Annotated in this window: 43 protein-coding genes, 1 tRNA gene and 1 riboswitch (1 of these 45 only partly in view); of the genes, 28 read left to right on the forward strand and 16 right to left on the reverse strand. The window is 66.9% G+C overall.

What is annotated here, in order from left to right:
* Nucleotides 1–1,060, forward strand: partial view of a UxaA family hydrolase gene (locus ASC92_RS20285; protein WP_056519018.1) — the 3' portion only. Its footprint begins 464 nt before the window's first position; only the last 1,060 of its 1,524 coding nucleotides appear in the window; its start codon lies off the left edge, out of view; its stop codon occupies nt 1,058–1,060.
* Nucleotides 1,061–1,106: 46 nt separating this feature from the next.
* Nucleotides 1,107–1,922, forward strand: coding sequence for a 4-hydroxy-2-oxoheptanedioate aldolase (hpaI, locus tag ASC92_RS20290; protein ID WP_056519020.1), 816 nt, complete (start codon nt 1,107–1,109; stop codon nt 1,920–1,922).
* 80 nt (nt 1,923–2,002) lie between these two features.
* On the opposite strand, the gene ASC92_RS20295 is transcribed toward hpaI, so the two are convergent.
* The gene (locus ASC92_RS20295; RefSeq protein ID WP_056519022.1) at nt 2,003–3,466 is read right to left on the reverse strand and encodes a PLP-dependent aminotransferase family protein; all 1,464 of its coding nucleotides are present in this window, start codon (nt 3,464–3,466) and stop codon (nt 2,003–2,005) included.
* Between the two features lie 103 nt (nt 3,467–3,569).
* Here ASC92_RS20295 and ASC92_RS20300 point away from each other — a divergent pair, with 103 nt between their 5' ends.
* Entirely contained in the window at nt 3,570–4,694 is a 1,125-nt protein-coding gene (locus tag ASC92_RS20300) for a pyridoxal phosphate-dependent aminotransferase (RefSeq protein ID WP_056519023.1), read from the forward strand.
* A 153-nt stretch (nt 4,695–4,847) separates the two neighbouring features.
* On the opposite strand, the gene ASC92_RS20305 is transcribed toward ASC92_RS20300, so the two are convergent.
* The 6 genes from ASC92_RS20305 to cysS form a co-directional block, all read right to left on the reverse strand.
* A tRNA-Ser gene (locus ASC92_RS20305) sits at nt 4,848–4,940 on the reverse strand.
* Nucleotides 4,941–4,966: 26 nt separating this feature from the next.
* Nucleotides 4,967–6,235 (reverse strand): aspartate kinase, encoded by a 1,269-nt coding sequence (locus ASC92_RS20310; protein ID WP_056519024.1) that lies wholly within the window; start codon nt 6,233–6,235, stop codon nt 4,967–4,969.
* Between the two features lie 54 nt (nt 6,236–6,289).
* A complete protein-coding gene (gene tilS / locus ASC92_RS20315; protein WP_056519026.1) occupies nt 6,290–7,267 on the reverse strand; it encodes a tRNA lysidine(34) synthetase TilS in 978 nt (325 codons plus the stop codon).
* Nucleotides 7,268–7,282: 15 nt separating this feature from the next.
* Entirely contained in the window at nt 7,283–8,263 is a 981-nt protein-coding gene (locus ASC92_RS20320) for an acetyl-CoA carboxylase carboxyltransferase subunit alpha (protein WP_007836892.1), read from the reverse strand.
* 16 nt (nt 8,264–8,279) lie between these two features.
* On the reverse strand, nt 8,280–8,930 hold the full coding sequence (locus ASC92_RS20325; RefSeq protein ID WP_056519028.1) for a DNA-3-methyladenine glycosylase family protein: 651 nt from the start codon (nt 8,928–8,930) through the stop codon (nt 8,280–8,282).
* Nucleotides 8,931–8,947: 17 nt separating this feature from the next.
* Nucleotides 8,948–10,324, reverse strand: coding sequence for a cysteine--tRNA ligase (gene cysS, locus ASC92_RS20330; RefSeq protein ID WP_056519030.1), 1,377 nt, complete (start codon nt 10,322–10,324; stop codon nt 8,948–8,950).
* A gap of 204 nt (nt 10,325–10,528) precedes the next feature.
* On the opposite strand from cysS, the gene ASC92_RS20335 reads away from it, so the two are divergent.
* The 6 genes from ASC92_RS20335 to ASC92_RS20360 all read left to right on the forward strand — a co-directional run bounded on the left by ASC92_RS20335 (nt 10,529) and on the right by ASC92_RS20360 (nt 14,613).
* Entirely contained in the window at nt 10,529–11,119 is a 591-nt protein-coding gene (locus ASC92_RS20335) for a tetratricopeptide repeat protein (protein WP_056519032.1), read from the forward strand.
* Nucleotides 11,120–11,192: 73 nt separating this feature from the next.
* A complete protein-coding gene (locus ASC92_RS20340; RefSeq protein WP_082519643.1) occupies nt 11,193–11,789 on the forward strand; it encodes a peptidylprolyl isomerase in 597 nt (198 codons plus the stop codon).
* 27 nt (nt 11,790–11,816) lie between these two features.
* Complete coding sequence (locus tag ASC92_RS20345; RefSeq protein WP_056519034.1) at nt 11,817–12,329, forward strand: peptidylprolyl isomerase; 513 nt, start codon at nt 11,817–11,819, stop codon at nt 12,327–12,329.
* Nucleotides 12,326–13,114 (forward strand): UDP-2,3-diacylglucosamine diphosphatase, encoded by a 789-nt coding sequence (locus ASC92_RS20350; RefSeq protein WP_082519644.1) that lies wholly within the window; start codon nt 12,326–12,328, stop codon nt 13,112–13,114. Before ASC92_RS20345 ends, ASC92_RS20350 begins: the two co-directional genes overlap by 4 nt.
* A gap of 16 nt (nt 13,115–13,130) precedes the next feature.
* Nucleotides 13,131–13,922, forward strand: coding sequence for a zinc-dependent peptidase (locus ASC92_RS20355; protein WP_056519036.1), 792 nt, complete (start codon nt 13,131–13,133; stop codon nt 13,920–13,922).
* A 94-nt stretch (nt 13,923–14,016) separates the two neighbouring features.
* On the forward strand, nt 14,017–14,613 hold the full coding sequence (locus ASC92_RS20360; protein ID WP_056519039.1) for a hypothetical protein: 597 nt from the start codon (nt 14,017–14,019) through the stop codon (nt 14,611–14,613).
* An 86-nt stretch (nt 14,614–14,699) separates the two neighbouring features.
* On the opposite strand, the gene ASC92_RS20365 is transcribed toward ASC92_RS20360, so the two are convergent.
* Together ASC92_RS20365 and ASC92_RS20370 are read right to left on the reverse strand one after the other, a co-directional pair.
* On the reverse strand, nt 14,700–17,561 hold the full coding sequence (locus ASC92_RS20365) for a DUF349 domain-containing protein (RefSeq protein ID WP_056519040.1): 2,862 nt from the start codon (nt 17,559–17,561) through the stop codon (nt 14,700–14,702).
* A 201-nt stretch (nt 17,562–17,762) separates the two neighbouring features.
* Nucleotides 17,763–21,578 (reverse strand): DUF748 domain-containing protein, encoded by a 3,816-nt coding sequence (locus tag ASC92_RS20370; protein ID WP_056519042.1) that lies wholly within the window; start codon nt 21,576–21,578, stop codon nt 17,763–17,765.
* A gap of 600 nt (nt 21,579–22,178) precedes the next feature.
* Between ASC92_RS20370 and ASC92_RS20375 the strand changes: the two genes are divergently transcribed.
* The 3 genes from ASC92_RS20375 (at nt 22,179) to nrdR (ending at nt 24,936) form a co-directional block, all read left to right on the forward strand.
* Entirely contained in the window at nt 22,179–23,030 is an 852-nt protein-coding gene (locus tag ASC92_RS20375; protein WP_056519044.1) for a lytic transglycosylase domain-containing protein, read from the forward strand.
* Nucleotides 23,031–23,060: 30 nt separating this feature from the next.
* Nucleotides 23,061–23,185, forward strand: a riboswitch (ZMP/ZTP riboswitch).
* Between the two features lie 41 nt (nt 23,186–23,226).
* The gene (gene glyA, locus ASC92_RS20380) at nt 23,227–24,471 is read left to right on the forward strand and encodes a serine hydroxymethyltransferase (RefSeq protein WP_056519046.1); all 1,245 of its coding nucleotides are present in this window, start codon (nt 23,227–23,229) and stop codon (nt 24,469–24,471) included.
* A 21-nt stretch (nt 24,472–24,492) separates the two neighbouring features.
* Nucleotides 24,493–24,936 (forward strand): transcriptional regulator NrdR, encoded by a 444-nt coding sequence (nrdR, locus tag ASC92_RS20385; RefSeq protein ID WP_007836918.1) that lies wholly within the window; start codon nt 24,493–24,495, stop codon nt 24,934–24,936.
* 23 nt (nt 24,937–24,959) lie between these two features.
* On the opposite strand, the gene ASC92_RS20390 is transcribed toward nrdR, so the two are convergent.
* The 6 genes from ASC92_RS20390 to ASC92_RS20415 are packed head-to-tail and all read right to left on the reverse strand — an operon-like array spanning nt 24,960 to nt 31,417.
* Complete coding sequence (locus tag ASC92_RS20390) at nt 24,960–25,421, reverse strand: type IV pilin protein (RefSeq protein WP_056519047.1); 462 nt, start codon at nt 25,419–25,421, stop codon at nt 24,960–24,962.
* Nucleotides 25,422–25,440: 19 nt separating this feature from the next.
* Nucleotides 25,441–28,827: a pilus assembly protein gene (locus ASC92_RS20395; protein ID WP_235505904.1), complete on the reverse strand. Its 3,387-nt coding sequence runs from the start codon at nt 28,825–28,827 to the stop codon at nt 25,441–25,443.
* A gap of 19 nt (nt 28,828–28,846) precedes the next feature.
* Nucleotides 28,847–29,536, reverse strand: coding sequence for a PilX N-terminal domain-containing pilus assembly protein (locus tag ASC92_RS20400; protein WP_056519049.1), 690 nt, complete (start codon nt 29,534–29,536; stop codon nt 28,847–28,849).
* Complete coding sequence (locus ASC92_RS20405; RefSeq protein WP_056519050.1) at nt 29,533–30,348, reverse strand: PilW family protein; 816 nt, start codon at nt 30,346–30,348, stop codon at nt 29,533–29,535. The genes ASC92_RS20400 and ASC92_RS20405 overlap by 4 nt, the downstream gene beginning before the upstream one ends.
* A complete protein-coding gene (gene pilV / locus ASC92_RS20410; protein WP_056519174.1) occupies nt 30,345–30,863 on the reverse strand; it encodes a type IV pilus modification protein PilV in 519 nt (172 codons plus the stop codon). Before pilV ends, ASC92_RS20405 begins: the two co-directional genes overlap by 4 nt.
* Before the next feature lie 26 nt (nt 30,864–30,889).
* Nucleotides 30,890–31,417: a GspH/FimT family pseudopilin gene (locus ASC92_RS20415; RefSeq protein WP_082519645.1), complete on the reverse strand. Its 528-nt coding sequence runs from the start codon at nt 31,415–31,417 to the stop codon at nt 30,890–30,892.
* Between the two features lie 206 nt (nt 31,418–31,623).
* On the opposite strand from ASC92_RS20415, the gene ribD reads away from it, so the two are divergent.
* The 11 genes from ribD (at nt 31,624) to ASC92_RS20470 (ending at nt 41,296) form a co-directional block, all read left to right on the forward strand.
* Nucleotides 31,624–32,751: a bifunctional diaminohydroxyphosphoribosylaminopyrimidine deaminase/5-amino-6-(5-phosphoribosylamino)uracil reductase RibD gene (gene ribD / locus ASC92_RS20420; protein WP_056519052.1), complete on the forward strand. Its 1,128-nt coding sequence runs from the start codon at nt 31,624–31,626 to the stop codon at nt 32,749–32,751.
* 133 nt (nt 32,752–32,884) lie between these two features.
* On the forward strand, nt 32,885–33,547 hold the full coding sequence (locus ASC92_RS20425) for a riboflavin synthase (protein WP_056519054.1): 663 nt from the start codon (nt 32,885–32,887) through the stop codon (nt 33,545–33,547).
* Entirely contained in the window at nt 33,544–34,698 is a 1,155-nt protein-coding gene (ribBA, locus tag ASC92_RS20430) for a bifunctional 3,4-dihydroxy-2-butanone-4-phosphate synthase/GTP cyclohydrolase II (protein WP_056519056.1), read from the forward strand. The genes ASC92_RS20425 and ribBA overlap by 4 nt, the downstream gene beginning before the upstream one ends.
* 6 nt (nt 34,699–34,704) lie before the next feature.
* Nucleotides 34,705–35,181: a 6,7-dimethyl-8-ribityllumazine synthase gene (gene ribH / locus ASC92_RS20435; RefSeq protein ID WP_056519058.1), complete on the forward strand. Its 477-nt coding sequence runs from the start codon at nt 34,705–34,707 to the stop codon at nt 35,179–35,181.
* Complete coding sequence (gene nusB, locus ASC92_RS20440; protein WP_056519060.1) at nt 35,178–35,723, forward strand: transcription antitermination factor NusB; 546 nt, start codon at nt 35,178–35,180, stop codon at nt 35,721–35,723. Before ribH ends, nusB begins: the two co-directional genes overlap by 4 nt.
* Nucleotides 35,720–36,916, forward strand: coding sequence for a pyridoxal phosphate-dependent aminotransferase (locus tag ASC92_RS20445; protein ID WP_056519061.1), 1,197 nt, complete (start codon nt 35,720–35,722; stop codon nt 36,914–36,916). Before nusB ends, ASC92_RS20445 begins: the two co-directional genes overlap by 4 nt.
* Nucleotides 36,913–37,371: a tol-pal system-associated acyl-CoA thioesterase gene (gene ybgC, locus ASC92_RS20450; RefSeq protein ID WP_007837970.1), complete on the forward strand. Its 459-nt coding sequence runs from the start codon at nt 36,913–36,915 to the stop codon at nt 37,369–37,371. Before ASC92_RS20445 ends, ybgC begins: the two co-directional genes overlap by 4 nt.
* The gene (gene tolQ / locus ASC92_RS20455; RefSeq protein WP_056519063.1) at nt 37,368–38,087 is read left to right on the forward strand and encodes a protein TolQ; all 720 of its coding nucleotides are present in this window, start codon (nt 37,368–37,370) and stop codon (nt 38,085–38,087) included. Before ybgC ends, tolQ begins: the two co-directional genes overlap by 4 nt.
* Before the next feature lie 15 nt (nt 38,088–38,102).
* Nucleotides 38,103–38,540 (forward strand): ExbD/TolR family protein, encoded by a 438-nt coding sequence (locus ASC92_RS20460; protein ID WP_056519065.1) that lies wholly within the window; start codon nt 38,103–38,105, stop codon nt 38,538–38,540.
* Nucleotides 38,541–38,543: 3 nt separating this feature from the next.
* On the forward strand, nt 38,544–39,461 hold the full coding sequence (locus tag ASC92_RS20465) for a cell envelope integrity protein TolA (RefSeq protein WP_056519066.1): 918 nt from the start codon (nt 38,544–38,546) through the stop codon (nt 39,459–39,461).
* Between the two features lie 104 nt (nt 39,462–39,565).
* A complete protein-coding gene (locus ASC92_RS20470) occupies nt 39,566–41,296 on the forward strand; it encodes a peptidoglycan D,D-transpeptidase FtsI family protein (RefSeq protein ID WP_056519068.1) in 1,731 nt (576 codons plus the stop codon).
* 27 nt (nt 41,297–41,323) lie between these two features.
* Here the strand turns inward: ASC92_RS20470 and dnaE are convergent, their stop codons facing one another.
* On the reverse strand, nt 41,324–44,842 hold the full coding sequence (gene dnaE / locus ASC92_RS20475; RefSeq protein WP_056519070.1) for a DNA polymerase III subunit alpha: 3,519 nt from the start codon (nt 44,840–44,842) through the stop codon (nt 41,324–41,326).
* 62 nt (nt 44,843–44,904) lie between these two features.
* Here dnaE and ASC92_RS20480 point away from each other — a divergent pair, with 62 nt between their 5' ends.
* The 5 genes from ASC92_RS20480 to ASC92_RS20500 all read left to right on the forward strand — a co-directional run bounded on the left by ASC92_RS20480 (nt 44,905) and on the right by ASC92_RS20500 (nt 50,217).
* Nucleotides 44,905–45,690 carry a sulfurtransferase gene (locus ASC92_RS20480; RefSeq protein ID WP_056519072.1) on the forward strand — a complete coding sequence of 262 codons (786 nt, stop codon included), beginning with the start codon at nt 44,905–44,907 and terminating at the stop codon, nt 45,688–45,690.
* Between the two features lie 12 nt (nt 45,691–45,702).
* Complete coding sequence (locus ASC92_RS20485; protein WP_056519074.1) at nt 45,703–46,422, forward strand: response regulator; 720 nt, start codon at nt 45,703–45,705, stop codon at nt 46,420–46,422.
* On the forward strand, nt 46,370–47,968 hold the full coding sequence (locus ASC92_RS20490; RefSeq protein WP_082519646.1) for a sensor histidine kinase: 1,599 nt from the start codon (nt 46,370–46,372) through the stop codon (nt 47,966–47,968). Before ASC92_RS20485 ends, ASC92_RS20490 begins: the two co-directional genes overlap by 53 nt.
* 145 nt (nt 47,969–48,113) lie before the next feature.
* On the forward strand, nt 48,114–48,644 hold the full coding sequence (locus ASC92_RS20495) for a tripartite tricarboxylate transporter TctB family protein (RefSeq protein WP_200936004.1): 531 nt from the start codon (nt 48,114–48,116) through the stop codon (nt 48,642–48,644).
* A 4-nt stretch (nt 48,645–48,648) separates the two neighbouring features.
* Nucleotides 48,649–50,217, forward strand: a complete 1,569-nt coding sequence (locus ASC92_RS20500; RefSeq protein ID WP_056519076.1) for a tripartite tricarboxylate transporter permease — start codon at nt 48,649–48,651, stop codon at nt 50,215–50,217.
* Nucleotides 50,218–50,608: the final 391 nt, after the last annotated feature.

Genomic DNA, 50,608 nt, shown 5'->3' on the forward strand with positions numbered 1-50,608 from the left:
GAACGTCGATGGTGTGGCCGCCTTCGCCCAGACCAGTGGCTGCGGCATGTCGTCGCCGAGCGAGCATTTCGACCTGCTGCGCCGCACGCTGGCGGGTTATGCGCGCCATCCCAACCTGGCCGGCGTGCTGATCGTGGGCCTGGGCTGCGAACGCAACCAGGTCGACGCGCTGGTCGACTCGCAAGGGCTCGAGCAAGGCCGGCTGATGCGCACGCTGGTCATGCAGGAAGTGGGAGGCACGCGCCAGACCATCGAGGCCGGCATCCGAGCGATCGAGGAGATGCTGCCCGAGGCCAATGCCGCGCAGCGCTCGCGGGTCGGCGCTCACCACCTGAAGATCGGCCTGGAGTGCGGCGGCTCCGACGGCTTCTCGGGCATCACGGCGAATCCTGCGCTGGGCGCGGCGATGGACGTGCTGGTGCGCCACGGCGGCACCGCCATCCTCTCGGAGACGCCCGAGATCCATGGCGTGGAGTTCATGCTCACGCGGCGTGCCGCCACCCCCGAGGTCGGACAGAAGCTGCTCGACCGGCTCGCCTGGTGGGAGCGCTACACGGCCGGTCAGAACGCGCAATTCAACGGGGTGGTGGGCCATGGCAACCAGGCCGGTGGCCTGGCCAACATCTTCGAAAAATCACTGGGCTCGGCCATGAAGGGCGGCACCACGCCGTTGCGCGCGGTGTACGAATACGCCGAGCCGATCACCGAGCCCGGCTTCGTCTTCATGGACTCGCCGGGCTACGACCCGGTGGCAGCCACCGGCCAGATCGCCAGTGGCGCGCAGCTGATCTGCTTCACCACCGGGCGCGGCTCGATGTTCGGCAGCAAGCCCGCGCCGACGATCAAGCTCGCGAGCAACACGCCGATGTTCCGCCGCCTCGAAGAAGACATGGACATCAATTGCGGCGTGGTGATCGACGGCGAACTCTCCGTGCCCGAACTGGGCCAGCAGATCTTCGAGCAGATCCTGCGCCACGCTTCCGGCGATCCGACCAAGAGCGAGACGCTGGGCCTCGGCGACCACGAGTTCGTGCCCTGGCATCTCGGCATCGTGAGCTGATTCCTTTTCTCGGCACCGACACTTTTTCTTTCTTCGACAAGCCACCATGCCCGCTCACAACCCCTTCAAGGCGGCACTGGCCGCGCACCGGCCCCAGGTCGGCCTCTGGCTCTCGATGGCCGACGCGTACATGGCCGAGGTCAGCGCGACCACCGGCTTCGACTGGCTGCTGATCGACGGGGAGCACGCCCCCAACGACCTGCGCTCCACCCTGGCCGCATTGCAGGCCGTAGCGCCGCATCCGGCCCAGCCCGTGGTGCGTGCGGTGAATGGCGAGACGGCACTGATCAAGCAGCTGCTCGACATCGGCGCCAGGAACCTGCTGGTGCCGATGGTCGACACGGCCGACCAGGCGCGCGCGCTGGTGTCGGCCACCCGCTATCCGCCGCGAGGCATCCGCGGGGTGGGCAGCGCTGTCGGGCGTGCATCGCAGTGGAGCGCGCGCACGGACTACCTCGACGCGGCCGACGACGAGGTCTGCCTGCTGGTGCAGGCCGAGACTGTGCAGGCGCTCGGCAACCTCGCGCAGATCTGCGCAGTCGATGGTGTGCACGGCGTCTTCATCGGCCCGGCCGACCTCGCCGCCTCGATGGGCCACCGCGGAAAACCCGGCCATCCCGAAGTGCAAGCGGCGATCGAGAGCGCGATGCGGACCATCGTGGCCTCCGGCAAGGCCGCGGGCACGCTGACCTCGGACCCGAAGCTCGCGCGGCGCTACCTTGAACTGGGCTGCACCTTCGTCGCGGTCGGTGTCGACGTGCTGCTGTACGCAAGCGCCGCGCGCAAGCTGGCCGCCGATTTTCTCGGCGCGCCTGCCGTTGCTGGCGCTGCCGTCGCGCCCGAGTCGCGCGGAGCCTACTGAGCCACGACGCAGCGCCTCGGGCGGCTGCCGCTCGGCATCCTGGCGATTGGTCGCGGTAGCGCCGCCCGCAGCCTCCTCGATCAGCGCGGCGCCTTCGTCGCGAGCGCTCCCAGCGTGCGCAGGCCCTTCTCGATGCGCGCATCCCAGCCGTAGCCGCCACTCAGGCGCATACAGTGGGCATAGCGCCCGCTCGCCGAGAACACCACGCCGGGCGCGAAGCACACGCCCTTCTTCAGCGCCTGGGCGAACAGCGCACGCGTGTCGAGCGCTTTGGGCAGTTCGACCCACAGCACGAAATTGCCCGCTGGCCGAGTGATCCTGGTCCCCGGCGGAAAGGCCTGCTCGATCACGCGCGACATGCGCTCCAGCGTGTCGGCGAACTCGCGCCGCAAGCGGCGCAGGTGGCGGTCGTAGTCGCCGTTCGAGAGAAAGTCCGCAAGCGCAGCCTGCGTCAGCACCGGCGTGGCCAGGGTCGATGCGAACTTGCTCTCGAGCACGCGCGCCATGTGGCGGCCCGGCACGATCCAGCCGATCCGGTAGCCCGGCGCCAGGGTCTTCGAGAACGAACCGCAGTAGATGGTGTTGTCGTGGCGGTCCAGCGCGCTGAAAGGAATCGGGCGCTCCTCGCCGAAATGGATGTCGCCGTAGACGTCGTCCTCGATCAGCGGCACGCGGTGCTTCGCGAGCAGGCGCAACACCTCGCGGCGATTCTCGATCGGCATCGTGAACCCCAGCGGATTCTGGAAGCTCGAGGCCAGCACGCAGGCGCCCACCTGGCCCGCGGCGAGCACGTCGCGCAGCGAATCGATCACCACGCCGGTGCTGGCGTCGGTAGGCAGCTCCACCACCTGGAGGCCGCGCATGCGCAGCACCTGCAGCAGGCCGAAGTAAGTCGGCGATTCGATCGCGACCGCATCGCCAGGCTCGGTGACGGCGTCGAGCGCAAGCGCCAGCGCTTCGGTGCAGCCGCAGGTGACGGCGATGGCGTCGGGCGACAACGCCTGTCCGAAGCGCATGGCACGGCGCGCAATTTCCATGCGCAGCGGCAGTTCGCCACGCGGCGGCGAATAGGTGTTGAGCTGCGCGCCCTTCACGCGCGCGGTGCGCGCGAGGATGCGGTCGAGCTTGGAGGAGGCAAGGATTCGCGCGCTCGGAATGGCGCAGCCCAGCGGCACGTAAGCCTCGTTCGATGCGTTCTCGAGCAGTTGCAGCATGAGGTTCGACACCGCCACCTTGGTTGGGCGCAGCGGCGGCCGCGTGGGCGCCGGCAGCGGAAGCGCCGCCGGTGCCCTGGCCACGTAGTAGCCCGACTGCGGCCGCACCTCGAGCACGCCGCGGTCTTCGAGCAGCCGGTAGGCCTGCACCGCGGTGCTCAGGCTCGTGCGGTGCTGCGCGCTGATCTCGCGCAGCGATGGCGCGCGGCTACCGGCGGGCAGCGTGCCGCTCCCGATGAGGCCGGCGATGAAATCGGCGAGCTCTTCGTAGCGGAAGCGCGTGGCGGGCTGCAGATCGGCATCGCCGGCGGGATGGGTTTCGAGCGTCATGGCATTAACTGTGCTGGTTGCAATTTTCGAAAACTGTGGCTGTTATCTTGAACCGTGAGCTTGCACCATCGACGGCAGCCACACAAGACGAGTACGAGAAACCATGGATCGATTTCCGAACGACGACATCATCTCGCTGGTCTCGAGCGCGCCGCGCCACGACCTGGCCGAGAGCGTGGGACCGAACCTCTGGCTCGGCGAACTGCTCGGCTCGAACCTGGCGGAGATCGGCGCGCTTCAGTTGGGCTACGGCACCGCTGCAGGTAGTGCGGCGCTGCGCGCGCAGATCGCCGCCCGCCACGGCGTGGACGCCGACGATGTGGTCGTCACCGTCGGCGGGATGCATGCGCTGTTTCTCCTTGCCTTCACGCTCTGCGGACCAGGCGACGAAGCGGTGATCGCCGAACCGGCCTTTCCGCTCGCGCGCAATACGCTCGGTGCGGTCGGCGCGACCGTGCGCTCGCTACCGCTGAACTTCGACGCTGGCTACCGGCTCGACCCCGAGGCGCTGCGCGCACTGCTGTCGCCGAAGACCCGCATCGTGAGCCTCGCTTCGCCGCAGAACCCCTCGGGTGTCGCCATCCCGGCGTCGACGCTGCGCGAAGTGGCCGAACTGATTCGCACGCATGCGCCCGGCGCCTGGCTGATCGTCGACGAGACCTATCGCGAGGCGGCCTATGGCGACGATTCGACCTTGCCAAGCGCCAGTGCGTTGGGGCCGCGGATTGTCACGGTGGCGTCGCTCTCCAAATGCCATGGCGCCGCGGGGCTGCGCATCGGCTGGGCGATCGTGCGCGACGCGGCGCTGCGGCAATCGCTGGTCACGGCAAAGTTCAACACCGTGATCTCGTGCTCGCCACTGGACGAGGCACTGGCGGTCACGGTTCTGAAGCAAGGGGAGCACATCGTCGGCGCGCGGCGGCGGCATCTCGCACACAACCTGGCAACGCTCCAAGCCTGGGTCGGCCGCCACGCCGCGCGAATCGAATGGATGCGTCCGGACGCCGGCGCGCTGTGCTGCGTGCGGCTGAAGCCGCAGGTGTATGACGATGCGGCGCTGCAGCGCCTTCAGGCGGCATTGCACGAACGTGGTGTTCGGCTGGCGCCGGGCCCCTGGTTCGGCGACGAGCCTCACGTGTTCCGCCTCGGCTTCGGCCTGGCGACCAACGCCGAGCTCGCCGCCGCGCTGGACTGCGTGGGCCAGGCGCTGGAGTGGGCCGCAGTCTGAGGTCTTGCGCGGCACAGGCAGGAGAGGCACCGCATGCGTGATCGCCCTGCGCACCTGACTTTCGAACCCGCGCCAACCATCTACTGATTGGTAGAAACAATGATGCAGAAAATAAAAAAGCGCCCCCGAAAGGGCGCTTTTTCATTGGCATCTTGGCGGAACCGGAGGGATTCGAACCCTCGATGAGGCTCTACACCCCATACTCCCTTAGCAGGGGAGCACCTTCGGCCACTCGGTCACAGTTCCTGAAAGAAGCCGAGATTATGCCATTTTTAAGCGCTCGGTTGATCCAGATCGAAGGCTTTATGCAGTGCGCGCACTGCCAATTCCATATATTTTTCGTCGATCACGACCGAAGTCTTGATTTCGCTGGTCGAGATCATCTGGATGTTGATGCCCTCCTCGCTCAGCACCCGGAACATCTTGCTCGCCACGCCCACGTGGCTGCGCATGCCGATGCCCACGATGCTGACCTTGCAGATCTTGGTGTCGCCGACGATCTCGGTCGCGCCCAGCGAAGGCATGACCTTCGACTGCAGCAGGTCGACCGTCTTCGCGTATTCGTTGCGATGCACGGTGAAGCTGAAGTCGGTCTTGCCGTCCTTGCTGAGGTTCTGGATGATCACATCGACTTCGATGTTGGCGTCTGCCACGGCACCGAGGATGTGGTACGCGATGCCGGGCTTGTCGGGCACGCCGAGCACCGAGATCTTGGCTTCGTCGCGGTTGAATGCGATGCCGGATACGACGGCTTGTTCCATGTTTTCGTCTTCCTCGAAAGTGATCAGCGTGCCGGACTTGGCCTCTTCATTGATGTCGATGTCCCACGGCGTGAAGCTCGAAAGCACGCGCAGCGGCACCTTGTACTTGCCGGCGAATTCCACCGAGCGAATCTGCAGCACCTTGGAGCCCAGGCTCGCCATCTCGAGCATCTCTTCGAAGCTCACGGTCGTCAGGCGGCGCGCATCGGGCTCGACGCGCGGGTCGGTCGTGTAGACACCGTCGACGTCGGTATAGATCAGGCATTCGTGCGCCTTCATGGCCGCGGCAATGGCCACGGCCGAGGTGTCGCTGCCGCCACGGCCCAGCGTGGTGATGTTGCCGTCGTCGTCCACGCCCTGGAAGCCGGTGATGACCACCACCTTGCCGGCGTTCAGGTCGGCCATGACGCGCTCGTCGTCGATGCTCTCGATGCGGGCCTTGGTGTACGAGTTGTCGGTGCGCACCGAAACCTGCCAGCCCGCATAGCTCACGGACTCGACGCCCTCGGCCTGCAGCGCGATGGCCAGCAGCGCCGACGAGGCCTGCTCGCCGGTCGAGGCCAGCATGTCGAGCTCGCGGCTATGGGCCACGCCCGGTTTGCTGGGCGCCAGTTCCTTGGCCAGGCCGAGCAGGCGGTTGGTCTCGCCGCTCATGGCACTCGGAACCACGATCATCTGGTGGCCTGCGCGCGACCATTTGGCGACGCGCTTGGCGACATTCTTGATGCGCTCGGTCGAGCCCATCGACGTACCGCCGTATTTGTGAACGATCAATGCCATGGGTGAAATCAGAGAAAGGGAAAGGGCCGCTGGAGGGCGGCGCCCTGCAAGCTGTCAGAGCAAAGTCTTCGGCGAGGGCGGAATATTGTACCAATGCAGGAAATCGCCCTGCCGCTCGACGAAACCGGCGGCCACCTTGAGGTGGATGCGGTGGCCGCGCGTGGCGCAGGCGCGGATCTGGTCGAGCAGCTGGTCGAGCTGCGCGGCGCTGGGCGCGCAGCCGTGCGACTGCATCAGCCAGTGGCGCAGCACGTTGGCCTGGCGGGCGCGCGACAGCGTCTGAAGTGTCGCAATGCGCGGCGGGCTGCCCACGGTTTCCAGGTCTTGCGCCGCCAGTTCGCCGAGCAGCTGCTGCGCCTGCGCGGCATGGCCGGCGCTGCGCGCGAACGTGGCGCGGAACTGCGGAAAGGCCTGCTCCAGCGCCGGCATCAGCACGGAGCGGATCCGGTTGCGGGTGTAGCGTGCGTCGCCGTTGGTCGGGTCTTCGATCCACGGCAGGCCGCGGCCCGCCAGCCATTCGCGGATGTCGGCGCCGGCAACGGCAAGCAGCGGCCGATGGATGTCGAGCCCGTTGCGTCGCGCCTGCGCTGGCATGGCAGCGAGCCCCGGGAGCCCCGCGCCGCGCGACAACGCCAGCAATAGGGTTTCGATCTGATCGTCGGCGTGATGCCCCAGCGCCACGCATTTGACAGCCACCCTCGCCCCGTCCGCGCGTGCCATCTCGGCGAATGCCGCGTATCGGGCGCGGCGGGCGGCGTCTTCCGGACTGTCGCCGGGCGCATGCCGCGCATCGACGCGATGAACGACCAGCGGCACGCCAAGGCGTTCGCACACCGCGCGGCAATGCCGCTCGAAATCATCGGCCGCGGCTTGCAGCCCGTGATGCACATGAAAGGCGACCACCTGCCCCGGCCAGCGCGATGCGCAGGCGGCCAGCAAGGCGGTTGAATCCGCGCCGCCGCTGAACCCCACCGCCAGCGGCCAATGCGCCGGCTCGAACGCGGCCATGGCGCGTTCGAAAGCGGAGTTCATGGCAGCGCCCGCGCGTTATCTGACGCTGTCGGCCTTGGTGTCGTTGAAGCGGCCGTAGCTCTGCAGACGCTCGTAGCGGCGATCCAGCAGTTCCTTGGTCTTCAGGTCACTGACCTGGCGGAACGCATCGTTGAGCGCGCGCTTCAGGAAGGCCGCCATCTGCCGATGGTCGCGATGCGCGCCGCCGACGGGCTCGTTCACGATCTTGTCGACCAGGCCCAGCGCCTTGAGGCGGTGCGCGGTGATGCCCAGCGCATCGGCCGCTTCCTGCGCCTTGTCACTGGTCTTCCACAGGATGGAAGCGCAGCCTTCGGGGCTGATCACCGAATAGATCGAATACTGCAGCATCACCAACTGGTCGCCGACCGAGATGGCCAGCGCGCCGCCGGAGCCACCTTCGCCGATGATGGTGACGATGATCGGCACTTCGAGCTGCGCCATCTCGAAGATGTTGCGGCCGATGGCTTCCGACTGGCCGCGTTCCTCGGCGTCGATGCCGGGGTACGCGCCGGGCGTGTCCACGAAGGTGAACACCGGCAGCTTGAACTTCTCGGCCATCTTCATCAGGCGCAAGGCCTTGCGGTAGCCCTCGGGCTTGCTCATGCCGAAGTTGCGCGCGGTGCGCTCCTTCGTGTCGCGGCCCTTCTGGTGGCCGAGCACCATGCAAGGCACGCCGTTGAAGCGCGCAAGGCCGCCCACGATCGACAGGTCATCGGAGAAGTGCCGGTCGCCGTGCAGTTCGACGAAGTCGGTGAAGATCTCGTTGACGTAGTCGAGCGTGTACGGGCGCTCCGGATGCCGGGCGATCTTGGTGATCTGCCAGGGCGTCAGGTCGCTGTAGATGTCCTTGGTTAGCTGCTGGCTTTTCTTGCCGAGCTGATCGATTTCTTCAGAGATGTCGACCGCGGATTCGGTCTGCACATAGCGCAATTCTTCGATCTTGGTTTCGAGTTCAGCAATGGGCTGCTCGAAGTCGAGGAAGGTTCGTTTCGCCAACGTCTTCTCCTGTTGTTCAATACGCGACTGGAACCGGGTCCAGCGATCGCCAAATATACCAAGTCGCCACGCTGCAATATGGCGCCCAGGCCACGGCGACGTCGCGGGCATCGCTGCGGCTCACGGGATCGCCGGAAAAATAATTGACGCTGATGCCGTTGAGCAGCCCCAGGTCGTCCACGGGAAGCACGTTCGGGCGCATCAGGTGAAAGATGAGGAACATCTCGGCCGTCCAGCGGCCGATGCCGCGAATGGCCACGAGCTCTTCGATGATGAGCTCGTCCGACATGTCCTTCCACGCGTCGACGTGGACCATGCCCGAATCGAAATGCAGGGCCAGGTCGACGAGGTACTCGATCTTGCGCGCCGAGAGCCCTGCCCCGCGCATGTCGTCGACCTTGAGCTTGAGCACGTTGGCCGGCGTGAGCTTGCGCGGCAGCGCGGCAAACTTGTCCCAGACCGACTGCGCGGCCTTCACCGAGATCTGCTGGCCGACAACGCTGCGCGCGAGCGTGGTGAACGCGTCGCCGCGCGACTCGAGACACGCATCGCCGAACTTCGGAATGAGCCGCTTCATGACGCGGTCTTTCCGGGAAAGGTGCTTGCATGCCTCTTCCCAATAGTCCGGCGTATAGATCTGAACGCTGGTCTTCTTGGTGGCGGGCATGGGGTTCGTCGTTCCGTTCACAGTGCAGCTGCCCAGGTGGTGCCTGTGGGCGAATCCTTGAGCACGATGCCCTGCGCGAGGAGTTCCTGGCGGATGCGATCGGCTTCGGCGAAATTCTTCGCGGCCTTGGCTGCGGCGCGCGCGTCGATCCTGTTCTGGATGGTGGCCTCGTCGAGCGTGGTGCCCGCGCGCAGGAAGGCCTTTGGCTCGTCCTGCAGGATCTGCACGCAGCCACCCAATGCCTTCAGCAATCCGGCCTGGGCGGCCGATTGCGTGCGGTTCACTTCGCCTGCCAGGTCGAACAGCACCGCCACGGCTTCGGGGGTTGCGAAGTCTTCGTCCATCGCGGCCTTGAAGCGCGCGGCGTACGGGTCGGTCCAGTCGATCGCCACGTCGGCCGGCGCCACGAGATCGAGTGCCGTGTACAGCCGCTTGAGCGAGGCGCGCGCATCGTCGAGGTGCACGTCGCTGTAGTTGAGCGGGCGGCGGTAGTGCGCGCGCAGCACAAAGAAGCGGATGGTCTCGGCGTCGTACTTCTTGAGCACATCGCGGATCAGGAAGAAGTTGCCCAGGCTCTTGGACATCTTCTCGTTGTCGGTCACGATGAAACCGTTGTGCATCCAGTAGTTGGCCAGCGGCTTGTCGTTGGCACCCTCGCTCTGCGCGATTTCGTTCTCGTGGTGCGGAAACTGCAGGTCTTCGCCGCCGCCGTGGATGTCGAGCGTCTCACCGAGCAGTTCGCAGGCCATGGCCGAGCACTCGATGTGCCAGCCCGGACGGCCGGCGCCGAATTCGCTGGCCCACTTCACCTCGTCGGGCTCGGTGGCCTTGGCGCTCTTCCAGAGCACCGGGTCGAGCGGATCGTCCTTGCCGTCGAGCACGGCCACGCGCTCGCCCGCATGCAGTTCGTCGATCGACTTGCCGCTGAGCTTGCCGTAGCCGGGGAATTTGCGCACCGCGTAGTTCACGTCGCCGTTCTCGGCACGGTAGGCCAGGCCCTTCTTCTCGAGCGTGCCGATCATCGACAGCATCTGCGGGATGTAGTCGGTGGCGCGGGGTTCGTGGGTGGGGCGTTCGATGCCCAGCGCGTCGGCGTCTTCGTGCAGAGCGTCGATCATGCGGTCGGTCAGCGCGCGGATGCTTTCGCCGTTCTCCACGGCGCGGCGGATGATCTTGTCGTCGATGTCGGTGATGTTGCGCACATAGGTCACACGGTAGCCGCTCACCTTGAGCCAGCGCTGCGCCACGTCGAAGGCGATCATCGAGCGGGCATGCCCGAGGTGGCAGTAGTCGTAGACCGTCATGCCGCAAACGTACATGCGCACCTGTCCCGGTTGCAATGGGGAGAATTCCTCCAATTCACGCGACAGCGTGTTGTAGATGCGCAGACTCATGAGACTCGGAAAGCGTCGCTTCGCGCACGTGCGGCACGGGCGAGAGACGGTGTTTTTCAGGGGTGGCGGGGGCTGTGTCGCGAGGGGTTGGACATGGCCCCTCGGCTACAATCCGACCTAGTATAAACGTCTGCTGCCGAGCGGCGTGCGGGTGTTCCCCAAGCCCGCCGAGCCCGCATCTCCCCCCATTTCCGCCGAGGCTTCATGAAGCACGCCGCATTCTCCAGACTCTCCATTGCCTTCGCGCTGCTGTTCAGCCTGTGGGGCTCCGCAGCGCACGCCAACGAATACGACGACGTGAACCTGATGCTGCGCCAGGGCAAGTCGAACGAGGCGCTCGCCAAGGCCGACACCTACATCGCCGGCAAGCCGCGCGATCCGCAGATGCGCTTCCTGCGCGGCGTGATCCTCACCGAGCAAAACAAGCAGGCCGAGGCCATCGCCGCCTTCACGCAACTCACGCAAGACTTCCCCGAATTGTCCGAGCCCTACAACAACCTGGCCGCGCTGTACGCGTCGCAAAGCAAGTTCGACCAGGCGCGCGGCGCGCTCGAACAGGCCATCAAGCTCAACCCGAACTACGCCACGGCGCACGAGAACCTCGGCGACGTGTATGCGCGCCTCGCTGCCCAGGAATACGTGCGTGCGCAGCAGTTCGCCAGCACCAACGCGAGCGTTGCGCCGAAGCTCGTGCTGATCCGCCAGATCTTCACGCCAAAAGCCGAAGCCGAAGCGGCCACCCTGTCCGCACCGCCGGCGGTCATCCGCAAGCCGGTCGGCCGCACCAGCAAGTAATCGCTGCCGCCGGCATGGGCGCCGCACCGGTGCCCGCCGCGCAGCCCGTTCCTTCATCCGCACGGAGCCTCAGTTGACGATCCACTCCCTCTCCCGATTCAGCCGCCGCAGCGCACTCGCGGTGGCCGCCGCCCTCGCGTTCGCAGCCACGGCCCATGCGCAGACGGCCGCAGCGCCGCGCGTCAAGCTGGCCACCTCGGCCGGCGACATCGTGGTCGAGCTCGATGCAGCCAAGGCGCCCAAGTCGGCCGAGAACTTCCTGCAGTACGTCAAGGACAAGCACTACGACGGCACGGTGTTCCACCGCGTGATCGACGGCTTCATGATCCAGGGCGGCGGCTTCACGGCCGACCTGCAGCAAAAGCCCACGCGCGCGCCCATTCCGCTGGAGGCGAGCAACGGCCTGAAGAACGACAAGTACACGATCGCCATGGCCCGCACCGGCAATCCGAATTCCGCGACCTCTCAGTTCTTCATCAACGTGAAGAACAACGACTCGCTCAACGCGCCCAACCCCGACGGCTACGGCTACACCGTGTTCGGCAAGGTCATTGCCGGCACCGACGTGGTCGACAAGATCCGCGCGGTGGCCACCGGCAACAAGGGCGGCATGCAGAATGTGCCGCTCGAGGCCGTCACCATCAAGTCCGCCACGCTGGTGGCGAAGTAATTTCATTTCCCAAGCAGGAGTCCCCTCATGAGCAATCCCCAAGTCGAACTGCACATCAAGAATTACGGCGTGATCACGCTCGAGCTCGACGCCGCCAAGGCGCCGAAGTCGGTCGAGAACTTCGTCTCGTACGTGAAGAAGGGCCACTACGACAACACGGTGTTCCACCGCGTGATTCCCGGCTTCATGGTGCAAGGCGGCGGCTTCGAGCCCGGCATGCAGCAAAAGCCCACCGGCGCCGAGATCGAGAACGAAGCCAACAACGGCCTGAAGAACGCCAACTACACCGTGGCGATGGCCCGCACCAGCGCGCCCCACTCGGCCACCGCGCAGTTCTTCATCAACGTGGCCGACAACGGCTTCCTGAACCACACCGCACCTTCGGCCCAGGGCTGGGGCTATGCCGTGTTCGGCAAGGTCATCAACGGCACCGACGTGGTCGACAAGATCAAGGCCGTGAAGACGGGCCGCAAGGGCTTCCACGACGACGTGCCGCTCGAAGACGTGGTGATCGAGAAGGCCGTCGTCATCGCCGAGTGACTGTGAGTCCGGCGGCGGTCGCAACGACAGTGTTCAAGGAACTGGTGGCGCCACCCGCGTGGCGCACGGTCGACCTGATTTCCGACCTGCACCTGCAGGCCGGCGAGCCCGCCACCTTCGAAGCCTGGCAGGGTTACCTGCAGACCACGCCGGCCGATGCGCTGATCATCCTCGGCGACCTGTTCGAGGTATGGGTCGGCGATGACTCGGTCGACTCCCCTGGTTTCGAGGCACAGTGCGCCGAGCTGCTGCGCCGCGCCGCGCAGCGGCTGCCGGTGTTCTTCATGCGCGGCAACCGCGACTTCCTCATCGGCCCCGCGTTCGCGGCGCAATGCGGCTTCACGCTGCTCGACGATCCCACGGTGCTTGTGCTGCACGGCCAACGATGGCTGCTGAGCCACGGCGACGTCCTCTGCCTCGAGGACACCGAGTACCTCAAGTTTCGCGCGCAGGTTCGCACGCCCGAGTGGCAGGCCGCATTCCTGGCCAGGCCGCTGGAAGAGCGTCGCGCGCTCGCACGTTCCATGCGCGTGCAGAGCGAAGACCGCAAGCGCAACCCCTCGACCATCTGGGCCGACGTCGACACCGCCGCCGCGCGCAACTGGCTGCAGCAGGCGAACGCCCACACGCTGGTGCACGGCCACACGCACCGCCCTGCCGATCACGACCTGGGCGACGGCCTGCGCCGCGTCGTGCTGAGCGACTGGGATGCGGCAGCGCATCCGCCGCGCGCGCAGCTGCTGTGCCTGTCCACCGTCGGCGCACAGCGCGTCGATCTGCGCTAGCCGCGCGCCGCCGCCAATGTTCAAGTGGCTGCGCCGCCTGCGCGCCCTGCCCCCGATTCCCGAAGCCGCCTGGCAGTCCGCGCTCAGCCGCTACGCCTTCCTCGGCGCCCTGCCCGCCGCCGACCGGCAGCGGCTGCGCACGCTGACGGCCGAATTCCTGCGCGACAAGGAATTCCACGGCGCCAAGGGCTTCACCATCACCAATGAAGTCGCGCTGGCCATCGCAGCGCAGGCCGTGCTGCCGGTGCTGCATCTCAAGGGCGGGCTGAACTGGTACGACGATTTCGTCGGCATCGTCGTGCACCGCTCCGAGGTGGTGGCGCGCCGCAAGGTGGTCGACGAGGCCCAGGTGGTGCACGAGTACGGCGAAGTCGTGGCCGGCGAGGCCATGGACCGCGGCCCCGTCATGCTGAGCTGGGACGACGTGCTGGCAAGCAGCATCACCAGCGAGCGCGGCTACAACGTCGTGATCCACGAGTTCGCCCACAAGATCGACATGCGCAGCGGCGACGCCAACGGCTGCCCGCCGCTGCCCGCCGGCTTTGCAGGGCAGCGCAGTGCACGCGCAGCCCGTGCGGCGTGGCTCGCCGTGCTGCAGCCCGCTTACGAGGATTTCCGCGAGCAAACCATCAAGGCAGAGCGGTTCGGCGTCGAGGCGCCGTGGCTCGACGCCTACGGCGCCACCTCGATCAGCGAGTTCTTCGCGGTGGCATGCGAGGCCTACTTCGTGAACCGCCCGAACTTCGCCCGCGACTTCCCCGGCGTGCTCGCGCTTTTCGATGAATTCTTTATACCTAAAAGTCCCTGAACGCTCGCCCACTCTTGTTGGCATGCTATTCATTCAATAGCAACTCCATCGGTACCATAGACGGGTTAACAACTCGTTTAAAAAGGTAAACAACATGAGGGATTGGCTCTATCAGCTCACGGGCAAGGCGTGGCTTGCACTGGTTTTCGGCATCGGCATCCTGGGTTGGGCAGGTTATGCGCAGTTCAAGGCTGGTTCCGACACGCACGGCGCCGCCGTGGAAGACCTCGTTGCCAGGAGCGGCAAGATCGTCAGCGGCAGCGAAGTCACCGAAACCACCAAGCGCCGTCGCGGCGGCAGTACCACGCGCCACTATTTCGTGCTCGACGCCAAGGTTGCCGACGGCAGCACCGAAAAATGGCGCGTCGACTACGCAATCGGCCGCAGCAAGCTCGAACCGCTGATCGACGAATCCGTCGAAGTACGCATCGATCCCTCGGACAACAACCTTGTCTACGAAGTGAAGCTCAAGGGTCAGCCCGTGGTGAAGCTGGCCGATGTGCAGAAGATCATGGAAAGCAAGGACCAGGCTGCGGCATCGAGTGCCACGGACAAGGGCACGCTGATCGCCGGCGCCGTCGCCCTGCTGCTGGGCATCGGCGGGCTGTTGATCCGGCGCAGGATCGGCGACGGCTACCAGGCCGAGCAGGCTGCCGCCGTGCAGACGCCCGTCATCGGCGAGAAGGTTTGAACGGATCGACATTCGATTCAACCCCCAAAGAAAAAGGCGCCCCCGCGGGGGCGCCTTTTTCGTGGCCCTGACTTTCGGCCGGCCGCTTACTTGCGCAGCAGCGCCTTCAGTGCGTTCTGCAAACGTCGCGCGCTGGAGGCATCGTGCGCCGCGGCCAGAACCTTGCCGGCATCCTGGCCCCAGGTCTGGTCGGGCGCCGGGTCGCCACGCTTCGTGAGCAGCTTGAGCTGCAACGCGCGGCGCGCGTCGAGCTGCTCGGCCGGCGTCGGCACTTCGGCTGCCATTTCGAGGCGCAGCAATGCTTCGGCGGCGTCGGGTGCGGCGGCCGTCGGCGCGGAGCCGATGGCTTGCGACCAGCCACTGCGCACGGCGGGCGTGACTGCGCGGCCCAGCTCCTGAATGCTCGGCAGGCGGCTGGCGTCGCGCTGTTCCCATGCGCCCAGCACCTGGGTCAGCGCTTCGCCATGCGCCTGCGCGGCGAGCTTGCGCAGTGCCATGTCGGCGCGTTCGAGTGCTTCGCGCTGCGCGCGGAAGGCTGCATCGCCCAGGCGCGGGCCCCGGTCTTCGAAACGCGGCGGACGGTCACCGAAACGGCCGGCAGGTGCGCCCCGATCGCCGCGTGCATCGGAGCGCGGAGCACCGCGATCGCTCGAGCGGCCCGGACCGCCAGCGCCTGGCCGGCCGCCTTCGCGCCGATCGCCGAACCGGCCACCTGCACCACGGGCTGCGGGCGCCGCTTCGGCCTTCTTGCTGCTGGGGCGGTCGTCGCCGCGCATGGCCACGACGGGCTTGGGCGCGGGCTTCGGTGCCGCAGCAGGCGCTTCGACAGCGGCAGCTTCGCCAGCGTCATGCGCCGGGCCATCGGCACGTGCCGAGGCATCGGCACCGTCGACGGGCGCCACGAGATCGATCGAAGCGGCAGGCGCCTGGCTTGCGTGCGTGCCGGGCGAGGCTTCCGCATCGCTCGGGCTCGGCGCCTGCTCCGCGCTTTCGCCGAATTCAGCGGCGGCCTGACCCGGAGCCTCGACCTCGGTCGCGCCGACCGACGGACCGTCGCTCGCAACGGCGGCCTGCTCGGTCTTCGGTGCGGGCGGCGGCGCTTCACCGCGCATCGCGGCTTCCAGCCGGGCAATGGCGGCACGGATCTTCTGCACGTCGCCGCCGGCATTGGCTGCGTCGAGTGCCTTGGACGCGTCGAGCACATGGCGGTCGTGCTCGCTCATCGCGGACGACGCCTTTTCGCGCTCGGCCGTCTTGCGGTTGAAGGCTTCGTCGATGGGCGCGCGGAATGCGTCCCACATTTTCTGTTCGTGGCGGCGGTCGAGCGGCACGCTCTGCGCCTCGGCCTGCCAGCGCTGCTGCAGCGCCTTGACGGCATCGATGCGCAGCATCGGCTGGGCGCCGAGTTCGATCGCCTCGGCGATCATCGCCTGGCGGCGTTCGACGCTGGCCTTCTGCGCGGCCTCGAACGGTGCGCGGGCCGCGCCAAAGGCTTCGTTCCACTGCGGCTGCAGCTCGGCGAACACCTTCTCGCCCACATGGCCGCCGTCCCGCCAGCGGTCGGCGAACTGGTGCAGCGCGCGGTTGTGCGCCTTCAGGTCGGTGGCGCCGGCATGTTCGGCGGCCCAGGCCTTGACTTCTTCGATCAGCGCGACGCGGTGCGCGCGATGCTCGGCCGCATCGGCGCGGACCTTCTCGAGCCAGGCCTCGACCACCTTGTGGGCTTCGTTGCAGGCTTCGTCGAAGCGCTTCCAGAGCGCGTGGTTGGGCACGCCGCCCTGGTCGGCCTGCTTCCACTGGTCGCGCAGGGCGCGCAGGGTTTCCTGCATCTTGCGGCCGCCGAGGGCCTGGCCTTCGGGACGCTTGAGCAGGCCTTCAGCCTTTGCGACGAGGTCTTCGCGCACCTTGTCGGCGCTCCAGCGCTGCCACCCTTCGAGTTCGCCGGCGGCCACCAGCGCGGCATGCACGCGGGCTTCGAGCGGCGCCTCGACCAGCTTGCCGTGCTCCTTGAGCACGGCGCGCAGCGCAGCGGCCGCGCCGGCGCTGGCCTTGCCGTGGCCTTCGGCGGTTTCCTGCTCGAGCTTGGCGAGCGCGGCCTGCACCGCGTCCTGCGCAGCGGCGCGCACGGCCGGGTCGACCTTGGGGGCGGCGGGGCGAGCGGGGGCGGCGGGCTTTGGCGCCACGACCTCGCCGCGCGCAGCGCGCAATTCATCGGCCCACACGGGCACGGGCGGCAGCGGTGCGGCGGCATCGGCTGCGGCCGCGACAGCCTGGGCCAGCGCGCTGTGGAATGCGTCGGACACCACCAGCAGTTGCGACTTCGACGATTCGAGTTGCGGCGCGAACTTGGCGTCGAGGCTGGTCCAGTTGTCGTCAGCCGTGATCTCACCCGCCTGCTGCTGCCAGTGGGCCACGTCGGCGCGCAGCGATTCCTCGGCGGCCTGGGCGTCCTGCCAGCCCTTGGTGGACAGCACCTCGAAGCGCTGCGCCAGCAGCACGGCGGCTTCGCGGTGCACCTGGGCACGGTGCTGCAGGTCTTCGATGCCCTTGACGCGTTCGGCCAGCCTGGCCTTCAGGCCGGCCAGCGGTTCGCGCGACAGTGGCGCGCCGGCCTTGGCGGCGTCGCGCTGCCAGGCCAGTGCATCGGCAATGTTGAGCTTGGACTGGCCCAGCAGCGCCTCGGCCTTTTGTGCCCATTCGGCGGCGATGGCCTCCTGGCCCTTGGCGCGCTTGAGTTCGTCGAGCTTTTCGCGCAGCAGGCGCGCGGCGCCCTTGTCGCGGCCGCTCAGCTCCTTGAAGACCTCCTGCATCTGCTCGGGCGCGGGGTTGCCCGCGAGCCAGTCGCGGATGCGCGCGGCGCGCTCCCCGGAAGTCGGCGCGGTGAAGGCGCCGCCGGTGAGCGTGTCGAGGGCCTGAAGGTCGTGTGGCTTGGAAGAAGTAGAGGTCACTGCGCGAAATCGTTGTCTTGGTAGAGAAAGCGAAGGCGCCGGCAAAGGCCGGCGCACATCGATATTTTCACCCACTTGCGGTTGGCCGCTGAATTCCGTCCTGAAACGGTGGCGAACACGGGTCGTGGGCGGGAGGTTAACGAACTACATATATAGCAAGCTGAAGAAAAAAACCAAGTCCCGTGGACGGATCGCCGCGCCTCACCTCATGGTCAGGCTGAGCTCGGCGCCCGGCTTCCAGTCGCCGCCGCTGGCGCTGGTGCGCACGGCGCCCAGGAACAGGCGCTCGCTGGGCAGCTTCTTCGCGAGCAGGTAGTCGCGCACGGCCGCGCCGCGTTCGACCGCGAGCTGGCGCATCGACTCTTCGTCGACCGGCACGCTGGCGAACAGCAGCTTCTCCATGTCCGGAACCGGAAGGTCTTTCGCCAGGCCGACGAGGTTGCGCGGCTTGGTGATGTCAGCGCGCTTGTACACGGCGGTCAGCAGCGCGGGGTATTCGGCATCGGTGACGGGCGGCACCTCGGTGCCGGTCTCCCCGCCGCGCACGGCGACCCGGCGCTTCTCGGCGTAGGCGAGTTGGCGCACGCGCTGGCGCTGGTAGGCGTCGCGCTCCTTCTCGAGGCTGGAGGTGCCGACCACCGTCATCTGCAGCGTGGGCCGGTCGGTCAGCGCCTTGGCGACCTTGTCGAGGCCCTCCTTGGCAGTGACGCCGAGTTCCGAACTGCCGGGCTCGAAAGTAATGGCGCTCGATTCGTCGCTGCCGCCGCCGAGGCCGCCTGTAAGCAGGCGGAACGGCGCCGTCGCGGCCTTGGCGATCAGGTTGACCACGGCCTTCCAGATCAACGGACCGACGCTGAACTGCGGATCGTTGAGCGACCCGCTGAGCGGCAGGTCGACGTCGATCACGCCGTTGCGGTCGGCCAGCAGCGCCACGGCCAGCTTGACCGGCAGGCTGCTGGTGGAGCCTGCCACTTCGTCGCCGAACTGCAGCTGGTTGAGCACCAGCTTGTTGGTGGCCGTCAGTTGCCCGTCCGGCGCAACCTTGTAGTTGACGTCCATGCTCATCTTGCCGCGCTCGATGCCGTGGCCGGCGTAGCGCACCGAGTACGGCGACAGCGGAGCGAGGTCGAGGTCGCGCATCTTGGCGGTGACGTCGAGTTCGAGCGGCTTGGCCAGCGGGTTGAGCTTGCCGGTGATTTCCAGCGCCGCAGTCTGCTGCGCCTTGCCGCGCAGTTCGAGGTCTGCCAGCGCGGGGCGGCCGCCCTCGCCCTTGGGCGGGTTCGACGAGAACGAACTGAGCTTGCCTGTCAGCTCGCTGAGGTCGGCCGAGTAGTTGGGCTTGACGAACAGGTCGGTGAAGTCGATCTTGCCGTTGACCAGGCTCATCGGGCCGAAGTTGATGATGGGCGCGGGGCCCGCGTCGGCCGCCGGAGCGGGCGCTGCTGCGGTCGCCACTGGCTTGGAGGATGGAGGTGCGCCGCCGACCATCTCCTCGGCCGACACCGGCGCCCCTCCCGCGGGTTTCTGCGCGGATGCCCGGGCCGTGGTGGTGGAGGTTCCGCCCGGGCCCTTGCGGGTACTGGCCTCGCCGGCCGCCGCCGCAGCCGCGTTCGCCTCGGCCTCGCCCTTCTTGGTCAGGCTCGACAGGTTGAGCCGGCCGGTCGGGTCGACGATCACGCGGGCGAAGAAGTCGGTCAGCGTGGTTTCGCGCACGTCCACGTTCGGCGGGGCGTTGGGCGCCATGCTGACCTGCAGGCCACGCAGGCTCAGGGTCTTCCAGCTCAGCAACTGGTTGGTGTTGCGGTCGAAACCGGGCGACTGCGTGAGGGAGACACTGTTGGCGCGGAAGTCGTCGAGCGCGGTGTCGCCGGCCAGCTTCAGGCTCATGCCCGCCGGCGACGTCGCATAGCGCACCGTGCCGCGGTAGCTCGCGAAGGCGCGCCGGATGTCGACGTTGAGCGCGTCCGCGTAGTAGGCCTTGAAGGTATGCGCGGGGAACGACGCCACCTCGAGCCGGCCTTCGGCCGCGAGCGGTTTGAGCACCACGTTGCCCTTGTAGTCGAAGCGGCCCGGCTCGGAGCGCCCGGAGCCGATGCGGCCCGAGACTTCCAGCGGCGACGCCGTATTGGTTTCAGGTGCGATCTTCTGGGCCTGAAGCTTGAAGGCAGTGACTTCGACGGCCACCGGGGTGACGCCGGCCTTGTCCGCATAGGAAAGCGCACCGTTGTCGATCGCCAGCGTACCGATGGTCAGCGCCCAGGGCTTGGTGTTGGCGCCCGGTTTCGGCGTCTCGGCGCCTGCGGGCTTGGGCGCAGCGACCTTGGCTTCGGCCTCCTTGGCGCCGCCGCCGGCCGGCGTCTTGAGCCAGCGCTCGAACATCCAGCGCTTCTCGCTGTCGCGCTCGACGCGCACCTTGGGGTTGGTCGCGGTGAACGAGGCCACGTTCAATGTGTGCTTCGTCATGTCGGCCTCGGCATCGACCAGCTCGAAGCGGCCGACGCTCGCCAGCGCGGTCTTGGCCTGGGTCAGCGCGAGCCCATCGGCGGACAGGCGGCGCGCCTTGAATTTCAAGTCGGGCTGGGCCCAGGCGATGTCGATCTGCCCGCTGAGCTTGCCGTCCAGCGTGGGCTCCAGGCTTTGTGCCAGATAAGGCGCGGCCAGCGACAGCGGCAGTGCGTCGACCTCGGTCTGCACGTCGGCCACCTTGTCGGTGGCGCTGCCCTTGAACTTGAGCGAGGCGCCGGCAATGGACGTGCTGCCGTTGAATGCGGCCGGCTTTTCCATCGGCCAGGCGACGCCCGTGACGTCGATGCCCAGGTCGGTCAGGTCGACGGCCGCGGCCGGATTGGTGGTTTCATCGCGCCAGCCGATGCGCCCGCCGTCCAGCGCCAGCTTGTCGACCTGCACTTTCAAGGCCGGCTTTTGCGCCGGCTTGCCGGCCGGAGCGCTCGCCGCGGCGGCCGGCAGCGGCGCCGCCTTCTCGGTCGCGCCAGTGGATGGATCGGTGGCCAGCAGATTGAGCTTGCCGGCCGCATCGCGCGCCACCGCCAGCTGCGGCTTGACCAGCGCGACTTCGCTCAGATGGAACACCGATTCCAGCGGGCGCACGTCGGCCAGCGCCAGCTTGAGCGAATCGAAGGCCAGCAGGTCGCGGCCGCGCGCATCGGCCACCTTGGCGGTGTGAGCCTCGACCGTGCCGGTGATCCTCAGGCCGGTGGTCTCCGCTTGTTCGAAGCCGATCTTCAGGTCGGCGTCGAGGCTGCCCGCCTGCAGGCGCACCGGCAGGCCGCCGGGGATGTAGCCGAGGTACGGCACCAGGTCGAGCCCCTTGAACTGCACGTGGGCGTCGGTCTTGCGGTTGTTGGCGAAGGGCGTGGTGAAGGCGGCCGAGTCGAACTTTCCACCATTGAGCGCGAAGGCCAGCTTGGGCTCGGTGTTGATGTCGCGCTTGGAATCGAGGTTGCTCAGGAACGGCACCTTGAGCACGAAGTCGCGCAGTTCGTGCTTGCGCTTGACCGTCTGGTCGTCGAAATCGACCGAGCCGCCGTTGATCGCGATGTTGTAGATGGCAAAGCGCGCGGGCTTGGCGTTCGGATCGGGCGGTGGGCCGGCCGAGAGCTTGGCCAGGATGTCGTCGATGTCGTATTTGCCGTCGGTCAGGTGCGTGAGCAAGATGGCGGGGCCGTCGATGGTGACCGCGTCGATCACCGGCGCAAGGCGCAGGAGCGACTGCAATTCGGCATCGGCGTAGATGCGGTTGATGGCCACCTGCGGCTTGCTGCCGTCGGCGGTGGCAATGCGCAGATCGCTCAGCGCGAGTTCGAGCGTCCAGGGTTTGAAATCGATCTTTCCTACTGTTACCTGGCGCCCGAGCTTCTCGCTCGCGATCTTCTGGAGCTGGCTTTTGGCGATCGGCGGCACTGCCAGCCAGGCGATGGCCCAGAAGGCCAGCAGAACCAACACCGCGACGACCCCACGCCGCACCCATTTGTTTTGTTTGATCGAAGCAAAGTCCATCAAGGGAGTGTGCCGCAAACGGATGGCCAATCCAGAAGCAAGAAAGCCCGGCAACGCGACGGAATTGTCTTGTTGCCGGGCTTGATGGCGGGCCCAAAACCCATGCCATCGATTCGCGCGACCGGAAGTCAATGGTTCCTGCCGTGCTGGCAGCAAGAGATTGCCACCATGGATCCTCGGCCGCTGAGCCCTTGACTTGCACCTCGGGCTGCCGGACCTCGGAAAACACCTGAAAACTCAGGCCCGTCCAGATTAGGCGTCGCACCCTCGGATTGCAAACGCGTTTTGCCAAGGGGTTTCCCGTAAGCCTAAACACCTCTTGCCAGTCGATTTTTTAACCATTTATTAGCATAAAGAAACAATTTCTTATGCTTGACCGGGTATTTAGCCACGCTAGAATCCGCCCTGCTCCGACTGCCCCGATGCAGCAGAGCCTCCCTGAATCCGCTGCCGAATTCCCCCGGCTTGATCAGGTCGCCGCGCCCTCAACCCCCTTCACTCCATGCGCGGAGCCTGATTCGTACCAATCCAAGCGCCGTTGCCTTCATCCATCGCCTTCCATGGCGCTGCGACTCGGGTGCCGCACAGAAAGGAAGAGCGATGAACAAGGCGTTCGATGCCACAGCCCGCGGGCTACGGACCTTCGTGTCCGACGTGGCAGACGGCTTTTTTGAAATCACCCACAACGGGTTTGCACTGGTCGGCCTGGCCATCGTGTTCGCGGCCCTCGCCCTCGTGGCGCGGCCCGATCTGCGCCAGACCGGCGAGGAGCAACTGATGGGCTGGCTGCAGTCGCGCAAGCCCGCGCCTGAAGTCACCGACCTCGAGCCGACCGCCATCGTGCGCACCACGGCCGCGAGCCCCGGCGACCTGCCCAAGCAGCAGGCAGCGGTGGCTTACTGGCTCAGCAAGAAGTACAGCGTCGCGGCCGAGCCGCTGAGTGTGCTGGTGTCCGAGGCGTACAGCATCGGCAAGCGCACCAAGCTCGACCCGACGCTGATCCTGGCCATCATGGCCGTGGAATCCAGTTTCAATCCCTTTGCCCAGAGCCATGTCGGCGCCCAGGGCCTGATGCAGGTCATGACCCGCGTGCACGGCGACAAGTACGAAAGCGCGGGCGGCACGCTCACCGCGTTCGACCCGGTGACCAACATGCGCGTCGGCGTGAAAGTGCTGCAGGAATGCATCGCCCGCGCCGGCTCGCTCGAAGGGGGCCTGCGCTACTACGTGGGCGCGGCCAACCTGGAAGACGACGGCGGCTATGCCAGCAAGGTCATGGCCGAACACGAGCGCCTGCTGCAGGTCGCCAACGGCCGCGCACCCTCGGTACTGCCACCCCGCACGACCGTCCGCGCGCAGCCGATCCCCGTGGTGACGCCGGCACCGGCACCGATCAAGTCCGAAGAAGGCACCGGACCCGCAAAGGTCGCCCTGCTTTCCGCCGTTTCCTGAGGCCAGGCCGGCCGGGTGTGAGCTACACTCGGCCCCGTACGCAACTGGCGATAGGCGCAGCATCCGAACAAGGTGCCACGCGCTGACGTGGAATACCACTGGGAAGCGTACCGCCTGGCACCACAGGCGTTCAGCCGTTCGCCTGGGCAGCCCTTGTTTGGTTGAAGAACAAGGACCTCGTCTTCAAAGGACTGCCATGTACCAACGCAATATCCTGGTCGAACAGACCGATCCCGAGATCTGGGCTGCGATTCAAGCCGAAAACGCGCGCCAGGAACACCACATCGAGCTGATCGCCAGCGAGAACTACGCTTCGCCGGCCGTCATGGCCGCTCAAGGCTCGCAGCTCACCAACAAATACGCCGAAGGCTACCCGGGCAAGCGCTACTACGGCGGCTGCGAGCACGTTGACGTGGCCGAGCAGTTGGCCATCGACCGCGTCAAGCAGATCTTCGGCGCCGATGCCGCCAACGTGCAGCCGCATTGCGGCGCTTCGGCAAACGAAGCCGTGATGCTCGCTTTCCTGAAGCCCGGCGACACCATCATGGGCATGAGCCTGGCCGAAGGCGGCCACCTGACCCACGGCATGCCTCTCAACATGAGCGGCAAGTGGTTCAACGTCGTGAGCTACGGCCTGGACGCCAACGAAGCCATCGACTACGACGCAATGGAACGCAAGGCGCATGAGCACATGCCCAAGCTGATCATCGCTGGCGCCTCGGCCTATTCGCTGCGCATCGATTTCGAGCGCTTCGCCAAGGTGGCCAAGGACGTGGGCGCGATCTTCATGGTCGACATCGCCCACTACGCCGGCCTCGTGGCTGCGGGCGTGTACCCCAACCCGGTGCCGCACGCCGACGTCGTCACCTCCACCACCCACAAGAGCCTGCGCGGCCCGCGCGGCGGCATCATCCTGATGAAGTCGCAGCACGAGAAGGCCATCAACAGCGCGATCTTCCCGGGCCTGCAAGGCGGCCCGCTGATGCACGTGATCGCCGCCAAGGCCGTCGCGTTCAAGGAAGCCATGGCGCCCGAGTTCAAGGCCTACCAGCAACAGGTGGTCAGAAACGCCCAGATCGTGGCCGACACCCTCACCGAGCGTGGCCTGCGCATCGTGAGCGGACGCACCGAAAGCCACGTGATGCTGGTCGACCTGCGCGCCAAGGGCATCACCGGCAAGGAAGCCGAAGCCGTGCTGGGCAGCGCCCACATGACGATCAACAAGAACGCGATCCCCAACGACCCGGAAAAGCCGATGGTCACCAGCGGCGTGCGCATCGGCACCCCCGCCATGACCACCCGCGGCTTCAAGGACGAAGAAGCCCGCATCACCGCGAACCTGGTGGCCGACGTGCTCGAGAACCCGCGCGACACAGCGAACATCGACGCCGTCCGCGCCAAGGTGCACGCGCTGACGAGCCGCTTCCCCGTCTACCGCTGATCACCCGGAAGACCTGACCGCATGAAATGCCCTTTTTGCGGTCATCTTGAAACGCAGGTCGTCGAGACCCGCGTTTCGGAAGACGCCGACTTCGTCCGCAGGCGCCGCCAGTGCAGCGCCTGCGACAAGCGCTTCACCACCTACGAGCGGCCCGACGTCAACTTTCCGGTCGTGGTCAAGAAGGACGGCAGCCGCGCCGACTTCGACTCGACCAAGGTGCGCGCCTCGATGATGCTGGCACTGCGCAAGCGCCCCGTGAGCATCGAGCAGATCGACAACGCCCTGCTGCGCATCGAACAGAAGCTGCTGGCCAGCGGCCTGCGCGAAATCGACTCGACCAAGGTTGGTGAACTCGTCATGCGCGAACTCAAGAAGCTCGACAAGGTCGCCTATGTGCGCTTTGCCTCGGTGTACCGCAGCTTCGAGGACGTGGACGAGTTCAGGCAACTGCTGCGGGACATCTGAGAAGCCCGAGCGCGGCGGCCGGCTCAGCGGTTCCAGCAAGCCTGCACCAGCGCATTCGAAGCGCTGGTCTGGCCCGCGGCCAGCTTGACGCCCTGCTGGTTCACCGTGAGCGTTCCGCACTCGTCGGAGGCCGATGTGCCCTGCGGCACGGCGCGCAGGGTGTAGGTGGTTGCATCCCTTGCCGCATAGCTGATGGCGTAGTTCGCCGTGCCGGATGATGGCGCCTGCTGCAGCCCGGCCGGCAGTGCAACGGTTGCAGGGGGATATTGCCCATTGGCCGTCAGGTAGCGCTCGGTCCATTGCGCCGCCTGTAGCAGTTGCTGCTTGGCATCGGCCCGCTTGGCCCGCAGCACGTAGCGCGTGTAGCTCGGATAAGCGATCGCGGCCAGGATGGCAATCACCGCCGTCACGATCATGAGTTCGACCAGCGTGAAGCCGCGCGGGCGAATCCGTGCCCGGGTCTGCGCTTCGAGGTATTTGTTCATGACGAGGGTCCGCTGCGTTTCAATTCGAGGAGATCAGGTTGCGCCAGCCGAAGCGGCGCACGGCTTGGGGCAGTTCGGTCTCGTTGCAGTCGCCAGCCGCATTGCAGATCACGTGCTTGCCTTTTTCCTCGGCGCTCTGCGGCCGAAAGACAATGTCGTCCCGACCTGAATGGTTCCGGAAGCCGAGATAGCTGCCCAGCGCGCTGGTGGACCCGTTGTAGGCGATGCCGTCGGGGACGGCGCCGCTGAAGAAATCGATCACCATCGACCAGCCGTCGTCGCTGGTGCCCGGCGCGCAGTCGAACGAATTGCTGGCGGAGCCGGGGACGGTGCTCGAGAACAGGCCCGCGCTGCCGCTCAGCGCGTCGCCCGGATAGACGATGCGCTCCCCGGCGGTCCCCAGTTGCAGGTACCAGCCGCGCTTGCCGCCCGAGCCGCTGTAGCTCACGCTGTTGCTCGACGCGGTGCGGAATTCCACGTCGCCTTCTTTCACCGTGCCGGCGCCGATGGTCTGCGCCACCAGGTCGGTCAGCGCCGCGGTTCCCGTGCTGCCGTTGGCGCGGTCCCAGACGCCGTACAAGTATTGTTGGGCGGTGCTGCTTTCGTCGCCGGAGGCAAACAGCCGGCCGGTGCCGAACACCACCATGTAGCCGCCGCGCGGATGGTCGACAACCACGGGCGCGGCCGTGATCGGCTGCGTGGCGCCGGCGGCGAACAGCGGCGCATTGTCCAGGCTCGATGCGGTGGCGCCGGAGCCCAGGGTGGCCTTCCACTTGCTGCTGTCGGCAGGGCTCAGGTCGAACTTCCAGAGCTTGCCGAGCAGGTCGCCGGCATAGACGTAGTCGACCTTGCCGTCGCCGTTGCGGTCCACCACCTGCGGAGCGGACAGCCCGTTACCGGTGCCGGCAACCTGCGTTGCGGGCGCGTAGATCTTCAGCACGGACTTGTCGCCGTCCAGATACTGGATCCACAGCACCGCCTTCTCGCTCGCGCTGTTGTAGCCGTTGCCCAGAATCAGGGCCCTGCGGCCGTTGTTGAGCGGTGCCACCTGCAGCGCGCGCCTGGAAAAAGAGTCGAGCGTGGGTTGCTGGAACTGGTGCCCGAGGTCGTCGTCGGCGAGCGCGGTCGTGTCGAGCACGGCCACGCGGGCGGCGTTGGTCTCGTCGATGTTCTCTGGCTTGGTGACATCGAGCACGAAGTAGCCCTTGCCGCCTGCCCCCAGCGTGCCCACGAGGTAGGACCTCCACAGCGCCGCCTTCTCGGTATTGGTGGCCGTGGCGTTGGCAGTCGAACCCATGTAGATGTCGGCCACGAAGGGACTGCCATCGACGTAGTACCTGTGCGAGTAGGTGCTCTCGCTGAGCTTCTTGAGCTGGGGCGCCGCCGCCGTGCCGTAGAGGCCTTCGGGTACATAGGCGAACGCCTCCTCGCCGGTGCCGGCATTGAAGGCGTGCAGCATGCCGTCGTTGGCGCCGACGTAGACCATCGGCGCGCGGGCGATGGTCGAAGCGAACGTGGCGTAGCCGTCATGCGTGAAGCCGCTGCGGGGCTGCCCCGCGTACGTGACGCTGGAGCCGACGATGTCGCCCAGCACGTGGGTGCGCGTGCGCAAGCCCAGGCCGGTGCCCTCGTTGCTGCGGTCGCCGCGCAGGAAGTTGAGGACGCCCTGGCCGAGCGCGCTGCTCGCGGTGTCGGTGCTCCCCTGGAGCGCCGCCTTCTGCACGTCGCTCAGGCTGGTCCATCGGAACGGCACACCGGAACCGGTGGCCGCGGCATGGGTGGCCGCGGCCGCGGCGGTGCCCGAGAAGCTCAGCACCTTGCGATTGCTGTCGTACGCGCCTGCCGTTGCCATACGCATATCGAGCAGCTCGCGCGCCGACCACGCGGGCGTGGCGGCCAGCTTGCCGTTGCTGCCGAACCGCGTGGCCGTCAGCTTGCCCGACCAGTCGGCCGTGTCGTAGCCGGCCTGATAGACGGCCGTGGCGGTCGACGCCCTGGAACTGCTGGCCGAGATCGAGGTCAACGAGGTGCTGGTGTTGAGCAGGATTTGCGCCAGGATGGACCTGAAGGCATCACCGAGTGCCTGCGCGTTCGAGGCCGGCGTGAAGGTGCCGCGGCTGTTGAGCGCGGCATGCCAGAGGTCCATGCGCACGGCGGCGGCGTTGGACGACTTCTCATGCCAGTAGCCAGAGGCGCTGCCGGAGTTCCAGTTCATGAAGCCGTTGTAGCCGTCCGCCGTGGACGTGGTCGCCAAGGTGTTCGCCAACGGGTCGGACCAGCTCATCGAACCATCAACCAAGCTTGTGTAGTCTCCGCTGTAGGTGGGCTGCGAGGCGTCGCCCGAGATGGCCGGCGCACCCGCCCAAGACGACGCAGCACCAAAGCCGATGGTGTAGGTGGTCAGGTGCTGCCAGGTGGCGGGATCGTTCCTGGGGTTCCAGTACTCTGGGACCGTCGCCGCTCCTACAGTCGCATTGCCGGCCGCGGCAACGATCTTCTTGAGGTTGTTCGACACGCCTGGCTGCAGGTCGCTGGCCCAGTAGTGAAAGGCCATGTCGGCCAGCGTGGGCCGGTATTCCGCCGTCGGCCTCCAGTTGCCGTTGGCGTCCTTCGCCCAGTTGAAGCTGTCATTGACCGCGCCTGCGTCGTCCTTGTAGGGAGCGCGCGGCACGTAGGCCACAGCATCGGGCAAGGCGCGGCCCGTTCCATCCGCATTGCCGATGCCCGGCATGCTGAGCGCCGCCGGGTCCGGGTTGAGTCCGAACAGGTTGTAGTCGCCGTCTGTCATGAAGATGTGGAAGGACCTGCGGCAACTCGACTGGGTGGCGCCCTCCACGCCCGGGTCATCCGAATAGGGATTGAACTGGCCTGTCGTCTTCATGTATTCGCCGGCGCGGGTCATCATGGCGTGCAAGGGTGTTCCGCCACCCGCCGCCAGGGCATCGACCCAGCTCATGAAATTGGCGCGGTGCCCGTCGTCCAGCGAACGCACCAGGTTCGCATTGGCACGGCCATTGACGAGGCACCTGCCGGCCTGGTAGGTGCCGGCCGCGGTGTCGCCGAAGAAGCCGACGCAGCTGTTGTCCTTGTTGTTGTTCATCGCCTGCCAGGAGAGGCGGATCCTGTCGTTGGGGATGTTGGCCGCCGAGAAGTTGTTCCTGAGCGCCGTCTTCAGTGCTTCCATCCGAGTGGGTGTTCCGGCTGACGTCTCCTTCCCTTCCGACGCCCGCGACGACCATGCCATGCTGCCCGAGTTGTCGACCGACACGATCACGTTAGGCTCCGGCTCCTTGACCGCGGTGTTGCGCGGCGCCTGGGCCAGCGGATACTGCGCGGCGTGGCCGGCCGCCTGCGCCAGCACCAGGCCGCACAGCACGGCGTTCCTCGAAAACGTGTGGATGTTCATCTCTCTTTTTTCGCCATGCTCAGTTCACCTTCCTGACCGCGTCCGGGTCGAAGGACACCTGCAACACGACCCGCGTCGTGCCGCCGGCCGTGCTCGCGGTGCGCGCGCCGGTGGAGAGCGCGGTAATCCGGTAGAGCGGCTCGCCGCTGCGCGGGCGGTCGATCACCTCGATCCAATACCTGGCGCTGGCCAGGGCGGGGCTGCCGGCGTCCGGCGCGCCCGTGAACTGGCCGTAGGCCGCGTGCAGGTTCGAATACGCGGCACGAGTCCAGAACTTGTAGGCCTCGCTGCCCGAAGCCGCACTCACGGAGTCGATCCCGGCGAAGTAGCAGATGCCCTGCCCGCAGCTGTTGGCGCCCTGGCCCACATAGGCAGTCACCCAGCCGGTGTCCCGATCGGGAAAGACGCGGCCATCCCCTGCCTTGCGGCAGGGCGACGCCGCGAGCGCAGAACACTTCACATAGGTTTGCGTCGTGGCGTCGAAGGCCAGTTGCCGGATGTCGCGCTCCGCATCCAGCAGCGCGGCTTCGGCGGCTTCGAAGGCACGCTGGTATTCGCGCTGGTTTCCCGCCATCGATTCGAGCAGTTGGGCCATCCGCGCGCCGCCCACCGCCAGCAGCGCCGAAAGCAGCAGCATGATGAGCACGATGAACAGCGAAAACCCGCGCTGTCCCGCAGATGCGCGAAGCCTTGAGGTGGTGGTGCTCATAGATTCCGCAGTGCGAACACCGCCGTGTAGACGCGCCGCAGCCTGCCGTCGCTGCTGGCCTGCGACGAACCATCGCAATCGACGTAGCTGCCGCCCGGGTTGCTCCTGGAAGTGCCTGCGAGCTGCAGGCACACGCGCACCGTGCGAACCTGATCGAAGCTCCCGACGTTCGTGGCCGTCACGTAGCGCACCACCCGTTCATTTCCCGCAGCACCGATGCCGTACATGACGTCGAAGCGCTCGACGCCGTCGACGATCGGCTGCGGCTTGTTGACGTTGCCGCTGCCCTCGCAACGCAAGGCACCGTTCACCACCGAGAACTCGCTGGTGATCAGGCGCACGTTCCCTGGATCTGCGGGACTGGCGGGCAAATACCGTGCGCCCCTCGAGTTCTTGGCCTCCTGGCCGAGGCAGTCCTTGAAGTAGTCGGGGTTCGGCGCATAGCCGATCTTCAGCGTGTCGTTCACCGAACCGCTGGCCGCCTCCTGCCCCTTGATCGCGAAGAAGGCCTGCCCACTCGCGAGGTTGGTGTCCGTGGCCGCGTCGACATTGAAGTAGTACCCCGGCCCCATGGCATCGATCGGGAAGTAGCCGGCCTGCCGGATCTGCTGGCCCAGCAGCCTGAACGCCAGCGCCGACGATTGGTGCAGCGCGTTGACGTCTTCGCCCATCATGGCGGTGCTGCGCGTGCCGAGCATGCTGGCCGTGGCGGCCAGCACCACCAGCATGCCGATGATCAGCGCAACGAGGATTTCGACCAGCGTGAACCCAGCCTGCCGCAGGCGAGTAGCGAGTGCCCTGTTGCTGTTCATGGCTGGGGCACCGCGACGATGACTTGCTGGCAGGCCTTGCCGGACGGACAGCTCCAATCGGGGTCTGGCGCGATCAGGTCGACGGCGGCAGGCTCGTTCCAGGCGATGTGGATGAACAGCAGGCCGCCGGCGGTCGAGTTGCCCTCCACGTTGGCCAGCCCGCCGGGCAGCGCGCTCGCCACCCGGCGTTTCCAGTTCCACAGATCGTCGGCCGCAAGCTCGGTAGCGCTGCAGTTGGCCCGGCTCCCCGCGCACGATGGATCGGGCGCCGTGGTGCTCGCCGCCGACCAGTCGGCCACATAGGGACTGTCGGTTGCGGCGCCCGTCACGAGGTTGGCGCGGATGCGATCGGCCATGTCGCCGGCCAGTTGCGCGGCGATGTTCTGGTTGCTCGCGCCCACGCTGTCGGAGAGCACGCGCAGCTGGAAGCCGGCCAGCGCGAGCAGGCCGAACGAGAGCACGAGGATGGCCACCAGGGCCTCGATCATCGAGAAGCCCGCTTGCTTCCTGCTCATCTTGCGCGGCGCGCGAATCGGAACACTCAGCACGACGCGCTCCCCTTCAACAGCTGAACGCGTCCGCCAAGCGCCACGCGCACCAAGGCAACATTGGGTGGACTCGCGTTTCCCGCCGGATGGAAGCAGAAGCCCGCGACGCCCGCGGAATTGCCCATGGGGTCGAAGGACATGGGCCCGACCGCGCTTTTCTCGACCGCAACGCGCGTGTCCGGATCTTGCCGCCGGAGGATTTCGAACCCAGCACCGCTGCCGACCACCGTTTCCCAACCGCAGCTCCAGTCTGCGCCGCTGCACTCTGCACGCTGCCGGATGGTCACGGTCAGTCCACGCCGAGCCGCCTCCGAGCGCGCGTGGCTCACGCTCGCCATCAGGGCCGTGGCCATGCTCTCGACGCGATACTTTTCGATCAGGTTGTTGAAGCTGGGCAGCGCCAGGGCCAGCAGGATCGCCATCAGTACGATGACGACGATCATCTCGACGAGCGTGAAGCCAGGTGGCGTTGTGCTTCGGCGGGAATGCGCCCGCACGGACGCGCAGAATCCGTTTTTCATGTTGATCGTCCATCACCTCGCCACAAAGGGGCCTGGTGCGGACGCTTCTCCCTGATTGCGATTTTTGAAAATTCTATTGACCGAAATTCAATTGGCGAGCCATTGATGATCCATTGAACGACAAACGGTCGAAATAAACGGATCAACGGATCACCGGCATCAATTGTTTTTAATTGACTCCCAAATAAATTAGATTCAACAAGAAAATGACAAATGCAAACAGAATTGTGAAATTCATGACCCAGGCGTTGGACCTCGCGCGCCAGGCCGGGCCGGAGACGGACCCGAATCCGCGCGTCGGCTGCGTGCTGGTGGACGCGAATGGCGCGGTGATCGGCCAGGGCCGCACCCAGCAGGTCGGCGGCCCGCATGCCGAGGTCATGGCACTGCGCGATGCGGCGGCGCGGGGCCATTCGGTCGCCGGCGCCACTGCCTTCGTCACGCTCGAGCCCTGCGCCCACCATGGCCGCACCGGCCCGTGCTGCGATGCGCTGGTCGCGGCAGGCGTCGGCCGGGTCGTTGCATCGCTCGCCGACCCCAACCCGCTGGTCGCCGGCCAGGGCTTCGAGAGGCTGCGCGCCGCGGGCGTCGAGGTCGAGGTGGGGTCGGGCGCGGAGGAAGCGCGGGAGCTCAACATCGGCTTTTTCAGCCGCATGGTCCGCAAGACACCCTGGGTGCGGCTCAAGGCCGCAGCCTCGCTGGATGGCAAGACCGGCCTGCACAACGGCGTGAGCCAATGGATCACGTCCGAGCCCGCGCGTGCCGACGGCCATGCATGGCGGGCGCGGGCAAGCGCGGCGCTGACCGGTGTGGGCACGGTGCTGGAAGACGATCCCCGGCTCGACGTGCGGCTCGTTGAAACCACGCGCCAGCCGCATGTGGTGGTGATCGACAGCCAATTGCAGACCCCGCCCGACGCAAAGCTCTTCCTGCCCGGGCGCGCCGTCTGGATCTACGCCGCGGCCCAGGACAGCTCAAGGGCCTCCGCCCTGGAAGCGCGCGGCGCCACCATCACCTTTCTGCCCAATGCGCACGGCAAGGTCGACCTAGCGGCAATGCTGCGGGATCTCGCCCGGCGCGAGGTCAACGAACTCCACGTCGAGGCCGGCCACAAGCTCAATGGCTCGCTGCTGCGCGAAGGCCTGGTCGACGAACTGCTGGTGTACCTGGCGCCGAAACTCATCGGCGACGGCCTCGGCATGGCGTCCGGCATTCACATGGGCGGCCCGCTGGCCGACCTGGCGGGCGCGCTACCGCTCGAATTCCGGACCATCGACCGAGTGGGACCGGACCTGCGGATCGTGGCCCGGGTCGCTGGAAGAGCTTCCTTCTAGCTGCCCGAACGAAGGCGGCCGCCGCCGGGCCGCCCCAAGGCGAGCCGCGGCTCCCCCTCGGGGGGGTGGCGAATTACATGGCGCGAAGCACCATGAAAAGCCGGGGGGTCAGGATGTCTGCGAAAATGTGACGATGTTCACCGGAATCATCACCGGCGTGGGGCGCATCGCCGCCATTCACGACCTCGGCACCTCCTCCTCCTACGGCAAAAGACTCAGCATTGCGGTGCCCGACGGCTACCTCGATGACGTCGGCCTCGGCGACAGCATCGCGCTCAACGGCGCCTGCATGACCGTCACCACGCTCGCCCCCGAGCGACAGCAGTTCACCATCGACATTTCAGCCGAGTCCCTCGACAAGACCGCGGGCCTGACCGACGAAGGCAGCCGCATCAACCTCGAGAAAGCGCTGCGCGCGAGCGACCGCCTCGGCGGGCACATCGTCTCGGGCCACGTGGACGGCATCGGCCGCGTGAGCTTCTTCGAGCCCGTCGGCGAGAGCTGGGAGCTGCGCATCGTTGCGCCGCAGGCGCTGGCCCGCTTCCTGGCGTACAAGGGCTCGATCACCATCAATGGCGTGAGCCTCACGGTCAACAGCGTGAAAGACATCGCCGACGGCGCCGAAGTCAGCATCAACCTGATCCCGCACACCGTTGAAAACACCTCGCTCGGCAGCCTGCAGGCCGGCTCGAAGGTCAACCTCGAAATCGATACCGTGGCGCGCTACGTGGAGCGCATGCTCCAGGCCGGCGTGCTGGTGCCGCCCTCCACGTATTCCAAGGACACAGCCGAATGAATGCCTCCGTCACGCCGATCGGCGCTTCCCGCGCCGCGCGCGCTCCTGCCCCCATCTCCCCGGTCGAGGAGATCGTGGCCGAGCTCGCCGCCGGCCGCATGGTGATCCTGGTCGACGAGGAAGACCGCGAGAACGAGGGCGACATCGTCATCGCGGCCGACCACATCACGCCCGAAGCCATCAACTTCATGGCGCGCCATGCACGCGGCCTGATCTGCCTCACGCTCTCGCGCGAAATGTGCGAGCGGCTGCAGCTGCCGCCGATGGTCCAGCGCAACGGCGCCAAGCATTCGACCGCGTTCACCGTGTCCATCGAGGCGGCCGAAGGCGTGACCACCGGCATCTCCGCCGCCGACCGCGCCCGCACCGTGCAGGCCGCCGTCGCGCCCAATGCCGTAGCGGCCGACCTGGTGCAACCGGGCCACATCTTCCCGCTGCAGGCAGTGGACGGCGGCGTACTGATGCGCGCCGGCCATACCGAAGCCGGCTGCGACCTCGCCGCCATGGCCGGCTGCTCGCCCGCCTCGGTGATCTGCGAGGTGATGAACGAAGACGGCACGATGGCCCGCCTGCCCGACCTGCAGATCTTCGCGGCCGAGCACGACATCAAGATCGGCACCATCGCCGCGCTGATCGAGCACCGCAGCCGCGTCGAATCGCTGGTCGAGAAGGTCGGCTGCCGCGAGATCCAGACCAACTGGGGCGCCTTCACGGCCCATGCCTTCATCGACAAGCCCAGCCGCGGCGTGCACCTCGCGCTGGTGCGCGGCAAGTGGGCGCCGGAAGACACGGTGTCGGTGCGCGTCCACGAGCCGCTCTCGGTGCTCGACGCGCTCGAAATCAACCGCCCGATGCACTCGTGGAGCCTGGACGCCAGCCTCTCGCACATCGCGGCCGAGGGCAAGGGCGTGGCCGTGCTGCTGAACTGCGGTGAGACCGCCGGCGAGCTGCTCGCGCAGTTCGACGGCACCGCGCGCCCCGCGCAAGCGCCCGAGCGCGGCCGCATGGACCTGCGCAGCTACGGCATCGGCGCGCAGATCCTGCGCGAATGCGGCGTGCACAAGATGAACCTGCTGGGCACGCCGCGCCGCATGCCAAGCATGGCAGCAGGCTACGGCCTCGAAATCGCCGGCTACCTCACGAAAGACTGAACGACCATGCAAGGTTCAAACAAGGGCACGGACAACCCCAACGGCGGGACGCTCAACGGCAAAGGACTGCGCATCGGCATCGTGCAGGCGCGCTTCAACGCCGACATCACCGACGCGCTGGCCTCGGCCTGCCTCTCGGAGCTCGAGGCACTGGGCGTGGCTGCCAGCGACATCCACCACCTGCAGGTTCCCGGCGCCCTCGAAGTGCCCGTGGCCCTCCAGGCGCTGGCCGAGCGCGGCGGCTACCACGCGCTCATCGCGCTGGGCTGCATCATCCGCGGCGAGACCTACCACTTCGAACTCGTGGCCAACGAATCGGGCGCGAGCGTGAGCCGCGTTGCGCTCGACTACCGCCTGCCCATCGCCAACGCGATCCTCACCACCGAAAACCTCGAGCAGGCCATCGCACGGCAAACCGACAAGGGCCGCGACGCGGCTCAGGTCGCCGTCGAAATGGCGCAACTGCTGGCCACCCTTTCATGACCGAAGACACCTCCAAGCCCCTCAAGCCCACTGGCGCCAAGCCGCGCCAGTCGCGCGTCGGACTCACCAGCACCGGCGCGCGCAAGGCTTCGGCCAAATCGAACCGCAGCCGCGCGCGCGAGTTCGCGCTGCAGGCGCTCTACCAGCACCTGGTGGGCCGCAACGACCCGACCGACATCGACCATTTCACACGCGACCTCGCGGGCTTCCACAAGGCCGATGCGCTGCACTACGACGCGCTGCTGCACGGTTCGATCGAAGGCGCCGAGCAGCTCGACGCGCTGATCCGCCCGCTGCTGGATCGCAAGTTCGAAGAGATTTCGCCCATCGAGCACGCCGTGATGTGGATCGGCGTGTACGAGTTCCAGAACTGCCCCGACGTGCCATGGCGCGTGGTGCTCAACGAGTGCATCGAACTCGCCAAGGAATTCGGTGGCACCGACGGCCACAAGTACGTGAACGCGGTTCTCAACGGCCTGGCGCCGCAGTTGCGTCCGCTCGAAGTGGAAGCAGATCGCGCTTCGGGGAAAGCCAAGGCATGAGGATTTCGACGCGCGCACAGCGCATCGAGCCCTTCTACGTGATGGAGGTGGCGAAGGCCGCCGGTGCGTTGGCCCGCGAAGTCGCCCACACAGACCGGCCGATGATCTTCCTGAACATCGGCGAGCCCGACTTCACCGCCCCGCCATTGGTGCAAGAGGCCGCAGCCCGCGCCGTGCGCGCCGGCGCCACGCAGTACACGCAGGCCACCGGCCTCGACCACCTGCGCGAACGCATCAGCGGTTGGTACAAGCAGCGCTTCAACGTCGACGTGCCGGCCCGCCGCATCGTCGTCACGGCCGGCGCCTCGGCCGCGCTGCAGTTGGCCTGCCTCGCGCTGATCGAGTCGGGCGACGAAATCCTCATGCCCGACCCGAGCTATCCCTGCAACCGCCACTTCGTGAGCGCGGCGGACGGCAAGGCAGTGCTGGTGCCGACCACGGCCGAGGAGCGCTTCCAGCTCACGGCCGCCAAGGTCGAGGACGCCTGGACCGACAGGACGCGCGGCGTGCTGCTGGCATCGCCCTCGAACCCGACCGGCACATCGATCGCGCCTGGCGAACTGCGCCGCATCCACGAGGTGGTGTCGCAGCGCGGCGGCATCACGCTGATCGACGAGATCTACCTCGGCCTTTCATATGACGACGCTTTTGGGCACACCGCACTGGCCATTGACGACAACGTCATCAGCATCAACAGCTTCAGCAAGTACTTCAACATGACCGGCTGGCGGCTCGGCTGGCTGGTGGTGCCCGAGGCGCTGGTGCCGGTGGTCGAGCGGCTCGCGCAGAACCTCTTCATCTGCGCCAGCACGGTGTCGCAGTACGCGGCGCTCGCCTGCTTCGAGTCCGAGAGCATCGCCGAATACGAACGCCGCCGCGCCGAATTCAAGGTGCGCCGCGACTGGTTCATTCCGCAGCTGAACGCGCTGGGCCTGAACGTGCCCGTGGTGCCCGACGGCGCCTTCTACGCCTGGGCCGACTGCACCGGCTTCGCCGAGAAACTCGGCATCTCCGGCAGCTGGGACTTCGCCTTCGAGACCATGAAGCGCGCCCACGTCGCCGTCACGCCCGGCCGCGACTTCGGCACGGCGGAAACCGCGAAGTTCGTGCGCTTCTCCACAGCCAGTTCGATGGCGCACCTGCGGGAATCCATCGAGCGCCTGCGGGCGATGGCAGAGAACCGGGCCCAATGAGCTACGCGTTTCCGATCCGCGTCTACTGGGAAGACACCGATGCCGGCGGCATCGTGTTCTACGCCAACTACCTGAAGTTCATGGAACGCGGCCGCACCGAATGGCTGCGCTCCCTGGGCGTCGAGCAGCACAAGCTGCGCGAGGAAACCGGCGGCCAGTTCGTGGTGAGCGAAACGCAGCTCAAATACCATCGCCCCTCGCGGCTGGATGACGAACTGCTCGTTACAGCCGATCTTCAACAATTGGGCACCGCGTCGTTGATAATCGGCCAGCGAGTGCTATCAAAAACAGAGCAAGAGCGGACAGATGCCTCGGCGCCTGTCCTGCTGTGCGAAGGCACGATCCGCATCGGCTGGGTGGACGCCGCCACATTGCGTCCCGCACGCATTCCGAAGCAAGTGACGGGAACCCTCGAGCGCTACAGCGGCTCCATGACACAACCTTTCAAGCCATGAACCAAGACCTCTCCATCATCAATCTCCTGCTCCACGCGAGCTTCGTGGTTCAACTGGTCGTGCTGCTGCTGGTGATCGTCTCGATCGCCAGCTGGGCCGCGATCATCCGCAAGTACTTCGCGCTGCGGCGCATGCGCGCCCTCAACGACGACTTCGAGCGCGAGTTCTGGTCGGGCACCAGCCTGAACGAGCTGTTCGCCTCGGCCGCGCAGAACGCCAAGTTCGCCGGCCCCATGGAACGCATCTTCGCCTCCGGCATGCGCGAGTACCAGAAGCTGCGCGAACGCCACGTGAGCGACGCCGCCACGCTGCTCGACGGCGCCCGCCGCGCCATGCGCGCCAGCTTCCAGCGCGAGCTGGATGCGGCCGAGCAGAACCTCTCGTTCCTGGCCACCGTGGGTTCGGTGTCGCCGTACGTCGGCCTGTTCGGCACGGTCTGGGGGATCATGCACGCCTTCACCGGTCTCGCAGCCCTCGCCCAGGTGACGCTGGCCACCGTGGCCCCCGGCATCGCCGAGGCGCTGGTGGCTACCGCCATCGGCCTGTTCGCCGCCATTCCGGCGGTGGTCGGCTACAACCGCTTCGCCCGCGAGATCGACAAGATCGCCATCGCCCTCGAGACCTACATCGAGGAGTTCTCCAACATCCTGCAGCGCAACCTCTCGGCCAACCCGAACGCGGGCGTTGCATCGTCGGTGGCTCCGGCCAACCGCTGAGCGGAGGCGCAACGCATGCCCGCCGTTTCATCCCGGGGCCGCGGCCGCCGGACGATCAACGAGATCAACATGGTCCCGTTCATCGACGTGATGCTGGTGCTGCTGATCATCTTCATGGTCACCGCGCCGCTCATCACGCCGAGCGTGATCAACCTGCCCTCGGTCGACCGCGCCAACAAGCAGCCCGACAAGCCCATCGAGATCGTCATCAAGAGCGACGATGAAGTGCAGATCAAGAAGGACCCGTCCACCGGCACGGGGGGTACGTCCATTCCCATGACGCAGATCGGCTCCGCCGCCAAGACTGCCCAGGGCGGCGACGACCAGCGCCCCGTGGTCATCAGCGCCGACAAGTCGGTGAAGTACGAGACCGTCGTGAAGGCGATGAACCAGCTCAAGCGCAGCGGCATCGAGCGCGTGGGCCTGTCGGTCACGACCACGGGCGGCAAATAAGGCATGTCGCTCGCACTGGATCGCCCAGAGTTCGCGCCGCCGCCGCAACGCGGCACGCCGCGCGCCGTCGTGCTGGCCCTCATTGCGCATGCGCTGCTGATCGCGGCGCTCACCTGGGGCGTGCGCTGGCGCAGCGATGCCGACGAAGGCGCGGTCGATGCGGAGCTGTGGTCGTCCACGGTACAGCAGGCGGCGCCCCGCCTGCAGGCACCGCCGGCGCCCGCACCGGTTCCCGCGCCGCCGCCGCCCGCGCCCGCACCACCGCCCCCGCCTGTTGCCAAGGCCCCCGAGCCCGCGCCCGCACCCAAGGCCCCCGACATTGCCCTGGAGCGCGAGAAGAAGCTCAAGGAGCAGAAGGAACAGAAAGAGCGCGAGCTGGAACAACAGCAACAGCAGAAGAAGAAAGAGCTCGAGGCCAAGCAACGCGCCGAGGACGAGGCCGAGCGCAAGAAGGAACAGCAGAAGAAGCTGGCCGATCAGAAGAAGCAGCAGGAAGCCGACGCCAAGCAGGCCGAAGCCAAGAAGGCCGAGGCCGCCACGAAGCAGGCCGCCGCCGACCGTGCCGCGGCGCTCAAGCGCATGCAGGGCCTGGCCGGTGCGAGCGGCAGCGACGATTCGAAGGGCACGGCCCTGCGCTCTTCCGGGCCTTCGAGTGGCTACGCCGGCCGCATCGCCACTGCCGTGCGCCCGAACATCACCTTCCCCGATGCCGAAACCGTGAACGGCAACCCAGCGGCCGAGTTCGAGGTGAGCCTCGCGCCCGACGGAACCATCGTCGGCGTCAAGCTGAGCAAGTCGAGCGGCCTGCCGGGCTGGGACGACGCGGCCGAGCGCGGCCTGCGCAAGACCGACAAGCTGCCGCGCGACACCGACGGGCGCATCTTCCCGTCGCTGATCGTGTCGCTCAAGCCCAAGCGCTGATTCCTGCCGGTTCCGGACGACCTTCTCCAAGGCCGTCCGGAACTCCTCGGTTACCGCGCTGTCTACCCGCGCACAACAACAGCCGGGCCCCGCGTCCGCACAAGATGAACCCCAACGGCCGCATCCGCTATGGCAGCAGTCCACTGCTCGCCAGCCCCACACCCGTGTGGCGCAGCAAGTTCATCGTGGCCAGCATCGCCTTCGGCTTCGTGCTGCTGGCAGGCCGGGCCGCTTACGTCCAGATCTTCAACAACGACTTCTTCCAGCACCAGGGCGAGGTGCGCTACCAGCGCACGCTGGAGCTGCCGGCCAACCGCGGCCGCATCCTCGACCGCAACGGGCTGATCCTGGCCTCCGACATTCCGGCACCCAGCATCTGGGCCATTCCCGAGGACATCGAGCGCGACGACCCCGAGGTGCAGGCCAAGCTCAAGCAGGCCGCCAAATTGCTCGGCATGCCGCAGAAGGATCTCGACAAGAAGCTCGAGGACGAGGACAAGAGCTTCGTGTGGATCAAGCGCCAGGTCGACGCATCGGTCGGCAAGCAGATTGCCGCGCTCGGCATCAAGGGCATCTACCTGCGCCGCGACTATCGCCGCCAGTATCCCGAAGGCGAGGCAGCCGCGCACCTGGCCGGCTTCACCAACGTGGAAGACAGCGGGCAGGAAGGCGTGGAGCTCGCGTTCAACCAGGAGCTGGCGGGCAAATCGGGCTCGCGCCACGTCCTCAAGGACCGGCTGGGCCACATCGTCGAGGACACCGAGGACCAAGTGCCGCCGACCGACGGCCACGACATCCAGCTGAGCATCGACGACCGCGTGCAGTTCGTCGCCTACGAGAAGCTGCGCGACGCGGTGGTCGCCAACAAGGCCAGGGCGGGTAGCGTGGTGGTGGTCGACGCGCAGACGGGCGAACTGCTGGCCATGGCCAACTACCCGAGCTATGACCCCAACGACCGCCGCAACCTCACCGGCGAGCAACTGCGCAACCGCGCCATGACCGACGTGTTCGAGCCCGGTTCGACGATGAAGCCGATCACCGTCGCCACCGCGCTGCAACTCGGCCGCGTGACGCCCAAGACCGTCATCGACACCAACCCGGGGCGCATCACCGTGTCGGGCGCGACCATCCACGACGACGAGAACTTCGGCGTGCTGACGGTCGAGGGCGTGATCCAGAAATCGAGCAACGTGGGCGCCACCAAGATCTCGCAGCGCATGACGGCGCAGGAGATGTGGAACTCGTTCACCGCCGTGGGCCTGGGCCAGAAGCCGCAGACGCCCTTCCCCGGTGCGGTCAGCGGTCGCCTGCGGCCCTGGAAGTCGTGGCGGCCGATCGAGCAGGCCACCATGTCGTATGGCTACGGCCTTTCGGCATCGCTCTTCCAGATCGCGCATGCGTACACCGCGTTCGCGCACGGCGGCGAGGTCATTCCTGTGAGCCTTCTGAAAAGCACTGACACCGAGCCGCCCGGCGTACAGGTGTTCTCGCCGCTGGTGGCAAGCGAGGTGCGCCAGATGATGCACTTGGCGGCCGCACCCGGCGGCACGGCGCCGCTGGCACAGACGGTCGGCTATTCGGTGGGCGGGAAGACCGGCACCGCGCACAAGCAGGTCGGCAAGGGCTACGCGAGCAACAAGTACCGCGCCTGGTACACCGGCATGTCGCCCATCGACAAGCCACGCATCATCGTCGCCGTGATGATCGACGAACCCGGCGCGGGCAAATATTTCGGCGGGTTGGTTGCGGCGCCGGTGTTCAGCCAGATCGTGCAGCAGACGCTGCGCGTCATGAACGTGGTGCCGGACCTCGCAGTGGCGCCGATGGCGCACTGACGACGCGCCTTTCGCGCCCGCTCGGGCTCAGTCGTAGACGATCAGCGCCTTGCCCGCTTCCGCTTGCGCGGTCCAGCTGGCCAGCGCCGCATCGGTCGGGAAGAACTTGGCGCGCTCGCCCAGTTGCAGCTCGACCTGTGCGCCGCCACGCGCCATCGACAGCCGCACGGGCAGGCCCTGGATCAGGTCGCCGACCTCGGTCTGCTCGGTGCGCGGCGGAAAGTCTTTCAGCAGGCGCGCGATGTCGGGCGCCTTGCCGTTCACCGCCACGCGCAGGAACTTGCCGAAGCGGCAGCGCGCCGTGGCCAGGTCCCACACCTGCTGCACCTGGAAGCGCGCCTCGAAGCCGCCGCGCGCGGGCTGCAGGCGACCGCTGACGATGACCAGCTCGTCGTCCTTCAGCGTGTTGCGGTTGGCGTTGATGAGTGCCTCGTCGGCCGTGGCGTCGATCGAGTCCGACTTGTCGTCGAGCTTGAAGATCGCCAGCCGGCCGCGCTGGCCGTTGATCACGCGGAAGTCACTCACGATGCCCGCGATCACCTGCTGGTCGCGGCTGTCGAGCAGGTCGCCGATCTCGCGCTTGCAGAAGCGCCGCACCTCGTGCGAAACCTCGTCGAACAGGTGGCCCGACAGGTAGAAGCCCACGGCCGTCTTCTCGAGCGTCAGCCGCTCCTTCACGCCCCAGGGCGTGGCATCGACGAGGTCGGGCTCGGCGGTGGCCGAGCCGTGCTCGGCATCGCCGAAGATGTCGACCTGCGCCGCATTGGCCGCCGTGGCGTTGGCGAATTCGAAGGCGCGATCGACCGAGGCGATCAGCGACGCGCGGTTTTGCTGGATCGCGTCGAACGCGCCGGCCTTGATGAGTGCTTCGACCGTGCGCTTGTTGATGCGCTGGCGGTCGATGCGCACGCAGAAATCGAACAGGCTCTTGAACGGTCCGCCCTCCTCGCGTGCACGCACCACGGCCTCGACCGCAAGCTGGCCCGTGCCCTTCACCGCGCCCAGGCCGTAGCGGATGATCTTGTTCGTGACCGGCTCGAAGCGGTAGTTGCCGCGGTTCACGTCCGGCGGCTCGAAGGTGATGCCGAAGTTCTTCTGGGCATCCTCGAACAAGAGCTTGAGCTTGTCCGTGTCGTCCATTTCCACGGTCATGTTGGCGCAGAAGAATTCGGCCGTGTAGTGGACCTTGAGCCAGCCCGTGTGGTACGCCAGCAGCGAGTAGGCGGCGGCGTGCGACTTGTTGAAGCCGTAACCCGCGAACTTCTCCATCAAGTCGAAGATTTCGTCGGCCTTGTCCTGAGGGATGCCGTGCGTTGCCAGTGCGCCCGCGCGGAATTTCTCGCGGTGCTCGGCCATCTCCTCGAGCTTCTTCTTGCCCATCGCGCGGCGCAGCAGGTCGGCGCCGCCGAGCGAGTAGCCGCCCAGGATCTGCGCGGTCTGCATCACCTGTTCCTGGTAGACCATGATCCCGTAGGTCTCGGAGAGCATCTCGGCCACGGCCGGGTGCGGATACTCCACCTCTTCGCGGCCGTGCTTGCGCGCCACGAAGCTGGGAATCAGGTCCATCGGGCCCGGTCGGTACAGCGCGTTCAGCGCGATCAGGTCTTCCAGGCGCGTGGGCCGCGCGTCCTTCAGCATGCCCTGCATGCCGCGGCTTTCAAACTGGAACACGGCTTCGGTCTTGCCGTCGGAGAAGAGCCGGTAGGTGGCCGCGTCGTTCAGCGGGATGTTCTCGAACGCGAAGTTCTCCTGGCCCTTGTGGCGCTTCATGATGAACTCGCGCGCGATCTCCAGGATGGTGAGCGTCGCCAGTCCCAAGAAGTCGAACTTCACGAGGCCGATCGCTTCGACGTCGTCCTTGTCGTACTGGCTCACGGCCGATTCGCTGCCGGGCTGCTGGTAGAGCGGGCAGAAGTCGGTAAGCTTGCCGGGCGCAATGAGCACGCCCCCGGCGTGCATGCCGATGTTGCGGGTCATGCCTTCGAGCTTCTGCGCGAGCTCGACCAGCATGCGGACTTCTTCTTCCTTCTCGATGCGCTCCGCGAGCTGCGGCTCCATCTCGATGGCGTAATTGTTCTTGTCGCCCTCGATCTTCTTCTCGGGCGGGTACTGCAGCGTGACCGACATGCCGGGCTTGTTGGGAATCAGCTTGCTGATGCCGTCGCAGAACATGTAGCTCATGTCGAGCACGCGGCCCACGTCGCGGATGGCCGCGCGCGCGGCCATGGTACCGAAGGTGGCGATCTGGCTCACGGCGTTGCGGCCGTACTTGTCCTTCACGTAGTCGATCACGCGGTCGCGGTTGCCCTGGCAGAAGTCGATGTCGAAGTCGGGCATCGAGACGCGTTCGGGGTTCAGGAAACGTTCGAACAGCAGCTTGTATTCGAGCGGGTCGAGGTCGGTGATCTTCAATGCGTAGGCCACCAGCGAGCCCGCACCCGAGCCCCGGCCCGGGCCCACCGGGCAGCCGTTGTTCTTGGCCCACTGGATGAAGTCGCCCACGATGAGGAAGTAGCCCGGGAACCCCATGTTCAGGATCGTGTTGATCTCGAACTCCAGCCGCTCGACGTAGCGCGGGCGTTCGGCCTCGCGCCTGGCCTCGTCGGGAAAGAGATGCTTCAGGCGCTGCTCCAGCCCGTCGAACGATTCCTGGCGGAAGAAATCGTCGATAGGCATGCGCACGCCTTCGCTGATGAAGGGCGTCGGAAAGTCCGGCAGTTGCGGCTTGCCGAGCACCAGCGTCAGGTTGCAGCGCTTGGCGATCTCGACCGTGTTGGCCAGCGCGCTCGGCACGTCGGCGAACAGTGCCTGCATCTCGGCGGTCGACTTGAAGTACTGCTCTTCGGTGAACCGGCGCACCCGGCGCGGATTGCCAAGAATTTCGCCTTCGGAAATACACACGCGCGCCTCGTGCGCCTCGTAGTCTTCGCGGGCGGCGAACTGCACAGGGTGCGTGGCGACCACAGGCAGGTGCAGCCGGGCCGCCAGCTGCACCGCGGCGATCACGTGCGGTTCGTCTTCAGGCCGGCCCGCGCGTTGCAGCTCGATGTAGAAGCGATGCGGGAAAATCCCCGCCAGCCGCAGCGCCAGTTCGGCCGCGCGTTCGCCCTGCCCCTGCAGCAGCGGCTGCCCCAGCGGCCCCGCCTGCGCGCCGGAGAGTGCAACCAGCCCGCCCGCCAGTTCCTCGACCCATTCCAGCTTGCAGGCCGCCTGCGACTGGCCCCGGCCCACGTTCTGCGTCCAGGCTCGCGCCAGCAGCTCGGACAGGTTCAGGTAGCCCTCCATGTTCTGCACCAGCAGCACGATGCGGGTGAGCACGCCGGGCTCCTTGCCCAGCCCTTCCACGAAAACTTCCGCGCCGATGATGGGCTTGACGCCCTTGCCGCGGCCCTGCTTGTAGAACTTGACCGCGCCGAACAGGTTGTTCAGGTCGGTGATGGCCAGCGCGGGCTGCTTGTCGGCAGCGGCGGCCTTGATGACTTCGTCGATTCGGTTGGTGCCGTCGACGACGGAAAACTCGGTGTGCAGGCGCAGGTGAACAAACATCCTTTCATTGTAGAAAGCGCCGCCTCCACGATGTGGGTTGGCAATCCCTACAATCCCGCCCCGTGCAAGAGATTTTGAATATCGCGGCCTACAAGTTCGTGGCCATCGACGACAGCCCCGTGCTGCGCGAAGACCTGCGCGCCCGCGCGCAGGCCCTGGGACTCATGGGCACCATCCTGCTGGCGCCCGAGGGCATCAACCTGTTCCTGGCCGGTCCCACCGACGGGGTGCGGGCTTTCCTGGCCCATCTGCGCGCCGATGCGCGCTTTGCCGACCTCGAGGCCAAGGAAAGCTGGTCCGCTGGTCAGCCCTTTCGCCGCATGCTGGTAAAGCTCAAGCGCGAGATCATCCGCATGGACCACCCGGCCATCCAGCCCGCCGCGGGCCGGGCGCCCGGGGTGGACGCTCCTACCCTCAAGCGCTGGCTCGACCAAGGCCATGACGACGAGGGTCGCGAGATCGCCCTGCTCGACACGCGCAATGCCTTCGAAGTCGATTACGGCAGCTTCGAAGGCGCCATCGACTGGCGCATCGGCAAGTTCACCGAGTTCCCGCCCGCCCTCAAGGCGCATCGCGAGGAGTTCAAGGGCAAGACGGTCGTGAGCTTCTGCACCGGCGGCATCCGCTGCGAGAAGGCCGCGATCCTGATGCGCGAGGAAGGCGTGGAGCATGTGCTCCAGCTCGAAGGCGGCATCCTCAAGTACTTCGAGGAGGTCGGCGACGCGCACTACAAGGGCGACTGCTTCGTGTTCGACGGCCGCGAGGCCCTGGCGCCCGACCTGAGCGCGCGTTCGGCACGCGCCAGTGCCCGCGCATCCGAAGACCCGGACCTCGGCATCAAGAAATAACACGGGCGCCCGATGCGGATCCTCCTGGTGGAAGACGAACTGGACATGGCCTCGTGGCTGGTCCGCGCGCTGACCCAGAGCGGCTTCGTGGCCGACCATGCGCCCGATGCGCGCACCGCCGAGGCCTTCATGGCCGGCACCGAATACGACGCCATCGTGCTCGACCTGCGCCTGCCCGACAAGCACGGCCTGAGCGTGCTGGCCGACATGCGCAATGCCGACGACCGCACGCCGGTGCTGATCCTCACCGCGCAGAGCGCCTTGCAGGACCGCGTGCGCGGCCTGAACCTGGGCGCCGACGACTTTCTCACCAAGCCTTTCGAGCTGGCCGAACTCGAAGCGCGCCTGTCGGCCCTGGTGCGCCGCAGCCGCGGCAAGCAGCACCCGCGACTGCAGTGCGCCTCGCTCTCGTACGACAGCCAGAGCCACGCCTTCACGCTGCGCGGCACGCTGCTGTCGCTCACGCCGCGCGAGCAGGCCGCGCTCACTGCCCTGCTGATGCGCAGCGGCGCGCCGGTCGGCAAGTCGCAGCTCTTTGCCAAGGTGTTCACCAACGACAGCACCGCCGGGCCCGACGCCATCGAGGTGGTGCTGCACCGGCTGCGGCGCAAGCTCGCGGACAGCGACGTGCGCATCGTCACCGTGCGCGGCCTGGGCTACATGCTGGAGAGCATTGCCGATGGATCCTCAGCCCCAGCAGCCCACCCCGAGCTCCGCGGCGAAGACGACTGAGCCGGCGCCGCAGCAAGCGCGGCGCTTCGGCATCCGCGCGCGGCTGCTCGCGTTGCTGCTGCCCGGCATCGTCGCGCTGCTGGCGCTCGACAGCTGGAGCGACTACCAGGCGCTGACCGATTCGCTGGTGGTCGCCTACGACCAGAGCCTGCTCGAGCCGGTGCAGGCGCTGGCCAACGGCATCGTGGTGGCCGGCGACGGCAGCTTGCGCGTGCAGGAGCCGTTTTCGATCCAGGCGATGTTCGAGTCCACGCACCTGCGCTACAAGTACCTGCACGTCGGCGTGCAGCGCATTCCCAAGGGCAAGGCGCTCGACGTGAACTCACCCGAGACCACGCTGATGGGCGTGCCTGGCCTGCCCCGCCCGGCACAGCGTCCGCCCGACGGCACGCCGGTGTTCTACGACGCAGTGCACGAGCAGCATCCGGTGCGCGTGGCCGCGCTGCGGCAGACGGTGTACGACGACGTCCACCCCGGCGTTGCCTACAGCGTGCTGATCCAGGCGGCCGAGGGCATCGGCCCGCGCACCGAGGCCCAGGCCGAGACACTGCGCCAGGAACTCCTGCGCGACACGCGCATGGTGCTGGTGATGGCGCTGCTGGTGTGGCTTGGCGTGGCATGGACGCTGCGCCCGCTGGAGCGCCTGCGCCGCTCGCTGCGCGAACGCTCGCGCGACGACCTGAAGCCGCTCGACGCCAGCGGCGTGCCGCAGGAAGTCGTGCCGCTGGTCGACGCGGTGAACCACCACATCGCGGGCCACCGCCGCATGGTGGCCGAGCAATCGCAGTTCCTGGCCGATGCCTCGCACCAGTTGCGCACGCCGCTGAGCATCCTGTCGATCCAGGCGGGCTACGCGGTGCGCGAGACCGATCCGGCGCGCATGCGCGAGTCGCTGCACGCCATCGTCGCGCAGCTCGCGCGCACACGCCGCCTGAGCGAACAATTGCTGGCGCTGGCCCACGCCACCTCCGAAGACGAGGCCGGCCCGGCCGAACCCGCGGTGGCCGACCTCAACGCCATCGCGCGCGCCGTGGTGCTGCAGTACCTGCCGCTCGCGCGCGAGAACGACCAGGACCTGGGCTGGGTCGATGCGCGCGGCGACATTGCCGCGAACGGCACGGAAGACATCGACGGCACAGACGAGGCCAGCGAGGAAGACGACCCGCCCGTGCTGCCCGTCGCGGCCAATGCTGCCGAGCTGCACGAGGTGCTCGCCAACCTCGTGCACAACGCCATCAAGTACACGCCGCGCGGCGGCAACATCACCGTGACCGTGCGGCGCGAGGCTTCGTACGCGCTGGCCGAGGTGTGCGACAGCGGGCCGGGCATTGCGCCCGAACGGCGCGAGCAGGTGTTCGAGCGCTTCCATCGCGACGCCTCGGCAGGCGCCGGTGCGGCGCACGGCGCGGGCCTCGGCCTGACCATTGCGCGCAGCTATGCGCGGCGCAACGGCGGCGAGATCGAGCTCGACAACGCCGACATGCCGGAGAGCGCCAACGGCGGCGGACTGCGCGCAATCCTGAGGCTGCCGCTGCGCGCCTTCTGAGGTCCTTTTTTGCAAGGGTTTCACCGGATATGCCGGTACGTGATTACACGTATTTTGCGGGCCGCCGGGCCGTTTGGGCGTGCTCCGAAAGGCGATTGAAAGCCTCGATTCCTAGACTCCGCTCCTTCCAAACGAAGGAGTCTCAATGCAGCACCAGCTCGGTGAAGATCCGGCCTCGCACGCGCCCCGGCCCGCTTCAAAATTCAAAAAAGATTACTACGGCGGCGCCCTGCTGATCGTCATCGGACTGGCCGCGGTATACGCCGGCATCGGCTACCGCGTGGGCGAACTCGCGCACATGGGACCGGGCTTCTTTCCGGTCGCGCTCGGCGGATTGCTGGCGCTCACCGGCCTGCTCATCGCCATCTCGGCGCGCGGCCAGAAGCCCACGAGCGGCGCCAGTGAAGAGGCCGCGTCGCACGGCCATCCGGGCGGCATGCCCGACATGCGCGGCTGCATCTGCATCATCCTCGGCATCCTCGCGTTCCTGCTGTTCGGCGAGTACGGCGGCCTGCTGCCCGCGACCTTCGCGATCGTGTTCATCTCGGCGCTCGGCGACCGCGACAACACGCTGACCGAGGTGCTGCTGCTGGCACTCGCGATGTGCTTCATCGCGGTGGTGGTCTTCTGGTGGGCGCTGAAGCTGCAGCTGCCACTGTTCCAGTGGGGAGGCTGAGATCATGATCGGTCAATCGCTCCACGACCTCTGGTTCGGCTTCGGCGTCGCGTTCCAGGGCTCCAATCTGCTGTGGTCGTTCTTCGGCGTGCTGGTGGGCAACCTGATCGGCGTGCTGCCGGGCATGGGCGCGCTGCAGGCCATCTCGATCCTGCTGCCGCTCACCTACGCGATGCACCCGGTGCCCGCCATCCTGATGCTGGCCGGCATCTTCTACGGCTCGCAGTACGGCGGCGCCATCGGTGCCATCCTGATGAACATGCCGTCGCACCCGCCGCATGCGGTGACGTGTCTCGACGGGTACCCGATGACCAAGCAGGGCAAGGGGGGCGTCGCGCTCGGGGTGACGATGATCGCCTCGTTCTTCGCGGCGTCCGTCGGCATCATCGTGATGATCTTCGCCTCGCCGCTGCTGGTGCAGATCGCGTTCAAGTTCGGCCCGACCGAGATCTTCTCGATCATGCTGCTGGGCCTGCTCGCCGGCTCCACCATGTCGCGCGGCTCGCCGCTCAAGGGCGTGGCGATGACGCTCTTCGGCCTGCTGTGCGGCGTGGTCGGCACCGACGTGAACAGCGGCAGCTTCCGCTTCGCGTTCGGCCTGCCAGAACTGAGCGACGGCCTCGAACTCGTGGCGATCTCGATGGGCCTGTTCGGCGTGGCCGACTTCCTGCTCAACGTGAACCGCATGAAGGCCATCGGCGACACCGGCACGCTCAAGCTGAGCGACATGCGCCCGAGCAAGGAAGAGCTCAAGCGCGCCTTCCCCGCGATGTTGCGCGGCACGCTGGTGGGCACGGTGTTCGGCGCGATGCCCGGCACGGGACCGACCATCACCACCTTTATCGCCTATGCGCTGGAGCGCAAGGTGTCGAAGACGCCGAACAAGTTCGGCACCGGCATGATCGAAGGCGTGGCCGGCCCCGAGGCCTCGGCCCACTCCAAGACGCAGGTCGACTTCATCCCGACGATGAGCCTGGGCATTCCGGGCGACGCGGTGATGGCGCTGATCCTCGGTGCGCTGCTGATCCAGGGCATCCAGCCCGGCCCGCAGCTCATCACCGAGCATCCGGACATCTTCTGGGGCCTGATCGCCTCGTTCTGGATCGGCAACGTGATTCTCGTGATCCTGAACGTGCCGATGATCGGCGTGTGGGTGAAGCTGCTGAAGGTGCCCTACAAGTACCTGTTCCCGGCCGCGATGTTCTTCATTGCGACGGGCGTGTACAGCACGCAGAACAGCCTGTTCCAGATCTGGGAAGTGCTGGTGTTCGGCATCGTCGGGGCCGTGCTGATGACGCTCGAATTCTCGGTCGCGCCGATCCTGCTGGGCTTCGTGCTCGGGCCGATGGTGGAAGAGAACTTCCGCCGCGCGCTGCTGCTCTCGCGAGGCGACATGTCGGTGTTCGTGACGCGTCCTATCAGCGGCACTTTCATCGGCCTGTGCGCGCTGCTGCTGGCGGGTGTGGGCTACTCTGCGTGGCGCGCTCGTGGCGGCCGCAAGAGCATGGTCGAACTGCCGAAGGCGCCGGAAGGTGCGCCGCCAGCCGAGGCGGTGTCTCTCAGCGGCGAATAACCCGCGCGCTTCCCCAATGCAGAGGGCCCGTTGAACGGGCCCTTTTTCATGGAACGCGCTGTGCGTGCATTCAGGGGGCGATCCCGCCGACGCGGTGACCTTTTTCGCGAATGTCCCCCGCTTCGCTCCTCCTTTATTTCGCGAAAAAGGCCCCCGCATCGGCGTGATCGTTCAGAGCACTAGGGGGCGATCCCGCCGACGCGGTGACCTTTTTCGCGAATGTCCCCCGCTTCGCTCCTCCTTTATTTCGCGAAAAAGGCCCCCGCATCGGCGTGATCGTTCAGAGCACTTGTTGATCGAGCGGAACAACGACAGCGCTCATCGTGCACAGGGCACCGGGTGCTCCCCGCAGCGAAATAAAGGAGGAGCGAAGCGGGGGACATTCGCGGAG

Source organism: Variovorax sp. Root411 (assembly GCF_001425205.1).
In the GTDB taxonomy this organism is placed as follows: domain Bacteria; phylum Pseudomonadota; class Gammaproteobacteria; order Burkholderiales; family Burkholderiaceae_C; genus Variovorax.

What these genes read in the sequence shown, in the direction of transcription:
- hpaI (WP_056519020.1), top strand. Translation starts at nt 1,107, where the DNA reads ATGCCCGCTCACAACCCCTTCAAGGCGGCACTGGCCGCGCACCGGCCC.
- ASC92_RS20295 (WP_056519022.1), bottom strand. Translation starts at nt 3,466, where the DNA reads ATGACGCTCGAAACCCATCCCGCCGGCGATGCCGATCTGCAGCCCGCC.
- ASC92_RS20300 (WP_056519023.1), top strand. Translation starts at nt 3,570, where the DNA reads ATGGATCGATTTCCGAACGACGACATCATCTCGCTGGTCTCGAGCGCG.
- ASC92_RS20310 (WP_056519024.1), bottom strand. Translation starts at nt 6,235, where the DNA reads ATGGCATTGATCGTTCACAAATACGGCGGTACGTCGATGGGCTCGACC.
- tilS (WP_056519026.1), bottom strand. Translation starts at nt 7,267, where the DNA reads ATGAACTCCGCTTTCGAACGCGCCATGGCCGCGTTCGAGCCGGCGCAT.
- ASC92_RS20325 (WP_056519028.1), bottom strand. Translation starts at nt 8,930, where the DNA reads ATGCCCGCCACCAAGAAGACCAGCGTTCAGATCTATACGCCGGACTAT.
- cysS (WP_056519030.1), bottom strand. Translation starts at nt 10,324, where the DNA reads ATGAGTCTGCGCATCTACAACACGCTGTCGCGTGAATTGGAGGAATTC.
- ASC92_RS20335 (WP_056519032.1), top strand. Translation starts at nt 10,529, where the DNA reads ATGAAGCACGCCGCATTCTCCAGACTCTCCATTGCCTTCGCGCTGCTG.
- ASC92_RS20345 (WP_056519034.1), top strand. Translation starts at nt 11,817, where the DNA reads ATGAGCAATCCCCAAGTCGAACTGCACATCAAGAATTACGGCGTGATC.
- ASC92_RS20355 (WP_056519036.1), top strand. Translation starts at nt 13,131, where the DNA reads ATGTTCAAGTGGCTGCGCCGCCTGCGCGCCCTGCCCCCGATTCCCGAA.
- ASC92_RS20360 (WP_056519039.1), top strand. Translation starts at nt 14,017, where the DNA reads ATGAGGGATTGGCTCTATCAGCTCACGGGCAAGGCGTGGCTTGCACTG.
- ASC92_RS20370 (WP_056519042.1), bottom strand. Translation starts at nt 21,578, where the DNA reads ATGGACTTTGCTTCGATCAAACAAAACAAATGGGTGCGGCGTGGGGTC.
- ASC92_RS20375 (WP_056519044.1), top strand. Translation starts at nt 22,179, where the DNA reads ATGAACAAGGCGTTCGATGCCACAGCCCGCGGGCTACGGACCTTCGTG.
- glyA (WP_056519046.1), top strand. Translation starts at nt 23,227, where the DNA reads ATGTACCAACGCAATATCCTGGTCGAACAGACCGATCCCGAGATCTGG.
- nrdR (WP_007836918.1), top strand. Translation starts at nt 24,493, where the DNA reads ATGAAATGCCCTTTTTGCGGTCATCTTGAAACGCAGGTCGTCGAGACC.
- ASC92_RS20390 (WP_056519047.1), bottom strand. Translation starts at nt 25,421, where the DNA reads ATGAACAAATACCTCGAAGCGCAGACCCGGGCACGGATTCGCCCGCGC.
- ASC92_RS20395 (WP_235505904.1), bottom strand. Translation starts at nt 28,827, where the DNA reads ATGAACATCCACACGTTTTCGAGGAACGCCGTGCTGTGCGGCCTGGTG.
- ASC92_RS20400 (WP_056519049.1), bottom strand. Translation starts at nt 29,536, where the DNA reads ATGAGCACCACCACCTCAAGGCTTCGCGCATCTGCGGGACAGCGCGGG.
- ASC92_RS20405 (WP_056519050.1), bottom strand. Translation starts at nt 30,348, where the DNA reads ATGAACAGCAACAGGGCACTCGCTACTCGCCTGCGGCAGGCTGGGTTC.
- pilV (WP_056519174.1), bottom strand. Translation starts at nt 30,863, where the DNA reads ATGAGCAGGAAGCAAGCGGGCTTCTCGATGATCGAGGCCCTGGTGGCC.
- ASC92_RS20415 (WP_082519645.1), bottom strand. Translation starts at nt 31,417, where the DNA reads ATGAAAAACGGATTCTGCGCGTCCGTGCGGGCGCATTCCCGCCGAAGC.
- ribD (WP_056519052.1), top strand. Translation starts at nt 31,624, where the DNA reads ATGACAAATGCAAACAGAATTGTGAAATTCATGACCCAGGCGTTGGAC.
- ASC92_RS20425 (WP_056519054.1), top strand. Translation starts at nt 32,885, where the DNA reads ATGTTCACCGGAATCATCACCGGCGTGGGGCGCATCGCCGCCATTCAC.
- ribBA (WP_056519056.1), top strand. Translation starts at nt 33,544, where the DNA reads ATGAATGCCTCCGTCACGCCGATCGGCGCTTCCCGCGCCGCGCGCGCT.
- ribH (WP_056519058.1), top strand. Translation starts at nt 34,705, where the DNA reads ATGCAAGGTTCAAACAAGGGCACGGACAACCCCAACGGCGGGACGCTC.
- nusB (WP_056519060.1), top strand. Translation starts at nt 35,178, where the DNA reads ATGACCGAAGACACCTCCAAGCCCCTCAAGCCCACTGGCGCCAAGCCG.
- ASC92_RS20445 (WP_056519061.1), top strand. Translation starts at nt 35,720, where the DNA reads ATGAGGATTTCGACGCGCGCACAGCGCATCGAGCCCTTCTACGTGATG.
- ybgC (WP_007837970.1), top strand. Translation starts at nt 36,913, where the DNA reads ATGAGCTACGCGTTTCCGATCCGCGTCTACTGGGAAGACACCGATGCC.
- tolQ (WP_056519063.1), top strand. Translation starts at nt 37,368, where the DNA reads ATGAACCAAGACCTCTCCATCATCAATCTCCTGCTCCACGCGAGCTTC.
- ASC92_RS20460 (WP_056519065.1), top strand. Translation starts at nt 38,103, where the DNA reads ATGCCCGCCGTTTCATCCCGGGGCCGCGGCCGCCGGACGATCAACGAG.
- ASC92_RS20465 (WP_056519066.1), top strand. Translation starts at nt 38,544, where the DNA reads ATGTCGCTCGCACTGGATCGCCCAGAGTTCGCGCCGCCGCCGCAACGC.
- ASC92_RS20470 (WP_056519068.1), top strand. Translation starts at nt 39,566, where the DNA reads ATGAACCCCAACGGCCGCATCCGCTATGGCAGCAGTCCACTGCTCGCC.
- dnaE (WP_056519070.1), bottom strand. Translation starts at nt 44,842, where the DNA reads ATGTTTGTTCACCTGCGCCTGCACACCGAGTTTTCCGTCGTCGACGGC.
- ASC92_RS20485 (WP_056519074.1), top strand. Translation starts at nt 45,703, where the DNA reads ATGCGGATCCTCCTGGTGGAAGACGAACTGGACATGGCCTCGTGGCTG.
- ASC92_RS20490 (WP_082519646.1), top strand. Translation starts at nt 46,370, where the DNA reads ATGGATCCTCAGCCCCAGCAGCCCACCCCGAGCTCCGCGGCGAAGACG.
- ASC92_RS20495 (WP_200936004.1), top strand. Translation starts at nt 48,114, where the DNA reads ATGCAGCACCAGCTCGGTGAAGATCCGGCCTCGCACGCGCCCCGGCCC.
- ASC92_RS20500 (WP_056519076.1), top strand. Translation starts at nt 48,649, where the DNA reads ATGATCGGTCAATCGCTCCACGACCTCTGGTTCGGCTTCGGCGTCGCG.